The 46,609-nt window shown below is 55.9% G+C and carries 45 protein-coding genes and 1 tRNA gene; 9 read left to right on the top strand and 37 right to left on the bottom strand.

Annotated features, from left to right (window positions below; genetic code table 11):
* A partial coding sequence (locus K8V32_RS11645; RefSeq protein ID WP_303907567.1) for a YihY/virulence factor BrkB family protein occupies nucleotides 1-1,068 on the top strand: 1,068 nt, incomplete at its 5' end.
* Nucleotides 1,069-1,194: 126 nt separating this feature from the next.
* On the opposite strand, the gene K8V32_RS11640 is transcribed toward K8V32_RS11645, so the two are convergent.
* Nucleotides 1,195-1,788, bottom strand: coding sequence for a hypothetical protein (locus K8V32_RS11640; RefSeq protein WP_303907565.1), 594 nt, complete (start codon nucleotides 1,786-1,788; stop codon nucleotides 1,195-1,197).
* A 208-nt stretch (nucleotides 1,789-1,996) separates the two neighbouring features.
* Between K8V32_RS11640 and trmB the strand changes: the two genes are divergently transcribed.
* The gene (trmB, locus tag K8V32_RS11635) at nucleotides 1,997-2,956 is read left to right on the top strand and encodes a tRNA (guanosine(46)-N7)-methyltransferase TrmB (RefSeq protein WP_303907564.1); all 960 of its coding nucleotides are present in this window, start codon (nucleotides 1,997-1,999) and stop codon (nucleotides 2,954-2,956) included.
* A gap of 236 nt (nucleotides 2,957-3,192) precedes the next feature.
* Here the strand turns inward: trmB and K8V32_RS11630 are convergent, their stop codons facing one another.
* From K8V32_RS11630 to dnaK, 4 genes are all read right to left on the bottom strand, one after another.
* The gene (locus tag K8V32_RS11630; protein ID WP_303907561.1) at nucleotides 3,193-3,729 is read right to left on the bottom strand and encodes a heat shock protein transcriptional repressor HspR; all 537 of its coding nucleotides are present in this window, start codon (nucleotides 3,727-3,729) and stop codon (nucleotides 3,193-3,195) included.
* Nucleotides 3,729-4,676, bottom strand: coding sequence for a DnaJ C-terminal domain-containing protein (locus K8V32_RS11625; RefSeq protein WP_303907558.1), 948 nt, complete (start codon nucleotides 4,674-4,676; stop codon nucleotides 3,729-3,731). The genes K8V32_RS11630 and K8V32_RS11625 overlap by 1 nt, the downstream gene beginning before the upstream one ends.
* 15 nt (nucleotides 4,677-4,691) lie before the next feature.
* Nucleotides 4,692-5,348 carry a nucleotide exchange factor GrpE gene (locus tag K8V32_RS11620; RefSeq protein ID WP_303907555.1) on the bottom strand — a complete coding sequence of 219 codons (657 nt, stop codon included), beginning with the start codon at nucleotides 5,346-5,348 and terminating at the stop codon, nucleotides 4,692-4,694.
* A gap of 93 nt (nucleotides 5,349-5,441) precedes the next feature.
* Nucleotides 5,442-7,283, bottom strand: coding sequence for a molecular chaperone DnaK (gene dnaK, locus K8V32_RS11615; protein ID WP_303907553.1), 1,842 nt, complete (start codon nucleotides 7,281-7,283; stop codon nucleotides 5,442-5,444).
* Between the two features lie 263 nt (nucleotides 7,284-7,546).
* On the opposite strand from dnaK, the gene K8V32_RS11610 reads away from it, so the two are divergent.
* Nucleotides 7,547-8,182, top strand: coding sequence for a uridine kinase family protein (locus K8V32_RS11610; protein ID WP_303907550.1), 636 nt, complete (start codon nucleotides 7,547-7,549; stop codon nucleotides 8,180-8,182).
* A 41-nt stretch (nucleotides 8,183-8,223) separates the two neighbouring features.
* Here the strand turns inward: K8V32_RS11610 and cls are convergent, their stop codons facing one another.
* A complete protein-coding gene (gene cls / locus K8V32_RS11605; RefSeq protein WP_303907548.1) occupies nucleotides 8,224-9,723 on the bottom strand; it encodes a cardiolipin synthase in 1,500 nt (499 codons plus the stop codon).
* A 139-nt stretch (nucleotides 9,724-9,862) separates the two neighbouring features.
* Here cls and K8V32_RS11600 point away from each other — a divergent pair, with 139 nt between their 5' ends.
* Entirely contained in the window at nucleotides 9,863-12,472 is a 2,610-nt protein-coding gene (locus tag K8V32_RS11600) for an MMPL family transporter (protein WP_303907546.1), read from the top strand.
* Between the two features lie 35 nt (nucleotides 12,473-12,507).
* On the top strand, nucleotides 12,508-12,789 hold the full coding sequence (locus K8V32_RS11595; RefSeq protein WP_303907543.1) for a DUF4235 domain-containing protein: 282 nt from the start codon (nucleotides 12,508-12,510) through the stop codon (nucleotides 12,787-12,789).
* 69 nt (nucleotides 12,790-12,858) lie between these two features.
* Here the strand turns inward: K8V32_RS11595 and K8V32_RS11590 are convergent, their stop codons facing one another.
* Nucleotides 12,859-13,560 (bottom strand): peptidyl-tRNA hydrolase, encoded by a 702-nt coding sequence (locus K8V32_RS11590; RefSeq protein WP_303907540.1) that lies wholly within the window; start codon nucleotides 13,558-13,560, stop codon nucleotides 12,859-12,861.
* Between the two features lie 49 nt (nucleotides 13,561-13,609).
* Here K8V32_RS11590 and K8V32_RS11585 point away from each other — a divergent pair, with 49 nt between their 5' ends.
* A complete protein-coding gene (locus K8V32_RS11585; protein ID WP_303907537.1) occupies nucleotides 13,610-14,290 on the top strand; it encodes a mismatch-specific DNA-glycosylase in 681 nt (226 codons plus the stop codon).
* A gap of 81 nt (nucleotides 14,291-14,371) precedes the next feature.
* Here K8V32_RS11585 and mnhG read toward each other — a convergent pair whose 3' ends face one another.
* The 11 genes from mnhG to K8V32_RS11530 all read right to left on the bottom strand — a co-directional run bounded on the left by mnhG (nucleotide 14,372) and on the right by K8V32_RS11530 (nucleotide 24,001).
* The gene (gene mnhG / locus K8V32_RS11580) at nucleotides 14,372-14,758 is read right to left on the bottom strand and encodes a monovalent cation/H(+) antiporter subunit G (RefSeq protein ID WP_369681068.1); all 387 of its coding nucleotides are present in this window, start codon (nucleotides 14,756-14,758) and stop codon (nucleotides 14,372-14,374) included.
* A complete protein-coding gene (locus tag K8V32_RS11575; RefSeq protein ID WP_303907533.1) occupies nucleotides 14,759-15,079 on the bottom strand; it encodes an MrpF/PhaF family protein in 321 nt (106 codons plus the stop codon).
* The gene (locus K8V32_RS11570) at nucleotides 15,076-15,744 is read right to left on the bottom strand and encodes a Na+/H+ antiporter subunit E (protein WP_303907530.1); all 669 of its coding nucleotides are present in this window, start codon (nucleotides 15,742-15,744) and stop codon (nucleotides 15,076-15,078) included. The genes K8V32_RS11575 and K8V32_RS11570 overlap by 4 nt, the downstream gene beginning before the upstream one ends.
* Entirely contained in the window at nucleotides 15,744-17,414 is a 1,671-nt protein-coding gene (locus tag K8V32_RS11565; RefSeq protein ID WP_303907526.1) for a Na+/H+ antiporter subunit D, read from the bottom strand. Before K8V32_RS11565 ends, K8V32_RS11570 begins: the two co-directional genes overlap by 1 nt.
* Nucleotides 17,411-17,917: a Na(+)/H(+) antiporter subunit C gene (locus K8V32_RS11560; RefSeq protein WP_303907522.1), complete on the bottom strand. Its 507-nt coding sequence runs from the start codon at nucleotides 17,915-17,917 to the stop codon at nucleotides 17,411-17,413. Before K8V32_RS11560 ends, K8V32_RS11565 begins: the two co-directional genes overlap by 4 nt.
* On the bottom strand, nucleotides 17,907-21,044 hold the full coding sequence (locus K8V32_RS11555; protein ID WP_303907519.1) for a Na+/H+ antiporter subunit A: 3,138 nt from the start codon (nucleotides 21,042-21,044) through the stop codon (nucleotides 17,907-17,909). The genes K8V32_RS11560 and K8V32_RS11555 overlap by 11 nt, the downstream gene beginning before the upstream one ends.
* A gap of 435 nt (nucleotides 21,045-21,479) precedes the next feature.
* Nucleotides 21,480-22,061, bottom strand: coding sequence for a dCTP deaminase (gene dcd, locus K8V32_RS11550; protein WP_303907515.1), 582 nt, complete (start codon nucleotides 22,059-22,061; stop codon nucleotides 21,480-21,482).
* A 71-nt stretch (nucleotides 22,062-22,132) separates the two neighbouring features.
* Nucleotides 22,133-22,498: a hypothetical protein gene (locus K8V32_RS11545; RefSeq protein WP_303907512.1), complete on the bottom strand. Its 366-nt coding sequence runs from the start codon at nucleotides 22,496-22,498 to the stop codon at nucleotides 22,133-22,135.
* 34 nt (nucleotides 22,499-22,532) lie between these two features.
* Nucleotides 22,533-23,159, bottom strand: coding sequence for an SDR family oxidoreductase (locus tag K8V32_RS11540; RefSeq protein ID WP_303907507.1), 627 nt, complete (start codon nucleotides 23,157-23,159; stop codon nucleotides 22,533-22,535).
* Nucleotides 23,160-23,285: 126 nt separating this feature from the next.
* The gene (locus K8V32_RS11535; RefSeq protein WP_303907505.1) at nucleotides 23,286-23,510 is read right to left on the bottom strand and encodes a hypothetical protein; all 225 of its coding nucleotides are present in this window, start codon (nucleotides 23,508-23,510) and stop codon (nucleotides 23,286-23,288) included.
* Between the two features lie 308 nt (nucleotides 23,511-23,818).
* Entirely contained in the window at nucleotides 23,819-24,001 is a 183-nt protein-coding gene (locus K8V32_RS11530; protein WP_303907502.1) for a hypothetical protein, read from the bottom strand.
* 106 nt (nucleotides 24,002-24,107) lie between these two features.
* Here K8V32_RS11530 and K8V32_RS11525 point away from each other — a divergent pair, with 106 nt between their 5' ends.
* Both K8V32_RS11525 and K8V32_RS11520 read left to right on the top strand, forming a co-directional pair.
* Nucleotides 24,108-25,082: an AEC family transporter gene (locus K8V32_RS11525; protein ID WP_303907499.1), complete on the top strand. Its 975-nt coding sequence runs from the start codon at nucleotides 24,108-24,110 to the stop codon at nucleotides 25,080-25,082.
* A 31-nt stretch (nucleotides 25,083-25,113) separates the two neighbouring features.
* Nucleotides 25,114-26,190, top strand: coding sequence for a hypothetical protein (locus K8V32_RS11520; protein ID WP_303907498.1), 1,077 nt, complete (start codon nucleotides 25,114-25,116; stop codon nucleotides 26,188-26,190).
* On the opposite strand, the gene K8V32_RS11515 is transcribed toward K8V32_RS11520, so the two are convergent.
* A complete protein-coding gene (locus K8V32_RS11515; RefSeq protein WP_303907496.1) occupies nucleotides 26,191-26,595 on the bottom strand; it encodes a flavodoxin domain-containing protein in 405 nt (134 codons plus the stop codon).
* 79 nt (nucleotides 26,596-26,674) lie between these two features.
* Nucleotides 26,675-28,726, bottom strand: a complete 2,052-nt coding sequence (locus K8V32_RS11510) for an NHL domain-containing thioredoxin family protein (protein WP_303907493.1) — start codon at nucleotides 28,724-28,726, stop codon at nucleotides 26,675-26,677.
* A 173-nt stretch (nucleotides 28,727-28,899) separates the two neighbouring features.
* On the opposite strand from K8V32_RS11510, the gene K8V32_RS11505 reads away from it, so the two are divergent.
* Nucleotides 28,900-28,970 (top strand) — tRNA-Gly (locus tag K8V32_RS11505).
* A gap of 448 nt (nucleotides 28,971-29,418) precedes the next feature.
* On the opposite strand, the gene K8V32_RS11500 is transcribed toward K8V32_RS11505, so the two are convergent.
* The 17 genes from K8V32_RS11500 to K8V32_RS11420 form a co-directional block, all read right to left on the bottom strand.
* A complete protein-coding gene (locus tag K8V32_RS11500; RefSeq protein WP_303907490.1) occupies nucleotides 29,419-30,066 on the bottom strand; it encodes an endonuclease III domain-containing protein in 648 nt (215 codons plus the stop codon).
* Nucleotides 30,059-30,871 carry a metallophosphoesterase family protein gene (locus K8V32_RS11495; protein WP_303907487.1) on the bottom strand — a complete coding sequence of 271 codons (813 nt, stop codon included), beginning with the start codon at nucleotides 30,869-30,871 and terminating at the stop codon, nucleotides 30,059-30,061. The genes K8V32_RS11500 and K8V32_RS11495 overlap by 8 nt, the downstream gene beginning before the upstream one ends.
* Before the next feature lie 476 nt (nucleotides 30,872-31,347).
* Nucleotides 31,348-32,142, bottom strand: a complete 795-nt coding sequence (locus tag K8V32_RS11490) for a hypothetical protein (RefSeq protein ID WP_303907485.1) — start codon at nucleotides 32,140-32,142, stop codon at nucleotides 31,348-31,350.
* Complete coding sequence (locus K8V32_RS11485; RefSeq protein ID WP_303907482.1) at nucleotides 32,126-34,237, bottom strand: bifunctional copper resistance protein CopD/cytochrome c oxidase assembly protein; 2,112 nt, start codon at nucleotides 34,235-34,237, stop codon at nucleotides 32,126-32,128. The genes K8V32_RS11490 and K8V32_RS11485 overlap by 17 nt, the downstream gene beginning before the upstream one ends.
* 17 nt (nucleotides 34,238-34,254) lie before the next feature.
* Complete coding sequence (locus K8V32_RS11480; protein WP_303907480.1) at nucleotides 34,255-35,601, bottom strand: Dyp-type peroxidase; 1,347 nt, start codon at nucleotides 35,599-35,601, stop codon at nucleotides 34,255-34,257.
* Between the two features lie 15 nt (nucleotides 35,602-35,616).
* A complete protein-coding gene (locus K8V32_RS11475) occupies nucleotides 35,617-36,162 on the bottom strand; it encodes a copper chaperone PCu(A)C (protein ID WP_303907476.1) in 546 nt (181 codons plus the stop codon).
* Between the two features lie 17 nt (nucleotides 36,163-36,179).
* Entirely contained in the window at nucleotides 36,180-36,842 is a 663-nt protein-coding gene (locus K8V32_RS11470; RefSeq protein WP_303907472.1) for a copper resistance CopC family protein, read from the bottom strand.
* A 70-nt stretch (nucleotides 36,843-36,912) separates the two neighbouring features.
* Nucleotides 36,913-37,563, bottom strand: a complete 651-nt coding sequence (locus K8V32_RS11465) for a hypothetical protein (protein WP_303907470.1) — start codon at nucleotides 37,561-37,563, stop codon at nucleotides 36,913-36,915.
* Nucleotides 37,564-37,722: 159 nt separating this feature from the next.
* Nucleotides 37,723-38,013 carry an HU family DNA-binding protein gene (locus tag K8V32_RS11460; RefSeq protein ID WP_043057776.1) on the bottom strand — a complete coding sequence of 97 codons (291 nt, stop codon included), beginning with the start codon at nucleotides 38,011-38,013 and terminating at the stop codon, nucleotides 37,723-37,725.
* Nucleotides 38,014-38,250: 237 nt separating this feature from the next.
* Nucleotides 38,251-39,999 carry a hypothetical protein gene (locus K8V32_RS11455; RefSeq protein WP_303907467.1) on the bottom strand — a complete coding sequence of 583 codons (1,749 nt, stop codon included), beginning with the start codon at nucleotides 39,997-39,999 and terminating at the stop codon, nucleotides 38,251-38,253.
* A gap of 186 nt (nucleotides 40,000-40,185) precedes the next feature.
* Nucleotides 40,186-40,491 carry a 30S ribosomal protein S14 gene (gene rpsN / locus K8V32_RS11450; protein WP_303907465.1) on the bottom strand — a complete coding sequence of 102 codons (306 nt, stop codon included), beginning with the start codon at nucleotides 40,489-40,491 and terminating at the stop codon, nucleotides 40,186-40,188.
* A gap of 3 nt (nucleotides 40,492-40,494) precedes the next feature.
* Nucleotides 40,495-40,662, bottom strand: a complete 168-nt coding sequence (gene rpmG / locus K8V32_RS11445; RefSeq protein ID WP_043057773.1) for a 50S ribosomal protein L33 — start codon at nucleotides 40,660-40,662, stop codon at nucleotides 40,495-40,497.
* Between the two features lie 2 nt (nucleotides 40,663-40,664).
* Nucleotides 40,665-40,901 carry a 50S ribosomal protein L28 gene (gene rpmB, locus K8V32_RS11440; RefSeq protein WP_043057772.1) on the bottom strand — a complete coding sequence of 79 codons (237 nt, stop codon included), beginning with the start codon at nucleotides 40,899-40,901 and terminating at the stop codon, nucleotides 40,665-40,667.
* A gap of 384 nt (nucleotides 40,902-41,285) precedes the next feature.
* Nucleotides 41,286-41,789 carry a MarR family winged helix-turn-helix transcriptional regulator gene (locus tag K8V32_RS11435; RefSeq protein ID WP_303907461.1) on the bottom strand — a complete coding sequence of 168 codons (504 nt, stop codon included), beginning with the start codon at nucleotides 41,787-41,789 and terminating at the stop codon, nucleotides 41,286-41,288.
* Between the two features lie 224 nt (nucleotides 41,790-42,013).
* Entirely contained in the window at nucleotides 42,014-43,426 is a 1,413-nt protein-coding gene (locus K8V32_RS11430; RefSeq protein ID WP_303907459.1) for a thioester domain-containing protein, read from the bottom strand.
* A 143-nt stretch (nucleotides 43,427-43,569) separates the two neighbouring features.
* Complete coding sequence (locus tag K8V32_RS11425) at nucleotides 43,570-45,066, bottom strand: MFS transporter (RefSeq protein ID WP_303907457.1); 1,497 nt, start codon at nucleotides 45,064-45,066, stop codon at nucleotides 43,570-43,572.
* 116 nt (nucleotides 45,067-45,182) lie between these two features.
* Nucleotides 45,183-46,331, bottom strand: a complete 1,149-nt coding sequence (locus K8V32_RS11420; RefSeq protein WP_303907455.1) for a glycine cleavage T C-terminal barrel domain-containing protein — start codon at nucleotides 46,329-46,331, stop codon at nucleotides 45,183-45,185.
* Nucleotides 46,332-46,609: the final 278 nt, after the last annotated feature.

Below are 46,609 nucleotides of genomic sequence, written 5' to 3'. Positions count from 1 at the left end.
GTATGGGATGTCGCAGCGACCATGACCTTTTACCTGTTCTTATCGATATTGCCGGGCCTGATAGCGATTGCATCGATCGTCTCAGTGGTCAACTTTACTGAAGAAACCATCTGGACGGTGGCTGGTCTGGTCAATGACCTCTTCCCTGCGATGGATGCCGCCATCGTCGCCGACACGCTCTTGACGCTTATCAACACGCCGGGAGGGGTCACAGCCCTAACACTGGGGCTCATCGGGTCATTATATTCGGCCTCCAACGTGGTCGCTGCGTTTCATCGGGCCATGAACCGCATTTACGACACCCGCGAAGGTCGGCCCTTTATCTACTTCCGCTTTATCGTATTTCTTGAAACCCTGGTGTTGATCATCGCATCGCTGGCACTCTTGGTGCTCATCATTCTCGGGGGTGATCTGTCCCGCCGTCTTGGTGAACTTTTGGGGTTAACCCAAGAAAGTGTTGCCGCTTGGAATATTTTGAAATGGCCACTGATCCTCGTGGTGTTGATTGTTCTGGTATCCCAGGCGTTTTATCGCGGCCCGAATGTCACCCGGCCCCGCTACCGCGTCATCACCTCCGGGGCGGCCTTTACCGTCATTGTCTTATTTGCCAGTCTCGCACTAACCGGTTGGCTTCTGGATCGGGTCGCCATATTTGAGCGTGTCTTCACCACGGTCAACGGCATCCTGTATGTGATTCTGATGGTCTGGTTAGCGTTTATTATCATGTTGGTCGCCGCCGGCTGGGATGCCGAAATGCTGCGCGCTCGACAACTTGCCTCCGGATACCACGCATCCGACGAACTCCAGCTGGCCACCGAACATACCTGGGTGCTCCGCAGGCTCGACGCGGAGGCCGCCAACCGGCGCCGGATCTCGGGGATCATCGTGGAAAACTATCACAGTGGCCAACCGGTTACCACACCTCGAACGCCGCAGCTCAGCGAATCCACAAGTTTCTGGGCCATCAAGGAACCCCATTACCAACCATCCACGGGCACCCCATTTCACGCGGTGTCCTCATCGACGTCGGACACCTCATCAGCCAGGGACGACGACGCCGCACTCTGACCAACAGCGTCAAGCTATCAACTAGCCATCAACTCGGCTGCGACACCAACACAAAAGTGCCCCGCGAGTTGGCGGGGCACTTTTGAGAATATCGTTTGAGGCAAGGTGTTGCTTCAAGCAGGTGAGTTAGGCGGCCTTGCGCGCCGTACGGGCCGCTTTGCGAGCAGCCTTGCGTTCCTCACGGGCTGCTTCTCGAGCAGAATCAAGTGCTTTCTGCTGCTCTTCACGAGCGGTGTGAATTGCTTCGATTTTTTGTTCTTTCGCATCACGAATCTTCGCGGCACGGCGTTTAGCGGATCTGCGCCGACGTGATGAGGTGTTCAACAGTGAATCAATGATCATTGACACACCGGCGCCAAGCATCCACACGTCTTTAGCAACCGGAGTACCTTCCTGCGTTGGCCGTACACCGTCGTCCTGAGTCATACCAGGGGTGTTAAGATACATATTGAGCATGCCGGCGGAAAACGCGCTCAGCGCAACTCCTGCGAACCAGCCCGGAACTTTCGGAATCAATTGTGCTGCTCCCACACCGATTTCGGTGGCCGCGATGAACTTACGGAACGCAGCGGGCGACATATCAGCCAGTACGGGGACACCATTGGAGGCCATCTGTTGCAGACCTTCGGCTTCTTCATCCGACAAGCTGAGCTTGGAAATACCAGAGTTCAGGACAAAAGCACCGGTGGTCAAACGTATTGGCAGCTGAGCTAAGCTCATAAGTCTTCCTTCCATTCGGGACTCGTTATGGTTAACTGTAATACTTTCTTGACCAAATCCAACACGTTCCATATGCGCACCGGCTGTAGACGCGACACAAGCAAGCTCACGAAGTTTCGCCATAAGGCATGAACATGCCAATCCACAACGAGCATCCGTGCTGCGCACCCTGTGAACATACGCCATACGAAAGATCAATCACACCACTATGACGCCGACCTCTGATCACCCTGATACCCCAAACACTCCGCAAGACCCTATGCCGATACACTTACAGAACGACGACGACAGCCTGCCCGACGCAAAGCTGATCGATAAGATCCCCAAGGGCTACCAGAAGATCGAAACCCGTCAGGGCGTCAAAGTTGTGCGTGACGGTCCGGTATCTTTCGTGCGGCGTGAACTATCCATGTCCCCGGCTCGACAACGCCTGTGGCAAGATCATCTGGGAACGACGATTCTGCCGGTTACGCGTACTTTTGCTGATACGTCTGTTGCCCCGCAGTCACAGCTCAGTGTGTCCGACGTCTGGGGACAGGCAGGACCACTCATCGTTGACATCGGTGTGGGCCACGGCGAATCGACTTTTGCCGGCGCGGTACAACATCCTCAAGCCAACTTTTTGGCCGTGGAGGTGTATCGTCCGGGACTGGGCAAACTCCTGGACCGTGTGGTGACCGAAGGCGTGACCAATGTGCGAATGGTGGAAGCCAACGCTCCTGAGGTACTTGACCACATGATACCGGCGGATGCTGCCCAGGAGATCTGGATCTTTTTCTCAGATCCGTGGCAGAAGAACCGCTATCATAAGCGCCGATTGATCCAATCGAAATTCTTAGATCAGGTAGCCCGCGCGCTGACCCCCGGAGGGGTCTTGCGGTTGGCCACTGACTGGTCAAATTACGCAGCCCATATGCGTCAAGTCGCCGATGCGCATCCAGCCTTTGACAACCTTCACCCGGAACGCTTGGCCGGAATGGACTCGCCATTAACACTGGCCCGGTTACACGGCACCGATGATGACACGCCGCAGCCCCTGGAGGAAGCCTTGGATGAGGTCGGCGGTTGGGCTCCGCGATTTGAGACCCGTCCGGTCACAAGCTTTGAGGCCAAAGCCCAACGTGCCGGTCGATATATCTTTGACCTGGCGTACCGAAAGATCAGCTAACGCAACACATCCTTCCATCAGCAAGTTCCCTTCCTGCAGCGAGCATCGTGCGCTCCACATTAGGCAAAACCCCCGACCCCAGGTCTCCTGGCATGCCCATTGTGGAAAACTTACCCTGGAAAGCATTGCTGTGGATAACGCCGATGCAAAACAGCCGGAACCTGTTGAATAGGTTCCGGCTGTTCTATGAAAGTCGAATCTGAGGTCACACTGCAACGCACGCCAACAAACACCGCCTAGCGGGGCAGGACAAGACGTGGACGGTTGAGTGCATATTGTGGTTTGGACTGCTCCAAGGCAAACATGACAGCTTGTTCTACCCGATCGCGATCGAAGCGTTTGCGACGACGCTCTTCGCGGTAGGCGGCAGCGGCGTCGTCGTCATGATGCCGTTGGGATGTGGCAGGGCCATGAATATTTGTGGTCACGCCCGAGGATCCTGCGGTAAAGGTACGAGAAAAGGAGACATGAGAACGCATCACCGTAATTTGGTCAACTAGGTCGCCCACCGTATCGCGGAGCTCTTGAACTTCGGCCTCAAGCTCGACGATACGGCGGATGCCCTCTAGGGATACACCGTCACGGGACAACGATTGGATACGCCGCAATCGCCGAACATCTTCGGCGGAGTATCGGCGTTGACCGCCAGCCTGGCGCGCAGGCACCACCAATCCCATGCGATCATATTGGCGCAGGGTCTGGGGGTGCATATCGGCCAGCTGTGCTGCCACCGAAATGACGTAGACCGGATCGTGTTTATGACGGTTGACCATTACAACTTAGCCTTCTTGATCAGCTCAGCCCGAGGGTCGATGCCTGCGGTGGCCGCCCGATACGCTTCGACAGCGGCGTGTGCCTCATCGTTCAGGTTGGCAGGCACCTCGATGACCAGCTCAACCAGGAGGTCACCGGTACGTTTGGCAGTTTTCACGCCTCGTCCGCGCAATCGGAGGACCCGGCCCGACGACGACCCAGCGGGAACACCGATTTTCACGGTGCCGTCCAGGGTTGGTACCTCGATGGTAGTACCCAGTACGGCTTCATCGAAAGAGACGGGCACCTTAAGGCGAATGTTGTAGTCATCGCGTTCAAATACCGGGTGCGACGCGACCGAGACTTTGACCATGAGATCGCCTCTGCCGCCGGTACCCTGTTGGCCTTTACCTTTGACACGCACCGTTTGACCGTCTTTGATGCCGGACGGCACGCGCACCTCGGTGGGCGCACCATAACCGGTGTTGACTTTGGTGGTCGTGCCGCGAATGGCATCGGCAAAGCTGATGGTAATGGCGCTTTTCACATCGGGACCCTTGGTCGGGGTTTGCTGGAAACCGCCAAAGCTCTGGCCGCCGCCACCAAAACCACCGAAGACGTCACTAAATCCCGAGTGTCGTCCTCCGCCAGCTTGGCCAAACAGACCGGAAAAGATATCTTCGAATCCCCCGGCGTGGCCACCACCGGGTGCGGTGAAGCGCGCACCTGATGCACCCATGGCGCGCAGCTGATCGTATTCTTGACGCTGTTCGGGATCCGATAACACCGTGTTGGCTTCGGTGATCTCTTTGAAGCGTTGTTCCGCGGCGGCGTCGTCGGGATTAGCATCGGGGTGATACTTACGAGCAAGCTTACGGTAGGCCTTTTTAATCTGTTCGGCGCTGGCCTTTTTGTCAACGCCCAAAATGGCGTAGAAATCCTTTTCTAGCCAATCTTGAGAGGCCATAAAGTTTCCCTCCTGTTACTCATTACCACCGGAGACCATAACCTGTGCGGCGCGCAGTACGCGTTCGTTGTATAGGTATCCATTGCGGAAGACTTGGACGATGTGTTCGGCTTCGACCTCTTGTGATGGTTGCCGCAGCATCGCTTCGTGGTGTGCTGGGTCAAATGGCTCGCCCACCAGCGTTTCGTTGTCATGTTTCACCAGGCCCACGCTTTCAAGTGTGGCCAACAGTTTGCGCGCAATCGCAGCAAAAGGCCCGTCGAGATCGCCTGCGGCATCTGCGGCATCAATATCATCGAGTACCGGCAGCAGGGATTCCAGCATCGAGAACTTGGCGTTGTCTTTGGCGACGTCGCGGTCGCGGTCGACACGGCGGCGGTAGTTCACGAATTCGGCTTGCAACCGTTGAAGGTCTTCGCGCAGTTCAGCCGCCTGATCGGTGTCGGCTGACGGCTCTGGGGCCTCTTGTTCAGAGGCTTGTGTTGAAGCAGCGTTGAGGATGTCCTCAACCTGCGACAGTGGATCGGCGTGTTCCGACGACGCCTGTTCAGCTTCGGCAGGGTCGACTTCGGTATCCGGTTGGTCGCGCAGCTTGCCAGTTTCTGGGTCAATGCGGCGTTTATCGGTAAAGCGGATCGGTTCTTGGTCTTCGTTATGTGGCTGATCGGTCATGATATTTCTCCTTGAAAAACTTAACACGCGAGGCCGGCCGGAAACCGGCCGGCCTCGGTTGTACAACGTTAAGCAGCTAAACGGTGAAGAACATTACTTCTTTTCGTCTTCGTCAATAACTTCAGCATCGACGATGTCTTCGTCGTCCTTGGCATCAGCGTCAGGCTGTGCGCCGTCTTGCTGCGAGGAGGCATACAGTGCTTCACCAATCTTGGTTTGGGACTGCTGCAGTTTCTCGAATGCTGCCTGGACTTCGTCGTCGTTATCCTGTTTTTCAAGGGCTGCTTTGAGCGCATCGACGTCGGCCTGAACCTCGGTTTTGACGTCTTCTGGCAGTTTGTCGTCGTTGTCTTTGAGCAGCTTGTCAACCGAGTACGCCGTGGTTTCCGCTGCGTTGCGGGCCTCGGCGGCTTCACGGCGCTTCTTGTCTTCCTCAGCGTGGGCTTCGGCGTCTTTGACCATGCGATCGATTTCTTCATCCGATAGCGAGGTGCCACCGGTAATAGTCATCGACTGTTCGGTTCCGGTTGCGCCGTCCTTGGCGGAGACGTGAACAATGCCGTTGGCGTCAATGTCGAAGGTGACCTCGATCTGTGGGACACCGCGTGGGGCCGGAGCAATACCGGTTAGCTGGAAGTTGCCCAGTGGCTTATTGTCTCGGGTAAATTCGCGTTCACCCTGGTAGACCTGGATATCCACCGATGGCTGATTGTCATCAGCGGTGGTGAAGGTCTCGGAGCGCTTGGTTGGGATCGCAGTGTTACGCTCGATCAGTTTGGCCATCACGCCACCTTTGGTTTCAATACCCAAAGACAATGGCGTGACGTCGATCAGCAGCACATCTTTACGTTCACCGGCAAGCACACCAGCCTGGATGGCTGCACCCACGGCAACAACCTCATCTGGGTTGACACCCTTATTCGGTTCTTTACCACCGGCTAGTTTCTGGACAAGTTCCGCAACGGCTGGCATACGGGTCGAGCCACCGACCAGCACAACGTGGTCAATGTCAGAAACCGAAACGCCGGCTTCTTTGATCACGTCTTCGAATGGGCGACGGGTGCGCTCCAGCAGATGCGAGGTCATGTCCTCGAATTTTGCGCGTGACAGGTGCTCATCCAAGTGGACCGGACCATTTTCGGTCACGGACAGGTACTGCAGCGAGATATTCGTCGAGGTTGCTGAGGACAGTTCCTTCTTGGCCTGTTCTGCGGCTTCCTTCAGACGCTGCAGGGCGATTTTGTCCTTGGACAGGTCAGCACCGGAAGCCTTGGCCTGTTCCAGCAGCCAGTCAACGATAGCCTGGTCCCAGTCGTCACCACCCAGACGGTTGTCACCGGCGGTGGAGCGAACCTGAATGGTCGAGAAATCGTCGTCATCCTTGCCAACTTCCAGCAGGGAGACGTCGAACGTACCGCCACCGAGGTCAAAGACCAGGATCAATTCGTCTTCTTTACCGCGTTCCAAACCGTAGGCAAGAGCGGCCGAGGTTGGTTCGTTGATAATACGCGACACGTTCAGACCGGCAATTTCGCCGGCTTCTTTGGTGGCTTGACGTTCTGCGTCGTTGAAGTATGCGGGCACGGTGATGACGGCGTCGGAGACCTTTTCGCCAAGGTACTCTTCGGCGTCGTGCTTGAGCTTCATCAAAATGCGAGCCGAGATTTCCTGGGCAGTGTACGTCTTATCGTCAATTTCGGCTTTCCAGTCGGTACCCATGTGACGCTTGACCGAGGAAATGGTGCGTTCTGGGTTGTTGACAGCCTGACGCTTGGCGATATCACCGGTCAGCACTTCGCCACCCTTGGTAAATGCGACCACCGATGGGGTGGTGCGAGCACCTTCGGCGTTGGCGATAACGGTTGGGTCGCCACCTTCTAGTACAGCAACCACCGAGTTGGTGGTACCCAGGTCAATACCTACAGCACGTGACATATGGGAATCCTTTCGTAGTCAATACTTTTTACAGTATTTCTGTTGCAATGCTCTGAGCCCGCTCCTTGAGCTCTCTACACTCAAGGTGCCACAGATTGCGACCCCGTGTCAAATAAACCTGAGTCATGCAGGCTCAACTTTCATCTGCTTTCTATAGCGCCGCTGAACCCGGTTTTATTCCGTACCGCCGAATACCGGTGTTTTCGTATACACGCTATGTCGGGATCATCGACCGGTGCATCATGGTGGCCTAGCATAGAGTCATGTCACGCTACTGCTCCGCTCGTCCGCTCATTATTGGTATCGACGGCCGTTCGGGATCTGGCAAAACGGTTTTGTCGAAAGTCCTGGCCGAAAGCCTCTCGGCCAACCATGAGGTCACGGTGCTGCGGCTGGAGGATTTCTATCACGGTTGGGACGGGTTGACCGCGGGCATCGAAAAATTTAGCCAAGACGTCTTGCCTGCCTTAGCGGCGGGCGAAACTGCCACGTATCAAATCTGGGATTGGAATTCACCGGACACTTCCGATGGCGGCCCCGGACCGGTTGTGACAACCCGGCCCACCGAGGTCATGATCTGCGAGGGGGTAGGCGTCGGAGCCCGGCCGAACCGCGAATACCTAGACGTACTGATCTGGCTGCGGGTGCCCGATAAGGTCCGATATAAACGCGCCATGGGCCGCGACGGCGAAACCTACCGGGCCCATTGGGATCGCTGGGCAGCCCAGGAACGCGCCATGTTAGATCAAGATCAAATTTACGACGCCGCAGATTTGGTCTTGGTGGCCAATGAGCCCGATGAACGCCACCACACCTCGGCGCTGGCCGTTGTCCAAGCGATGTTGGCTTCCGGGCGGAGTCTGGAAGATCCAGCACCCGCCGAACACCCCGATTCCTGAACCGCGGATTGTCTCGGCTGTGCCATGGCGCCCGTCGGGTGTTATTGGAGCGCGGAGGTCAACCGAAACACGTTATCCACCCAGCGGTGATGGCGCGGCCGGGCCAACCAATCTTTGAGTAATAGATGCTCACATTTGGCCTGATACATATCAATAATCGCATCGAGTTTGGCAACTTCCTCGGACCCAACCACCATCACGGTCAGCTCAGAGTTGAGCGAAAACGAGCGCATATCCATATTCGATGACCCAAAGACCCCGACGTCGTCGTCGATCGTAAACATCTTCGAGTGCAACACATCCGGATCCGGGTAACGGTAAATATGAATCCCGGCGCGCAACAGTTGCTCATAATACGACTGCTGAGCGTGTTGCACAGCCAGCTGATCGGCGCGACGCACCACCAGCACCTCGACGCGCACCCCGCGCTGGGCGGCGGTGGTCAGGGCATACAGCATGGAATCATCAGGCACCAGATACGGGGTGACGACCCGAATGATTTCCTGGGCCGAATAGAACAGGTGGTTAAATGCTCGCAGATTATTTTCGTGCGAAAAGCCCGGCCCGGAAGGAATGACCTGGGCTGCCGGGCCCTCGTGGTCTTCAATTTCAGCCTCGGTCACATCACGAAGTTCTTGGTGCAGTTGTTTGCCGGTTTCGGAAAACCAGTCGGTGGCAAATACGACGTCGAGCGAGGCGACCGTGGGCCCCTCGATCCGAGCCATCATATCCACCCAGTGGCGATTGAGTCGGTGAGCCGAGGCACGCTTATAACCGGGTTCAATGAGATTGATTGACCCCGTGTAACCCACGATGCCATCCACAACGACCATCTTGCGGTGGTTACGTAGATCCGGGCGCTGGTACTGGCCGCGCCAGGGTCGCACCGGCATGAGCCTAAAGTACTCGATACCGGCGGCATCTAGTCGAGCCAACAGTTGCCGGTAGCCTTTGATTCGGGCGGTGCCGATATGGTCGAACAGCAATCGAACCTTCACCCCGCGGGTAACCGCTCGGGTCATTGCATCTAAGACCAGGTCGGCGTAGCCGCGACGATGTTTCGGATCGGTGCCGATGATATAGAACATCACGTTGACGTAGTCTTGGGCCCGGTCAATATCGGCGGCCATTTTCTGCAGTGTCAGGCGGTAATCGGTCAGATATTCAAATGAGTTACCATCCAGCATGGGAAAACCCGTCAACCGACGGGTCAGTTTCGAATTTGCTGCCACATAGTCCGGAGCCGCACCCACCTGGTCAGGCAGATCCAGGTGCGCGGTTGCCCGCCGCAGTTCCGAGTTGACCGCCACCTGACGAGAGCGGCGCTGCCCACCCAGCCGGAACGACCCAAACGTCAAAAACAGCAGCAGGCCAGGAACCGGAAAGAAGAAGATGACTAATAACCACGCCATGGCCACGGCAGGACGCCGGTTACCCGGGACAATCCCTAAGAGCGCAATACGGATGGCAAAGTCGGCGGTTGTGAATAACGCACGCACCCAGAACGGAAAATCCGCAAAGTCAGCCACCGACCAAATCATGCCAATAGTCTAGGCTACTGACCAAGTCCTCCCGATATCTGGACGCCCATACACCTAATTTATCCACCTTCCGAGGACTTCCGATACAGTTGTATAGGGTCACAAACGACTCCCCACACTTTCATATCCAAGGGTGAACATGGCAACGCTTCTTTATCGTCTCGGCCTCAATGCAGCCAAACGGCCACTTGCAGTAATTTTCTCCTGGCTGGTCATGATTGCAATCGCCGCGGCAGGCTTCTTAACTTTCGGTGGCACGCTGGTATCCACCGTTGATATTCCCGGCACGCCGACGGCGCAAACCACCGACCGGTTGCAAGAAGAATTCCCGGATGCTGCACGTGGATCCGGGAATGTCGTGTTCCAAACCAACGACGGAACGGAATTTAGCACCCAGCAGCGGGAAGCCATCACCGCGGTATTAGACGATGCTCGTGACGTCGAAGGGGTTGCCGACGTTGTTGACCCATTTACCACTGACGCCGAGCTTGCCGAGCAGCAACAAGAACTTATCGACGGGCGTGCAGAACTAGAGGCTGCAGGTGAGCAGCTGGAATCAGCGCCTCAACAGCTTGACGCCGCCGAAGAAGAACTCGATGCCGCTGAAGCTGAACTGCAAGCCGCCCAAGAACAATTAGACGCAGGCAAGCAACAAGCCATCGGCGCCGGGATGCCAGAGGCTGCCGTTGAGCAACAATTTGCCGACCAGCAAGCCCAATTAGATGCAGCACTTGCAGAAATCGAAACGGGGCGTGACCAGGTCGAACAAGAACGTGCCGATTACGAAGAAGGCGTGACCGAATACGAAGAGGGCCAAGAGCTCATCGAATTGGGTGAGCGCCTGCTGGCGGCAACCAATGATTACTCGGTGGTCTCCGACGACGGTTCCGCTGCCATCGGCACCGTGCAATTCGTGGATCAAGACATGGAAGTCTCCACTGATATTCGCCAAGACGTGGTCGCCACATTCACGGAGGCCTCGATCGACGGCGTGGAAATCCTGCCCTCCCAGGAACTATCCATGGCCGTGCCGGAAGTCCTTGGCTGGGCGGAGGTCGTTGGCCTGGTGATCGCCGGGATCGTGCTGGTCATTATGTTGGGTACCTTAATCACCGCCGGGCTGCCCTTGCTCAACGCCCTGGTTGGTGTCGGTGTGGGCGCGCTGGCTGCGCTGGCCTTCTCATCGGTCGTCGAAATGAACTCAGTAACCCCGGTGTTGGGGGTAATGCTCGGGCTGGCCGTGGGCATCGACTATGCCCTGTTCATCGTCCACCGGCACCGCACCCAGCTGAAATCCGGCATGGCGTTACGCCACTCGATTGCCATGGCCAACGGTACCTCGGGCAACGCCGTCGTATTTGCCGGTTCCACGGTGGTTATTGCGCTGCTGGCACTGAACCTGACCGGTATCCCATTTTTAGGGCTAATGGGAACCGTCGGTGGCTTCGTCGTCGTAATTGCCGTGTTAGTGGCCATCACCTTGACCCCTGCCATGCTCTCCCTGCTGGGCGTCCGAGCCCTATCCAAACGCGAACGCCGCGCTGTGGCGACTCATGATAAGCAGGTGGCCGAGCGCAGACCGCTGAAACCTATGTCAACGGCGCGCGCCGTACTGACAGCAATCGGCACAATCGCCGTGCTAGCCATCGTCGCCATCCCGGTCTTCTCGATGCGTCTGGGAATCCCCGATGGCTCCTCCGAGGCTCCTGATACCACCGAATACCAAGCCTATGCCGCCCAATCTGAACATTTCGGTGCCGGGCGCAACGCACCCATTGTGGCCGTGGCCGATATCCCAGCGGACCTATCAGAACAAGACCTGCTGACCACCACAGCCCAACAGGCCGAAGAAATCGCCGAATTGGACCAAGTCCAGCATGTGGTCCCGGTGGGCGAAAATGAAGCCGGCGATATGCTAATGTTCCAAATCATCCCGGTCCATGACGCCAACCATGAACAGACCGTGAACCTGGTCTATGAGCTACGCGGACTGGAGCCTGCCGGGGAGGTCACCCAGCTGGCACTGGCCGGACATGCCACCGGCGTCATTGATGTCTCCGATGCCCTGGCCGAAGTCCTGCCGCTGTACCTGGGCGTCGTCGTGGGACTATCGCTGTTGATTATGATCCTGGTGTTCCGCTCCCTGGTGGTACCGTTGATTGCCTCCGGCGGCTTCGTGCTCTCCGTGGGCGCGGCCATGGGCGCCGTCGTGGCCATTTACCAGTGGGGCTGGTTGGGCGATATCTTCATGGTGCATAGCCCGTCACCTGTGTTGTCGTTCTTGCCAACCATTATGATCGGTGTACTGTTCGGCCTGGCCATGGACTATCAACTGTTCATATCCTCGGGTATGCGCGAGGCCTTTGCCCACGGAACCGAAGCCCGGCTGGCCGTACAACAAGGCTTTATGCAGGGACGCTCTGTGGTGGCGGCCGCGGCCATCATTATGGTTTCGGTCTTTGGTGGCTTCATTTACGCTGATGACCCTTATATCCGGCCAATCGGTTTCGGACTGGCCATCGGTGTGCTCTTTGACGCGTTCCTGGTGCGCATGCTCATGGTTCCCGCCCTGATGCACCTCTTGGGCAAATCCGCCTGGTATCTACCAAAATGGTTGGACCGCATCCTGCCCAATGTGGATGTTGAAGGCGCCAAACTCGCTGAATTCAACGACGGCGACCAACGCGGCACGCACGCGGAGCAGGCCACCACCGGCGCGCCCGTTCCAACCACCGGTCGCACGGTCTAAGCTTAGAAACAGTCCCCTTTGAGAAAGGCATAACCATGAATGATGTCACGCAACGTCTCCTGCGCACCGGGGTTTCCATCGGCGCCGGATTCATTGGCTCCAAAGTCGTCGAGGCCATTTGGAAAGCCGCAACCGGTGACGACGAAGCCCCCACCACCGACGACGATCAGGCCACGCTACTCAAGGTCGTAGCGTTCGCGACCATTTCCGCAGGCGTCTCCGCCCTGCTCGAAGTCGGCTCCCAGCGCCTGGTGTCCAAGGCCGTATCCAAGACCGGTAATACAAAAGCGCAGCAACTGGGCCGGGCAGAAGTCTAGGCTCGTGCCGAGCTGCACTTGTGGTGCCGGGGCAACAGCCTTGCGGCACCACAAGTGTTTAACAACCTGTTACCACCGGGCTCGCGCGGTTTCAGTGACACCCGAGACTTCGGTGAGCCCGGCATCCATGACCCGGATTTGTCTTTCGGCGCGTTCCCAGTCGTGCCGTATGGGTTCGGTAACACGGATGCGAAAATCATCCGCACGCCAATCGGTTAACACCTGTTGGGCAACCGAATCGCCGGCGGCAGCTTGCTCAACGAGTCGCTCATAGGCCAACTGGGTGGCGTGTCCAACCTGTGCGGCGGCCTTGCCGGTGGTCAATTGCGCGTGCGGAGTCAATTCCACCGTCACAAGAGTGTTGTCCTGCACCGAATCATGCAGTCGGGGCAGTTCGGTGCCGCGAACCTGAAGTTTTTTGATCACAGCCGGCACCGAGTCAACTGGGCCGGGGACCACGGCCCGCACCGCGGCGCTCCCCGAGGTGGCGGTCACACCGTCTAATGACTGTACGTCATCCCAGCGTGTATTCTCCGCCCGACGGGCCACCTTGCGAATCCATCCGGCACGCCAGTGGGCAACCGCATCAGCCCAGGGCCCATTGGGCTCAGTGGTCTGCGGATCGTCCAATAATTGGACCACGGCTGACCCCGCGGCTTCCAACACGTCAATATGGTTCGCAGGATCCTGCCTGTTACGGTGGATCACCAATTGTAAGGCCCAGGGCCGTTCATGATCGGGGTGTTCTGGGCGTGCCACTGGCTGACTCATATTTCTACTCTAACGCGGTCCAAGCCCAGCGACGTCCTAGGGTAGAACCATGGACACCAAGCTTCCAGAGCCCTGGACCCCGTGGCGCACCCCGTCTCCGTTACAGGGGCGCCGTCCAACCAAAGCAGAGCTGGCCGAGGCCGCAGCCAACGGGATAACTTTGGACGACGTACTCCCCTACCCCGACGATCGTGACAACATGGGCCTGCTACGACTACTCATCGTGGGGACAAATCCCAGCCCGTGGGCTGCTTCAGTGCAAGCACCGTTCGCACGCCCCGGGAATCGATTCTGGAAATCACTCTACGCAGCAGGTGTGACGGAAACCCTGGTCAATGACTCCACCGGGATGCAACGATCCGATGAGCTCATGTTGGCCCGCCGTGGCGTTGGGATCACCAATATTGTCTCCCGGCCAACTTCACGGTCCAGTCAGCTCAGCCGCGAAGAGTTGCGCGCCGGATGCGCCCGGCTGGTGCAGCGGGTGCGGGTGTTGTGCCCACCGGTGGTTGCTTTTACGGGGATCACTGCGTTTCGTAGTGCTTTTGATGCGCCGAAAGCTGTGTTGGGATTCCAGCCGACCCATAATCTCCCCGGATGGCCTACTTCGTCGCAACTGTGGGTGGTTCCGGATCCCAGCGGTCTCAATGCCCACGAGTCCGTCGAATCGTTGGGCGAAAAATGGGCCGAAGTCTGGGCGGTCAGCGCTCAAGCAAAACCGGAATGCTAGTATGTTCCTCTCCGAGATACCATTGCGCAGCGTGGCTGTAGTGTGGCTGTAGCGTGGCCGCGCGTTGACGTCCCGAGGTGGTCACGAGCTCTCTTCGGCTTCGGCTGCGTGGCGTTCTTGTTCAGCTATCGCCTCGGCCAAATCGTCGACGGCGATATGTTTCGAATCCAGGTGGTGTGACCGATACGTTGCCCGTCCCACCAAGTGCGCCGAGACCGGTGCGGTAATGAGCTGTGCCAGCCATGCCACGATCAACACCGGCACCACCGCCCAGGTTTTCAACGCAAACCCCAAACCGGCCAGGGCCAGAAATAGTCCTAGCACTTGAGGTTTGGTAGCCGCGTGCATGCGCGATAACACATCCGGAAAGCGCAGGAGGCCAAATCCGGCGATGGCCGATAGCAGCGTGCCCAGGACTAACAGAACCGCGGCGACGATATCCATCCAGGAGTCAAAGGTGATCTCCACTTAGACCTCACCACCCGTTGGGCCTTGTTGCGGTTCGGGTTCAGCTTGATTTGCCTGGGCGCCTTCAACGGTAAAGCGGGCAAGTGTCGCCGAAGAAATAAACCCGATCAGCGAGGCGACGACCACCAGCACAATAAAGTAGGTCGAATCATTCAGCGCCATCCAGACGGTTAGACCGGAGGAGAACACAATTAAAATGACGTCGAGGGCGATAGCACGATCCAACAGTGCCGGACCGCGAACAATGCGATACAGTGCTCCGAATGCGCCAAAAGACAAGAAGAAGACACTAATCCAACCGGCGAGGGACAAAATGCTCATGAACCTTCCTCCTGCTGCGTCAACGCGTCGGCATCCGACCATTCGGTATGACGACGCACGACACCGTCGTCGGCAGCATCTTCGGCTTTGACCAATTCGTAGTCGCGTTTTGAACCGAAGCCGCGAATCATGCGCGCTTCAATATCCAAGGAATCCGCGCGAAATGCCTCGGCTGCATCCTCGTCGGGAATGTCCAGCACGTGTAAGAACAAGGTGGAGCTTGGCCGGTCGACGTCGATAACTAATGACCCTGGGATCAGCGCATATACGTGACCGACCAGTGTCAACAACAAGTCGTCTTGGGTGCGCAGTTTTACCGCAACCACCGAGTTGACCACTGCGGGTCCGGGCTTTGCGGCTTTGACAGCGACGTCCCAGGTGGCCGCGGTGATCTTCCACAGGAAATAAAACATAAATTTTACGGTGTGATACACATTGAATCGGTCTGCAAAAGGCACCGGAGGCAGCGGGAGTAAGAACATAACCGCTGAACTAAAGATCACGCCCAATACGATCGTGCCCAGCGTAAGATCCTGCCATAATGCCACCCAGATAAAGGTCAAACCGACAATCATGGGCCACTGCGATAATCGTGAACGTTTATCTTCGATGGCCGAAGGCATATCAGGATGCCGGTACTGCGAAGTCTTCGGGTAATTCGGCATTACTTCGTGCCCCCTTCCGAATCCTGTAAGGTGCCCGCTCCATCAGATCCCTCGATCCCCCAGCCTTCCAGCTGATCGGCTTCCAACTGGGCCTGCTGGGCGGCTTCATCGCCTAAGACCGCCTGAATATACGGGGTGCGATGAATCATGTCGTCGGCGGCTTCATCTGCAAAATCAAATAGTGGCCCGGCAACAACGGTTAATGCCACACCCACGGTAACCAAGGCAATGGTGGGCGCAACCAGACCTGGCGAGTCTTTACGCAGTGGTTTCTTACGCTGATCAACACGCTTGGCTTCTTCAGTACCGCGCATAGCTGGGTCCTCAGAATCTTCAATTGGACGCCAAAAGACCCTCGTCCAAATGCGCATCATGACCAGCAGTGTGAGCAGCGAAGTGACAATCGAGGCGGCCACAAGCACCCAGGACAGGCCCGAACCATTGGACACACCAGCTTGGACCAAACCGATTTTGCCGATGAAACCGGAAAATGGTGGAATACCCCCGAGGTTTAGCGCAGGGATGATATAGAGTACAGCCACCAGCGGGGAGATTTTCAGCATCGATCCAAGACGGTCAATATTGGCTGATCCCGTGCGATATTCAATCAAACCGGTGACCAAGAACAGTGCGGTTTGAATGGTGATGTGGTGGACAATGTAGAACACCGTGGCGGTCAGGCCGATGTGGTTAGAGACCGCCACACCAAAGATCATGTAGCCGATGTGTGAGACCAGGGTAAACGACAAGACACGTTTGATATCGAACTGTACCAGGGCGCCAAGGATGCCGACGATCATAGTCAGCGCGGCTACAACCAGTAAAAGCGAGTTGACGCGGTCCCCCGGAAACAGCAGGGTTTCAGTACGGATTATGGCGTAGACGCCAACCTTGGTTAGCAACCCGGCGAACACTGCCGTAACCGGGGCTGGTGCGGTGGGATAGGAGTCCGGCAGCCAAAACGACAACGGGAACACTGCCGCCTTGATGCCGAAACCTACCAGGAGCATCAGATGCAGCATTTGTTGAAGATCCGGGTCCAGTGCTCCAAGCTTCATGGCCAGATCAGCCATGTTCACGGTGCCGGTTGCCCCGTAGATCATGGCGATGGCCACCAGGAAGATCACCGATGAAACAACCGAGACGACGACGTAGGTCACCCCGGCTCGCACGCGCGGTCCGGTTCCACCAATGGTCAACAAGACATAGGAGGCCGTCAGCAGGATCTCGAAACCCACATAGAGGTTGAATAGGTCTCCGGCTAGGAACGCGTTGGAGACACCGGCGGTCAGAATCAAAAATGTTGGGTGGAAGATTGAAACGGGTTGTTGCGAAGACTCATCACTGCCCACACCTTGGGCGGATGAGAAGAGCAACACGAGCATGACCACAATAGATGACACCACGAGCATCAAAGCGGAGAAGCGGTCAACGACAAGCACGATGCCCATCGGAGCTTCCCATCCGCCTAACAGCACGGCTTGGGCACCACCGTTGATCCACACATCGATCAGTAGCCAGCTTTCCAAGCCGAGTGTGAGAGCTAGTGTGCTGAGTGTGACAGCCACCTGGCTCACGAGTTTGCGAACCAAAGTGAAAGCAATAGCCGCGCCTAGGATGGGCAGCAGAACCGAAAGGGGTGCCAGATTGACCACGGAGAAGTCTGTCACCAGCGGTCACCTTCTTTCGGTTCGGCAGAGTCTACGCTCGGGTTGGCTTCGGTGGTGTATTCGTAGTAAATATTCGGGTCTTCGTGATCTTCGAGGAATTCGGATTCTTCATCGGCGATGAGCGCGTCGTCTTCGGCGTCGTAGGTTGGCTGTTCAGCAACCTGGATGTCTTCGATATCGACTTGGACTTCATCGCGGCGAGCCAAGACCCAGGATCGATAGATCAACGCCAGGATGAATGCGGTGACTGCAAAGCTGATGACGATTGAGGTTAGAGTCAGCGCCTGAGGCAGTGGATCTAAGTACTCATCGGCGGCGATGTCGTCACGAAAGATCGGCGGAAGCCCGGCGGGACCCGCCATGATGATGATCAACAGGTTGGCGGCGTTCGTGAACATCATCAGCCCGAACATGATTCGTGTCAGGGTGCGGTCCATCAGTAGGTAAATGGCCGCGGCGAACATAACGCCCATCATGATGAGCAAGACGGCATCAATCGTCACGTTGGCCTCCTGAAGTCTGCGCACTGACTCGGGCTGCGGTCATGCGCTGTTCGGCTTCGATCCTGGCACGGGTCTCAATCTCATAGCGTCGGTCCACTTCAGAGCCCAAGGAACGCAGCACATCGATGACCAAGCCAATCACCACCAGGTATACCCCGATATCAAAGACCATGGCTGAAGCGAAGTGCACGTGACCAAGCAGGGGCAGCACGACTTCAACATCGTAGGCTTGGAAGACCTGGCCGTCGAAGAACAGCGGTACCAACCCGGCAACGGCCGCGATGGCCAGACCCGAGCCGAGAATAATTCCGGCTGGGATTTTGATCGACTGTTCAAGTTCGAATCGCCCACCGGCCACATACCGGATGGCAAAGGCGATACCAGCCAACAGTCCGCCGGCAAATCCACCACCGGGAAGGTTGTGGCCTGAAATCAGCAGGTAGAGCGACACGAGGATAATGGCGTGGAAGATCAGACGGGTAATCACTTCGAAAATGATGGACCTTCGTTCGGGCGCCATCGTTGCTCCAGCAACAATCCATGGTTGACGTTGCACATTGAAGAAGTTGCGGAAGCTTTTGACTTCGGCATCGTTCATCGCCGACTCTTCGACACGGTACGCGCCCACAGTTCCTACAGTGAGTTCCGATATGCTCTTGCGACGCCTCTCACGTTCAGCGATGAAGACCAATGATGCAACACCAGTTGCAGCAGCCGCCAGTACGGTAATTTCACCAAAGGTGTCCCAAGCACGCATATCGACCAGGGTGACGTTGACGATGTTTGTGCCACCGCCTTCGTAGTAGGACAATTCTGGCATGGCCAGCGAGATGGGGTCAGCAATTCGTGAGGCCATCACGGTCGCGGCAATCCACATCATGACCAGGCCAAACGCAATGGCCAAGAGCGCTCTGGCCCACTGGTTGTCATGTTGTTCTTGGACTTTGGGAATCTCTGGCGGTAGAACACGCAGCCCCAAGACCATAGCCACAGTCAACACGGATTCCACCAGCACCTGGGTAAGTGCCAGATCGGGTGAGCCTTGGAGGGCAAAAACGCCAGCCAGGGCATATCCGGTGGTCGAGACCAACAGCACAGCCCAGAACCGTCGTTTGGCACGAATCACTGAGATCGCAGCCAAGATCATGACGATGGCCACCACGAAGTACACGGGGTGACCGGTGAGTATCCAGTCGCCGGCAAATGCGACGTTAGGCAAAGAGATGGTGGCGTCGTCGGAGTTCGTTGGGAACAACAGAATGGCCAGCGGTGCCAGGACCGTGACTGCCAGGATGATGTAGAGATAGAATGACAAGTCACCGCGTTGAGTACGACCGGTGATCCAAATGGCCAGGTCATCCAGCCGAGCCAGACTAAAACGGTAGACCCGCGACATATCAAGCCAGGTGGGTACTGCGGCCTGAACGCGACTGACGTGACCGCGGATACCAAACAGGCCAATACCAACCAGAATGATCACCGCAGACAGACCCAAAACGAGGTTGAAACCGTGCCACAATGCCAACGGTTCTACGTGTTCACCTTCAAAGTGTTCAAAGGTGTGACTAAATTCGTAGGGTAATGCGCCGACCCAACCGGGGACGAAAGCTGCCACGACGCCAGCAGCCGAGAGCGCGGCAGCCGGAATAAGGCCAAGACGCCCGAAGCCACGCAGTGCCCGAGTCTGAGGGAGCTCTTGCAGCTCACCGCCTGAACGAATTTTCTTGGTAGCAAATGCTGCCCACATGAAGCGTGCGGTGTAAGCAACCGTCAGGATGGAACCCAGCACAACAATTACTAGTGGAGCCCAACTCCAAGCTGCACCCCAGAAGTTGGGTTGGCCCAGCAGGAGCCCGTCGGTTCGCCACAGCGCCCAGTCCGTGGCAGCCTGCATGACGGTTTCTTTACCAATAAAGCCAAACAGCGGTGGGACACCGGCCATTGAGAGTGCGGCAAGAATTGCGGTCCAGAATAATCCCGGATGACTTTTGCGCAGTCCAGAAAGTTTTGTAAGGTCACGGGTTCCAGTGATCTTATCGATAGCACCCACGACCATGAACAGCGGTGCTTTAAAAAGTGAGTGTGCCAGCAGCATGGCCAGGCCCGCTTGGGCGCCGGCAGCTGTTCCCAATCCGTTGACGATCATCAGGAAGCCCAGCTGGGATACGGTCCCGTAGGCCAGGATGAGCTTGATGTCGGTCTGTCGCAGTGCGCGCCATCCACCAACCAACATGGTCCACATGCCAACGCCAAGCACCATGACTTGCCAAATAGACTCCCCAGCAAAAGCCGGAGCGAACCGTGCTACAAGGTAGATACCGGCCTTGACCATTGCCGCGGCATGGAGGTAGGCGGAAACAGGCGTTGGAGCAGCCATCGCGGCAGGCAGCCAGAAGTGGAAGGGCACTTGGGCGGACTTTGTGATTGCCCCCAGTAACACAAGCGCAATAGCCCAAGTCATGTAGGGCCCGGCAAAATCCCCGGTAAGCAGGTCGGTACTTTGGGCTACGATCTCGGAAACACGATATGTACCGGCCGCGTTGCCAAACATGATCAGTCCGATCAGCATGCCCAAGCCACCGAAGGTGGTGACCATCAGAGCGGTCATCGCGGACCGGCGAGCGAAAATACGGTGGGCTTGGTAGCCGATCATCAAGAACGACAAGATCGAAGTGATTTCCCAAAAGACATAGAGCACCAGCAGATCGTCAGTGACGACCAAACCAAACATGGCGCCGGCAAATGCCAAGAATTGCGCGCCGAAACTGCCTAAACGCGGTTCATCTGCCTTAAAGTACCTTGCACAATAGACCAGGACGGCTGCGCCCACGCCTAGGACGATCAGTCCGAGAAACGCGCTCAGGGTGTCTAGCCGAAATGACAGTTCAACACCCAGCGGTTGGATCCATTCCCAGGTTTGCACAAGGGATGTTTCTTGCTGGTGAGCAGCAGCGCTCGACGCTAACAGTTCCTCTGCTGCAAGGACTTTCGGTAATTGTGTCGCAAGCCAGAGAAATCCAGCTGCTGGTATCGCTGCGAGAATGAGGAAGCCTGAACGTCCCGATTTATGAATAATCAGGGGTGCAATGAGCGCAACCATAAAAAGTGCAAGGAGCACAATCAGCACGGTTGCCTCCGTGAAGTCTAGGGGACGGTCACCTGCTTAACCTTACATAGTGGACGACGGCTTTGGTGCAGAGCGTTCTAAGTTCACATTCTCGGCCTATCCCACTTAAGTCTTGTTTTATCGGTTCTAGTTCGGTTTATCCCGAGAAACCTGGATCAAGAGCATTACAAAAATCACCGTTGTGTTACTCCTTAGCGAACTAAAGTTTGCCCAGGTGTCGTATTTCGCCAGCGCTTCGATACAACAGTTAAAACCCCGGTCTGATGCCGAAAAACGGGATAAGTTAACTGTCTTTCGGCCTCGCAATCGTGTCCGAAAGTCGGGTTATGAAGCGGTTCTAAACGGCGTTCTGTTGTCAGCGCAACCCAATCTGTCTCGTAGATTTTGCCGGCAGTTTACCCCTGGCGCAGGGTTGGGCTGAGAAAGTGCTGACGTTTACCGTTCGATGATCGATCGGTGAAAATTCAGGTGTGACCTGGAGGCGGTCGGTCCGCGTTGATCCTGATAGCGGTTAAGGTTCGGCCCCGTGCCGTAGGGGTGCTCGGATGGTGAGGTCAAGGTAAAGAATGCCATCTGCCCAATTTTTGAGCCGGGCCAGAGTTTTATTGGCAGGGTCGACATGTTGGATAGTTCCAACGTGACATGTCCGGAGAACCCGGGATCAATGAAGCCTGCGGTGGAGTGCGTCAACAGGCCCAGGCGTCCCAGGGAAGATTTCCCTTCTAGACGAGCTGCAACGTCATCTGCCAACGACACTTTTTCATAGGTTGAGCCCAACACAAATTCTCCGGGGTGGAGGATGAATGGCTGGTCTGGTGCTACATCGACCATGCGCGTAAGGTTGGCCTGTTCTATGGCTGGGTCAATGAAGGGGTAGTTGTGGTTATCAAACAACCGGAAGTACCGATCTAGGCGTACATCAACGCTGGCCGGTTGCACCATGGCAACGTCCAGCGGATCCAGACCGATCCGACCAGTTTCTAATGACTTCTTGATATCACGATCTGATAAAAGCACAGCTTAACGCTAGCGTACGATCCGCTTGGGGCATTCATTATGGCACCGGGTGTGCCGGAATGAAGCATCGATTAGAAGATCAGCGCGGATTCGGGCGGCAGATCAACTTTAATGTCGAGATTTGGCGCGATCTCAAGGTAAGACGGTTTGCCGTTGTCAATAAATAGCATGACGATACCTTCAGAGATAAAGGCTTCCAAAATGATGGGTTCTGGGCTCGACGGCACTTCGTGACCGTCAACCAGTAACTGGAACGATGGGCATTTGCCGCAGTCGCACAGCTTACCAACCGACAGACGGTTTATCATTTCGTGGAGATCGTGACGCCAGTTTCGCCAGGCGACGGACCCTTTTAACCGATCAGGGTCGGTTGCTTTGGCGCTGGTAATCATTGCGCTAATCAAAGTACGTTCTGCATCTGTGAGGGACCGGGTCACGGCTGCTCCTTTCCACCGGCACCAGCACCGTGAGCTATTCGCTAGAGCCAATAGCCTCGAGCATTTCTTGGGCAAGATCCGCAGGCGCGTTCTGACCCTCGTTGGTTCCAATAATTTTTGGTCGTAAGACATGGACGTCTACAACTTCGGAATCGTATTCCCGCTGGATTTGTCGCGCCAAACTCTCGACGGCCATTTTTGAAGTGGCATAGGCTCCGCCTTTGGCGAAGCGTTTTTCGACGGCCGTTGCAGAGGTCAAGACAATTTTGCCCCCGCCATGAGTTTGCCAGTGCGGCAGAATCCTGGAAAGGACTTTGGTTGTAGGGTAGACGTTTTTGTCCATCATGATTTGAAGAGCTTCGGTAAATCCATCGGCACCGATGCCCTGATCACCGGTATAGCCACCATTCAAAAACAGTGCTCCGCGAAGCGTGCGGGCATGCTGCAGCGCAGTCTTCACCATCGAATCAACAAAGGCTGTGTCATCCAATGAGCCCACTACAAGACTGACCCGTGGGTCTTCATAGGGCGGGCCTGAGACCTGTCGTCGAGAAAATACAACGAGGTGATACCCTGCATCTGCCAGTATTGGCAGCACCTGAGATCCGAGATTTCCTGTCCCGCCCAGGACGATAAGCGCTTCTTGCGTCGACTCTGGCATGGCAAGCCTTTCTGTTCATGTGTTGTGGCTCACTATAAGAATAACAAGCCCCCGGCATCGAAGCTCGACACCGGGGGCGGTTAGATCTGAAAGTTATGTTTTTGTCACGAGGTGGCCACTAGCGGCCTATTTATTTACGGTCAGGCTGGCACAAAACATTTCATTTTCTTGTTGGCGTGCCTTTGTATAGATATAGCCAATAGCGCCCAGCACGGCGAGCTGAGTAATTATGAGGCTGACGGTAAGCGCGTACATCTGAGCGATCGCTGTCACGACGACCAATGCAGACAGGACGGCAACCGCAGCACCCAGCCCACCCAGTAGCGTGTTCTTATTCTGGTGGTGAACCAAAGCTGTTCCCTCCTGATATTCATTCGTACAGCAGTTCAATACCTTCTTTTGAACTACTCATAATATATCGCGTCACGGCCGGCGGTTCCAGGCAATTTGGGCTGACCAAATTAGCGAACATTCGATGCTCCCTAATTGGTTACGAAAGGCTAAACTACCGCAGAATTACGCGATTTCTCGCCACAGAATTACGCAACGTGCGCCAATATTTACCGCGCGAACACAACGGCAGCTAGCAAAGTGATTCAGCATACACCTAGTCTAGCGACAATATTTCACTAAGGGCGTATAAATTGTGGGGAATGATGCTATTTATCGGCCTCAGCGAGGACTGAACCCAACAGAATCGTCACAATAACAGCGAGGCCCACCGTCACCAGAGTGACAACAAACAGTTCCATTGCAGCAAACATTGCAATACCCGCACCGAGAATAGCTAGAATTCCAGACAGCCACCAGATTCTGGTTCGTCTGCGTTGTTGGTCAGGCATTACTTCCTATCTCGGGGCGCTTCCGGGTTGTACCGGGTGTAGTTTAGTGCAGGTGCATCGCCGTCACGAATGATGTCGTGACGCTACTACTTGACGAAAGGTACCAGTGTCACAGGTTCTGTCGGGATTTTTCATTATCTGGCTGATCATCCTGGTCGGGTATGCCGTTGGGAAAACTGGTGCACTTGGTCAGAACGCACAACCGGTCTTATCCCGGGTAGCGTTCTTCGTGGCGTCTCCCCCACTGCTGTTCAACACCTTATCCAACAGCAACGTTTTCTTAGTCCTGGGACCGCAATTATGGATCGCAACTCTCTCGGCGGGCATTGCCGCCGGCTTGTATCTGATCAGCGCACGTTTTCTCCTGACGCGACGCAGTGGCTCCGAGAAAATGATTGCCGCCCTGTCGGCGTCCTTAATTAATTCTGCAAATCTGGGTATTCCGATTGCTGCCTATGTGTTGGGAGATGCCAGCTATGCAGCGCCGGTGATTTTATTTCAACTGGCAATCTATACGCCAATTTATGTATTTGTCCTCGACACTCAAACCCTCAAAGAATCACAGGCCGGGACTTCGCAGACCAAGGTCGTGCGCGCGGGCTTCTGGCGCAGTCTGGGACGCATCTTTGCCACCGTGATTCGCAACCCGTTGATCATCGGTTCTGGGGCAGGCTTGCTGTTTTCAATTACCGAGTGGCAACTGTGGAAACCCTTAGATGAGTCCATTACGCTCATCGCCGGTGCCGCGATTCCCACCATGCTGATGGCCTTTGGAATTTCCTTAGTTGGCTCCCGCCCGTTGGATAAAGAACAGGGCCGACGTCGCGATACCATCCTGGCGGCGACCATCAAATTAATCATCCACCCGCTCGTTGCCTGGGTGCTGGCCCAATTTGTGTTCCAGCTGGATCCAGACGATGTTCTGGTGGCCACGGTCTTAGCATCTTTGCCCACGGCGCAAAATGTGTTTGTCTCTGCATCTCGCTATAACACTGGCCTGATTGTTGCTCGAGACACCGTGTTTGTGACAACGATTCTTGCGATACCGGCGATGATCCTTGTCGCAGGTCTGTTAGCCTAGAGCATTATCCGTCATCTCGAAGGAAATTAAGGTGCCCAGAACTTCCAGACAGCGGCCCGTTGTGACCCGGCCGGGCTTTTGGGGAATCGTCATCGGCGCACTGGTGCTCGTTGCTGCTGCCGTGATTATGCTGCTGAATTCCCTGGTATATAACGCTGAGGTTGTAGTCGAGGAATACGTCGATGCGTTGCGTGCCGGGGACGGTTCCACGGCGATGGCACTGTCACAGGGGTACCTGGCGGAAAACACTCCCGAGACGATCTCCACGGTGTTACTGGACGGTGAGGCGTTGGCTGCTTCGGCAGCGATGCTGGAAGACGCCGAGATTGTGGCAACCGATGCCGAAGTGCCGGAAAGCTTTCGCAATACCGAAGTTGCTCAGCAAGTAGTTGAGATCCGCTATCAGGATGCCCATGATGAGCCCCAGACAACCTCGATTGTGGTCGATAAGGTGGGCACCTCCTGGCTGTTTTTTAACGTGTGGCAGCTGCATCCGCTGCCGCTACAGCAGGTTGAATTGACGCCACTGCAAATGCCAGAACATGCTAAGGCCGATGAGCCGGTAGCTCATGTCAACGATGAGCCCACTCCCCTTCTGGGGCTCAATGGTTCCCCGGCAACGCTGGCGGCTTTTGCGCCGTCGTCAATAGAACTTGAGTATCACGGCACCTATTTAGAAGTCGCTGAGCCAACAGAACTGCTCGCCCACGATGTACTGGCTGCTGGCGCGCATAGAGATTTTGAATTCGAAGTCCAGCCGACCCAGGCGGTCGATGATGCCATAACCCAGGAAGTACAAGAACAGCTGCAGCGGTGTACGCAGCAGCAGGTGTTGAAGCCCACGGGCTGTCCGTTTGGGTATGAAACAACCAACCGGATTGTGCCGGAATCGGTGAACTGGTCGATTGATATTCCCGAAGTGCAGTACTCTTGGGAAGAATCTGAACCGACGATTGATCGGATCATGGCCACTGCCGTGCTCAATGCCCAAGAGATTGATATTGGGTCGGGTCAGCAGTCAGAAGTGCGTTACGAGGAGCCTTTCGAGATGACCGCACAATTGGAGCTGACACCAGAGAATCTTCGAGTGCGTCCCGACTGGCAGTAGTTAGACGACACCGTGAAGGGTGATTTGACCGACCCAGGTGTTCAGTGCTGCTTCATCAAGGGCATCAGTTCGGAAATAGGCTGTGTCGCGTGGCTCAAAAGCGTCCATGGCGATCTGTTGAGTTTTGGTCAATCTTGGAGCGGTGCCTAGCGCGACGATGAATACGGATGTATTGTCTAGCTCCGCGTGTTGGCTGGTCAAGAAGTTGCGGGCCGGGTGGTTGAAGGTTTCTTCCGTGGCTTCGGCAACCACAATGACGGCGTCGACGTTCTCTACGTAGCGGGCCGCACGGGCCAGGTCCACAACGGCAATGGTGACACCTCGCTGGTCTTTCAACAGGGTGGCCAGGCGGTCGGCGAAGTGTTGGGTTGCTGGTTCGGGGCTGTGTGCGATCAGGGTGGCCATGAAACAACACATCCGTTCGGGTAGACGACACGTTTGGTGCCTAGTCTATCCGAACGGATGGTTGTGTTGAGTCTGGGTTTTAGTGGATACCGCGCAGGTCCAGATCCAGTTTGTCGTGTGCGCCGTCGGAGGTATCTGCGTGGATGGTTACCGGAATGCCCCAGTCTTGCTGGTACAGGTGGCAGGCGGCGGAATCCGGGATGGGTTGGCCGTGTTCGCCATCGCATGCGGCAGCACGTGCGGTCACATGCAGGACACCTTCGGTAATCTCTGGGTTGAGTCTCAGCTGGCGGGTCAGCCCGGTTTCGCGTCCTTCACCTTCCAGCAGCAGGTTTTCCGGGGTTGAGGAGATGGTCAGCTGGGTTGGGTCGCCCCAACGGTCATCGAGTTTCTGGCCCTTGGGTGCGGTGAATGAAATATTGATCGGGATATCGCCGGCAACCAGTTTCGTTGGTGGACGCTGCACCTGCATTGCACCCTCGTCGACGTGTAAGAATTTTTCGGGCACCGAGATGCGCACCAGCTGATGGGCATTGGTTTCGACGACGACGATCGAGACCGCCGTCCCCTCGGCATCGGTTTCGACCAGGATGTCGGAGGGTTCTTGTAGGTCGCGGGCAACCGTGGTGACCTCGGCCGGTTTGGTGGTGCCATCCGGGTTCAGGGTTTGTGGTGCCCAGCGGCGAATCGCATGGTTATAAGTATCGGCAATCAGCACCGAACCGTCAGGTAGGTTGGTGACGCCCAGCGGGTGCTGCAGACGGGCGTCTTGGGGTTTGCCGTCACGGAAACCAAAATCAAATAGTCCGGTGCCCACGACGGTGCCTACTTCTGGTTTCCCCGAGCCGCTCTTGGTCGACGGGATCACATAGCGGACAGCCGAGGTTTCAGAATCGGCAACCCACAGGGTTCCCTCGGCATCGATGGACAGCCCCGATGACTGTGCCAACCAGGCCTCATCGGCGGGCCCATCGAGCAGACCTTCCAGGCCGGTGCCGGCATAGATCGCCAGTTGTTTGCTCACCGGGTCATAAGAAAACAGCTGGTGGGTGCCAGCCATCGCAATGATCGCCTTGGATTCGGCTTCCGAGTACTGCACATCCCACGGGGTCGATAGTGAGGTTTGCACGGCCTCGGTGGTAAACGGTGCCAGATCCACGGTTTCAGCTTCGTCGCTTGCGGTTTCTGCCTGGACGCGCTCGGAGTCAATCAGACGCTGGACTCCGTTGCCGGCTACGGTCGAAACCTCGCCGGTGGCCAGGTTCACGGCGCGCAGTCGGTGGTTGACAGCATCAGCGATCAACACATCGTAGCCAACCTGGGCGGCGATGTCCTCAGGCAGCAAAGCTAAGCCCTGTGGTTCGTTAAACAGTGCAATCTCACGATTGCCATCGGCATGGCCCCGCACGGAGATCAGTTCTGGATTGGCCTGTGCAGCCTCCTGGGAGACCGGAGTTCCTGTGCCATTACCACCAATGGTTTGCAACACGGTTTCCAAATCCTCGGCCACCTCAACTAGGCGGTGGTGACCGGTATCGGCAATCAAAAATGAGCCTGCCTGGGTGCCTCGGGCGCCCAAGGCAATGGCTTTGCTCGGGAATTTCAGGTCTCGCGCTACCGGTTCTGGTGCCACATAGGGGCCTTCCCCGCGATGCAGGGTGCCCTTGGCCTCGTGTTCTTCAACAAGCTGGTCGATCAGCGAGTACAACCCGGACACGTGCCCTTCACCGGTCAGGTGGGCGACCACGTAGCCTTCCGGATCCACAACCACCAGGGTCGGCCAAGCACGAGCCGTGTAGGCCTGCCAGGTGATCAGTTCGGGATCGTTGATAACGGGGTGTGCAATGTCGTAGCGTTCAATCGCTGCGGCCACCGCCGAGGTTTCCGCTTCGTAATCAAATTTTGGTGAGTGCACCCCGATGGTCACCAGCACGTCAGCGTACTTGGCTTCCAGAGGGCGTAATTCGTCGAGCACATGCAGGCAGTTGACACAGCAAAATGCCCAGAAGTCTAAAATCACAATCTTGCCGCGAAGATCTTTGAGGCTCAAGTCTTTATCGCCGGTGTTGAACCAGGTTTCGCCAACCAGTTCAGAGGCGCGGATACGAGGAGTCGAAGGTGCCGAAGTCATGCCTTGTATTCTTCCTTATCCCCAATCCGATGCAAGTCATTGCGTCACATTCAGTCGTCAGTTTTCACGGTGAGCAAATCGCAACATTTGCCGAATGCGCAGATTCACTGCAACGAGATGTTAAGATATTCGTTGTACCAATGACGACGGCGTCCCTGGCCGTTGCATATTGTGCGGGTGTAGCTCAATGGTAGAGCGCTTGCTTCCCAAGCAAGATACGCGGGTTCGATTCCCGTCACCCGCTCTGTTCATCTCTACCCAAAACGTGTGTTGCATTCGTCCATCCCCGTTTGAGCTCGACGAAGCCTCTCAAATCACAGCTGGTGCCAACCGGATCACCTGCTGAAATCTCACCAGCGATATATTCAGCGAATGAGCATGTCAATCCAAGGATCAAGGCCGGACTACTGCATTTTCAAAAATCTCAGGCGGGTGTCTAATATTGCGTAGACGATTTTGAGCCGGGCAGTATCGCAACGAGCCCCGGAGTGCGCCGTCGTTTTTCAACATGGTTTTCAGCCCCTTGTACTCGAGGTAGACCAGCGGGTCTAACCCCGCTTAGCGCAGCATGCCGTTGACATCAGTGACCGAGGCGTGCGGCGATCGGTAGGACACCAACCGCGGCACCCGTGCTGCAGCCGTATGCCAATGGAGACCGCCCCGAGGAAGTCGCTGAGAAGCTCATAGGGACACTAGTGGTGCAACTGGTGCCAGTAGTGTTCCCAGCCCCCGGCCGCCGTAGCATATTTGCCCGCTTGCACAATCAGACCGTGGAAACGTTGGTGTTCAGCGGTGGTGAGTTCAGATGCCAGCATGGGCGCAGTCAGTGCACGTCGTGCGGCTTCGTAGTCTTTGGGTACCTCGTAACCCGCTGCAACCAGTAGTCTCCTGGCATAAGTGTCCCAGATGAACACCGGCCGCTCGTACACATACAGCATGAGCACATCTGCGGTTTCGGGTCCGATGCCATGCACCGCCATGAGGTCCTTGCGTAACTGGTCGGTGTGTAGTTCGCCGGCCGTGGTGTAGTTTGCCAGATACCAGGTGGTGAAGTTTTTTAGATATGTGGCTTTAGCGTTCATAAATCCGGCGGGTCGGATGAGTTCTTTGAGACCGTTGATATCTACAGCGGCAATGCCCGTGGGAGTCAGTAGCCGATTGGCATCTAGCGCATCGATGGCCTGTTCGACGTTGTTCCAGGCCGTGTTCTGGGTCAGGATCGCACCCACACCGATTTCAAAATGCGTTTCGGCCGGCCACCAGCTGCCCGGATCAATGGCCGCATCCAGGAGCTCATAGAGTCTTCGGAAAGACTCCGGTGTCGAACGTGTATCAGCCAACGGTTTTCGCAAACACCTCATCACGGTGGGTCAGTAATAACGATGAGAAGGTTACGGTCTGTGGGTAGACATCCACGATGGTCGCCCACCCGTCAGCCATGCCCCGCAGGATATCCCCCGGGGCAAAAAGATCAAAATTATATGATGCCGCAGCCGATACCCACACTGGAATATGTCCCAACATCCCGGCAACCTGGTAGTGGTAATGGCCAGACAAAATGGCCCGCACGTCGGAATCTTTGATGACCTCGTAGAGTTTGTCGGTATCTCGCAGACCCGACCCCCGTTGGGCTGTTGTTGTTGAAGGCACTGGCGGATGGTGGACTACCAGCAGCGTGCCGTGTTTTGCGGGTTCGGCGACTATCTCAGCTAACCAGTCACGTTGTTGCCTGGTCAGATGGCCGTAATTATTGCCAACACCGTGCGAATCTAAGCCGATAATTCGTAGGCCCTGGACATCATGGACGGTATCACCCAGTTCTGGACCGGAAGCGATCTTTGCCAGGTTAAAGGCTTGTCCGACAGCATCGATTGGGTCGTGGTTGCCGCCAACTGCAATGAACGGGATGCCCAGTTGTTCCTGAAAATGCCCAACGTAGGCGGCCAAATCATCGTGAACGTAGTGATTTCGTTGCCCAAGATCACCGGATAAAATAATGGCGGCCGGCCCCAACGTGAGCACCCGGTCAAGGACATCACGCATACGGTTCGGGGTATCCAACGCATCGCGTAGCAGTTTACCTTCTTCTACCAAATGCAGATCGGAAATTTGAATAAGTCGCAGGGTCGGGGCAGGTGTGGTCATGAAATTATCCTAACGCCACATGGCAGGACTACCCGGAATTCATAACCTTTCACCCAGTCAGTGACTTGGGCGTCATGCAGCACATTTTGCGTCTATCAATGCGGGCTCGGAGTTGCTGAAATCACGCACGATAAGCGTGTTATAGGCAGCAAGACTTCTCATGTGCAAATCACGTTTCACAACTGTGATGATCACCTCGGTAGCTTTTAGATGCTGGCTACCCCAGTAATACCGAACCAATATCTCCGAGGTTGCCGCTGAAATTTTCGGCTCTGGTGGCGTGATATTTTCGATGCCGTAGAGCCACCCAACCCAACCGGTTGTTTAAATTGAACTGGCGTTTACCCAGACGCAAGACTGCGGTCACGCAACGCCACTACATTAGGAACCGTTCCAGTGACCTACGGAACGCTCCAAAACTGACATGATGCACCAATGGTCAGGCGCGCAAGAGCCTGACCATTGGAGTTTAAACCTCAGTCCAGTTGTGCGATAGCCGAGGCCAAGATGGTTTCGCTGATGTCGATAAATTCCGCGTCGGCAATTTCTTCACTGCCAATAAACGCAACCATGATCGCGTAGCCCTCGGACTCGGTCATCAGCGTTAACGCGGTAGTGGACTGACCATTGGGATCATCTGCGGGATACCGCTGCCATAGCAGTCCCGAGCCCGAATCGGTTTCAATAGCTTGGGCGGTGAATGTGTAGGGTAATTCTGCCCAATCGGGTTCTGATTCATCGGCCAGTAGCATTGTGATGTCATTGCAGTTGGTCGTGATCTGTTCAACTGCTTGCTGGTGGGCTGCCACCTCGTCAGCGGCCGCAGCAGAGCCACCGGTGTCCTCGGTGATGCCGGCGACTTCAACGCTACCGGCACCGGCAAAATTTTCCCGACCAAAATCTACGCGCGTTACTGATTCCGACGACGCCTGGATGGGCGACCAGTCGAGTTCGGCGATCGGGGCGGCACAGCTTGCCGGTTCGACGTCGAGCTCTTGTGCGGCATCCGTGCGCTCGGCGGCTGCTTCGCGCACGCTGGCGATTTCGTCTGCCGTAGCGGGTTGGACTTGTTCGAATCCCAGTTCGATGGCCATCGCGGTGGCGCCCCCGGCGGCCCGTTGGTCCGGGCGTGCATCAGCGGTCATGAGATTATCGAGCTGATTGGCCTGTGCGTCGTCAGGGGCGTCGTCATTCGAGGAACAGCCGACCAGTCCGAGTACGGCCACCAAGAACACGGTCAGGGTTTTGGTGATCTTACCGGGGGTTGTCATGGGTGGTTGGCTCCTGGGATGCTGCCATGCGGGCGTAGTATTCGTTGAGTTCGTCAAGGTCGGCGTCGCCGTATTTATCCACGCGGGCGTCGCGGCGTTTGGCGTGCTGGATATCTTCGGTGCGCCAACGGTACAGCACAATCAGGGCCATGGCCACGGTTGGGAATTCACCGGTCCCCCACATGATCGCGCCACCCATCTTCTGGTCATCAATGGCCGGCAGACCCCAGTCGCGTCCAATCGCGGAGAACCATTCGGCCATCAGCAGCGAGTCCGAACCGGTCAGTGCCACCGCGATGAAGGCGTGGAATACCATGGTGGCGATCAGGATCACCAGGCGCAGCGGATAGGTTGGCCGGTTAGGGAGCGGGTCGACCCCGATCATCACGGAGGCGAAGATGAATCCGGTGAGCAAGAAGTGCGTGTTCATCAGTTCATGGCCGATGTGATAGCGCAACGCAAATTCAAAGACCGGGGTGAAATAAAAGATCACCAGCGACCCGGCAAAGTTCACTGCAGCAAAAATCGGGTGGGTAATGACCTTAGAATACTTGGAATTCAAGACGGCCAGCATATATTCTCGAAGGCCCCGAGTGCCATCTTTGCGCGATGCTATGCTGCGCAAGGCCAAGGTGATGGGCGCTCCCAGCACCAAGAAGATGGGGATGAGCATGGTCAGGATCATGTGGTTGACCATGTGGGCGGAGAACAATACGAGACCGTAGATCGCCGGGGCGCTGGAGGTGTCCCAGACCAGGATGGCCAGTCCAATGAAGAAGAAAATGGTGCGCGCGATGGGCCATTTGTCGCCGCGGGCTGCCAGTTTGCGCAGAGCCCGGACATACCAGATGGCTAAGAAGATCACGATGGCGACCCACAACCAGTTGAAGCGCCACTCGGTAATCCACCTAACGGCGGTGAGTTCTGGTGGCAGTTCGTATTTGGTGGTGATGCGTGCGGGGGAGGCATCGGGTGGGATTTCTTCAGGTTTTGGTGGCTCAGATTGGCCCAGAATGCTGGCGGTGGTCATGATACCGATCATGATCACGAGTTCCACGGCGATCAACCGCCACAGGATCTTGCGGGTATTTTCCGGCGGCTGGGTGGTGCCGGTTTTTAACCGTGGAATGACGCGCACCCGGTGGGCTAGGCCAATTAGCCCCAGCACAACGGTCAGTGCACCTTTGAGCAGGACCATCTGCCCGTAAGGTGCCATGAAATGTTCAATATTTTCCATGCGGATGGCCGCATTGGCTACTCCTGATCCAGCGACCAGGGCGATGGCCACACCGGCTATCGCCGAATACCTAGTCAATACGGTGTAGACCAGTGGCTGGGTGTGGCCTTTTTTGATCTTGGGTTTCAGTTGTGAGGTACCGCTCAACGTTGGGGCCAGCATGGCCAGCAGCACCAGTCCCCCGACCCACAGCAGCACACCGAGCAGGTGTAGACCGATCGAGTTGACCGCGGCGAAGTGATCATCACCTGATGACGAGTGCCCTACCAGCGCCAGCGGGACGATCCCCAATAGTGCCAGGACCGCCCCCCAGGCCATGGCCGTTGGGGTGCGCACCGCAAAGACCAGGCTGGTGACGACGGCGGCAATGATCGTCATCCAGAACCAGGCTCGTCCCACGGCAATAGCTAATACATAGTCCAGCATGCCCGATGAGAAGCCTTCGGAGGTGTTGACCGGCATCCCGGCGACGTCCGAGTAGGTAAAGATGATCTGGGCGATCGCGCTGAACGTCCAGATGACCGCCGATACCGAGGCAATGTGCAGGCTGCGGGTATAGGCGGGGTGTTCTTTGGCGTCGTCGGCCACCGGTCTGCCGCGCTTGGGCATCGCCGTGAAGCGCGGCAGAATGATAGCTGCAAACATCAGCGCCCCGAAGGTCAGCGACCAGGCCATGTTGTGAATGATCTTGGTCGCCGGCAGGGCCCACCGGGTCAGCGCACCGGGGTCGGACAGTTGTTGGACGGCTGTCACGCCCGAGGAGATCCCGATGACGATCAAAAACGCAACACCGGTGATCACCGCAACCGGCCATAGCCAGTTGGGTGATTGCGTTGTGGGGGTGGTAGTTTTCGTCAACGGTACTCCTTGGGGTGCTAGGCGAAGAGTGCTTCGCCAATATAGCCATCGGGTTGGCAACCGGGTGGCACGGCAAAGACGGCCGAGCCGATGGGGATGGTCCACAGGTTCAGGTGGTCAGTTTCGGCCAGCCGATCCTGGACCGGGATGTATTGTTGTTCGACGTCGCACTGGAAGGCCACGAAGATCAGCCCGGTTTGCGATACTCCGGTTTGGCCGTGCAGTGTGTCACCGGAGGTGGCGGGTGGTTCATCATAGTTGAAACTGCGCCGAAACATGGCTTCATCCGGGTCGTCCGACCGGGCACGGCGAATGTGCGAGATATCCGAGATGATCGGGAATCCTGTTGGCCCGAGTGCCTCGAAATCAGGCGTATCGTGTTCGTGTTCTCCGGTCAGTGGCGCCCCGGAGCCCAGAAAGCGTCCGATCACGCCTTCTTGGGCGGGGCGATCCAGTTCGTCCCACTCGTCCACGTTCATCGCAATGCGTCGGATCACCATCGAGGTGCCGTTATCTATCCACGGTTCTAGGTTCTTGGTGCCGCCACCATCACCTTCACCCACACCCCAGATAATGCGTTCGGCGTGTGCGGACCCTGGTTGAGGGTTGCCCGTGCCATCAACCTGGCCGAATAGATTGCGCATGGTGGTGTTATCGGGCCGTGATGCGCGAGCATGTGTGAAACCGCTTTGGACCCAAGCTACCGTGGCAAATGCGCGGGCATCCTTGAGCAGCATGCGTCGAGCGTGGGCCACGGAGAGCGGATCATCGCCTTGAATTTGGATGACGACGTCGCCACCCGTATAGGCTGGGTCCAGCTGGTCGATCCCGTATTTTGGTAGGGGTTTCAGCCACTTGGGTTTTAGCTCGGGGCGGGTACGGTCAAATACCTCCGACCCAAATCCGAAGGTGACTGTCAGGCGTGCCGGGGCTGCTGCGAGTTCTTCGTCAAGATCAGCCAGCGCCCCTCTGCCCTGAGTCAGCCGTGCGGCGTCGTCGGTAAGTAAACGCATCATGGAGGACAGCCGATCGGCGTCGGTATCGTCTTTGAGGTTCAGTCCGATATAAATGGCGTGGGCTTGTTGCGGAGTATCCACCCCGGCCTGGCGTGGACCATAGAAGTCAATCGTGTCCGTGCCGTAGGGGTGGGAGACGGTCACCTGGGTATTGGCGACCCCGGGGGTGACCTCCACGGCTTGTTGAAGATCACCGGGTGCAGCGGGGGCCGCGGTCGATGCCACAGAGTATCCTGCTGCGGCACCAACCAGGCCACCACCAACGACTCCCCCTGCGCCCAACAACAATCCGCGCCGCGAAACACCCCGGGTGGGTTGCTTTTCGGTGGAATCATTCGTCTTGGTCACTGGGTATCGTTGTCCTTAGTGCGTGTCATCGTGTTCGAGGTCACCGTAATTTTCTTGTGCTCCAACATATTCCTTGGCAACAAAGTCAATAACCTGGGTTTCACCGTTTGCTAGCTCCAAGGTGATCTCGATTAGATCTCCCGGTTTGATTTCCTCGGTGAGGTCCATGAGCATCACGTGGTCTTGCCCCGGGTTGAGCTCATACCGCTGATCCGCGGCCACCGGGAAGCCGCCTTCTTTTTCTTGCATCAGGTTTACCCCGCCGTCGTCAACGACTTCGTGGAGTTCCACGAGCTCGGCGATCTCGGCGTCAGCACCAACGATGGTCTGATCCTCACCTGAGATATTGGTCAGGTGCACAAAGGCACCGGTCATGGATTGGTCACTGGATGTGTCCAGGGATTCTTCGGTGGCTTTGATCCAAGGGTCCTCAACCGAAAAGAATTCGCCATCTTCTACGTGTTCATTTGTGGTTTCGGCAGAGTCAGCTGTGCTGCATCCAGCCAGAGCTAGTCCAGCCAGTGCGGCGGTGGCGAGAAACGGGCGGTGTGTTTTCTTCATGAATATTGTCCTACACGTTAGGCGTCATCCTCCGCATCAGACTGTTCGTCTACGCGGCTACCGCGCAGCAACATCACAACGACGATTGCTACCACGACGATTCCGGCGATCGCAGAGATCCAGATCCATGCGGGAATGGACGCTGAAGAGTTTTCTTGGTTGGCCCCTTCGGCGTCGGACGTAGCCTGCGGTTCGTTGGTCTGGGGTGCTTGCGTTTCACCTGCATTTGGTGAGTCTGCTGCCGCCGCTTCACCGCAGTTCTGCGGAGCGCCCTCAGTTGGGGCAGACGGGTCGGCATTGGTAAAGCTGAAGCTTTCTTCACCAGTGTGACCATCCGAGTAGATCACTCGGTAGGCCACCGTGTATTCGCCCTGTGGGAGACCTTCACACAGGGGCACGGCCAGGTCATAACCTTCCACGGTGGGGTCGCCGTCTTGCCACTGATTGCCTTGGGCATCGGTGACACGAATCAGGTTGGTTAGGCCTTCGCCAGTCAACGGTGTCCCGGAGAAGCGCAAGCGCACCTCGGCGGGGGTGGTTTCAACGGTTGAGCCGACTTCTGGCGTCGATTCGATTAACACATCATGGGCGTGTGCCAGCTGTGGGGCCAGCACCAAGCCCAGTGTAATCATCAGGGCAGCAAACCAGACACCAAGTCTGGTGGTGAGAGTTTTTTGCATACTTCCTCCCCAAGGAGTCCTTGGGTTAATCCAACGAATGTGGGAGGCCACTTCCACAGGTAGGCCACGTCTACGCTAATACAGGAGGGCCTCTGGTCGTGCGTGTTTGGGTGACATTCATCGGATGGGGTACCCACACCCGGAGCCCAGCCGCTACCAAGCTGCGGCGTGCCAGGATCACCGGTCGGGTGGCTAGCACAATGCGCACCGGTGCCATCGTCAGCCAGTGCGCCAGCGTGATCAGGGTGTGCTCGCCGTTAGTAATGACGACGACGGTCAGTGCCGCAGCCAGCAAGTGGGCGGCGATCATGACGAAGCCTGCTAGGGCTGTTGTGTGCGCAGCGTGCTGGACTGCGGGGGTATCCGGCGTCACCAGGTGTGCCATGTGACCGTGATGGTCGTGGCCGTTTGGTAACTGCGAGACGCCGGTATAGGGCAGTGAATACAGTGTGTGAAAGGCTATTTGGCCAAAGATCGTGGTGGCGGCCGTGGACCAGGTGGAGATACGCTGGCCTGCTAAGGCGACGGCAATTGGGGCAGTCAGTGCTGCAGCAAAGGCTAGCAGTTGCAGCGGGATCGTTTCAGTTGCCCCGTGCATCATGGAATGCGCAATTTGGTGACCACCGGCGGCAAGCACAACTGCTAGGACCGCAATGATCCACCCGCGGAAGAATCGAGCAATACCGGAGCTACGTCTGTGCAAGACGGCATCGTCCGACATGTAACTCTCCTGAACAAGCGCCTGCGTGGCGCTGATTGAATTCTACGAGTGGTCGAATTCATTAAACCATCTTTTACTAGCCGCTGGCACATTATGAGTTAAGAGCAAAGACGCCCCGGACAATTCCGGAGCGTCTCGGTTCTATAGGAGAACTAGAACTTATTTTTTCTCACCGGTGGCGGCAGCCTTCAGTTTCGAACCAGCGGACAGTTTGACACCGTGACCAGCTGGGATTTCGATTGCTTCGCCGGTGCGTGGGTTGCGACCGGTGCGAGCGGCACGGTTGGTGCGTTCCACCGAGAACCAGCCTGGGATAGTAATTTTTTCGCCTTTGGAAACCTGGGAAGCAAAAACTTCGAATACGGCGTCCAGCACACCATTGACGGCGGCAGCGGAGTTACCAGATTTTTCGGCAACTGCTGCAACAAGTTCACTGCGGTTCATAGCCATATGTCCTCCTGGACTTTAGGTTGTCTTAAGCTCGACGTTCGCCGAACTCCTTTTGGAAAAGGTACCACTATTGGCGCGGTTTGTGGCGCTTTTCGCGGCGATTTTTACGGAATTTCGCGGAAATCCGCCTTTTTTGAGCAAAAAGCTGCGGAAATCTCAGCGTCTTCCCAGTAATGATGCTCTAATTTTCAAATACCTATCGCTGCAAGTTCATCTGAAAAGGCCTGCTTCGCCGGGCTATTTCTTGCGAAAACTGCGATAGCTGACGTTGGTCATCAACAGGCTTAACAGGGCTATGGCCAAGGTGAGAATTACCCCGGCAACCTTGGTTTCAAGCATCAAAGAATTCTCGGTGAAAAACAGCATCACGGCCATGACCACTAAGACCACACCGATGATGGTGAGCACCCCGAATACGAACAACCCAACGAAACCAAAGATCTTATTGACGTTCGAGACTCGTTCCGTTGGTTCTTCAACTCGTGGTCGCTCAGAAACCTTGACGGCCTCTACGGTGTGAGGTTCTGAGGTTACAGCGTCTATTTCTTCTCGTTGTGGATTCATCGGTGGCGCAACGAGCGGTGCCGGGGAGTCCACATTTGTAGTAGAGGCCTGTTCCTCTGCATCATCTGATTGTTCTTGCAGCTCTTCGGGCTGCCGCTCATCTGATGCCATCTCAGCGTGTTCGGACTGTTCAGTTGCTATGGTTTCAGTTTCTGTAGCTTCTGGCTCCTGCGCGTCGACCTCGTCAACGGTCGGCTCGTTGAGGAAAGCAGGTTGTTCGTCGGCTTCGCTGGGGGCCACAGCAGTGTCAGTTTCGGGGTCAGCTGCTGGTTCTTCCTCGACTGGCGACGTTTGATCGCTGGTGGGTTCTTCCGTGGGAGACTGCGTGTGACTGGTATTGGTATGGGCCTGTTGGTCGGCTTCTTGGAATACGGCGTCGTCCCGCTCAGGTGCCGCTGCAGAGTCCTGGTTCTGATCGGTGGCGGTCTCGACTGTATCAACTTGGTCTTGGTCAGTATCGGGGGCTTCAGTAGGAGTCGGTTCTGGTTGCCAGTCAGCTCGCTCGTGTTGGGTCGGTTCTTGCAAGAACACGGGTAACTCTTCTGAGGCTGCAGCAGTCGGTTCTAAGAGTGGCTGGTCCGCGTCGTCTGGTGTCTGCTCGTCTGGAGAGCCAACAGGTGTTTCGGTGGTATCGGGTTCCTGGCTGGTGAGTGGTTCTTGGGCTATGGCCTGTTCGTCAGGAGTTTGCTCAGCGACAGTCGTTGCTGGGAGATCAGCACCGCTAGGTTCTGGTGTGGTAAGTTGTTCATCTTCCGCAGGGTGTGGCAATCCACCGGAAACCTCAGCAAGGGGCAGGACTTCAGCGGCCAATGGCGCATCGATGACTTCGTCGTCATCGGTGGAACTGCCTGAGTCTGCGGCCCCTTCAAATGTGGAGGCAAGACCAAGGGAGTCCTCAGGGTGATCGTAGAGTTCATCCCAGAGTTGCACTACTGTGGTGGCACCGTGTCGTTGGGCAAGTTCGATAACAATTTGAGTGGTCTGCTCGACAGCGCTGCTATCGGCATAGTCCTCATAGAGGTCAAGGGTTTTCAGCACTGTGGACAATTGGACATCTGGCAGCTCAGGCAGCAAGTGTCGCGCCAGTTCACGACAGTCTAACCAATGCAATCGCAGCGGTTCAATATTCAGGTACCGAGAAGCGGCATGGAAGATTTCTTTATCAGCATCACGGTAGTAACTGACAATGGGCAACTTGCCAATCATCATGCCCAACTTTTCTAGCGCTTCATCCCAAGGGATCAGTGATGTCTCTACTTGCTCGTCGGGAACTCGCTTTTTGCTGGTCGGAGGAATGATGGGGAGATCGTCTTGCCTGGTGATATTTCCGTCGACGAGTTTCACATAGGAGATTTTTGAAACCGACGCGGGATCCAGGTGTGTGGTCTGCAAGGAGAGGGCCACAAAACTCAACTTGGACATAATGATCATGCCTTCCCTCTGAGCAACTGATATGGCAAGGATAACGCATGGTATCACCACTCGATATCTTCTTTGGTCAATGCCATGTCACCGGTGATGTTCAATGTGGTGATGGTGAAGCGTGCTTTAAACAAAAATCTGGCCGATAGATGCACATCGACCAGATTTTGTTAAAGTTTTATGCGATTACCAGGAAGATTTGGTAACGCCAGGTAGCTCACCGCGGTGGGCCATGTCACGGAGACGAACACGCGAGATACCGAACTTCTGCAGGGTACCGCGTGGACGTCCGTCAATGGAGTCACGGTTGCGAACGCGGACTGGAGAGGCGTCGCGTGGCATTTTCTGCAGGCCAACGCGTGCTTCTTCGCGTTCTTCGTCAGTTGCGTTCGGATCGATCAGCTGTGCTTTCAGCTTTTTACGACGTTCATCGTAACGAGCAACGATTTCTTTGCGTTTCTCGTTTTTCGCGATCATAGATTTCTTAGCCAATGCTTAGCGCTCCTCTCGAAAATCAACGTGCTTGCGGGCTACTGGATCGTATTTCTTCAACGTAATACGGTCTGGGTTATTGCGACGGTTCTTACGGGTGACGTAAGTGTACCCAGTGCCAGCGGTTGATTTCAGTTTGATGATGGGGCGCAAGCCTCTATCTTTTGCCATGGTTAGAGCTTCACTCCCTTAGCGATCAGTTCTGAAATGACAGAATCAATGCCGCGAGCATCAATGACCTTGATACCGCGTGCGGATACGTTCAGCGTTACTTTGCGACCCAGGGATGGGACAAAGTAGCTCTTTTTTTGGATATTTGGGTTGAACCGGCGCTTTGTTTTGCGGTTCGAGTGGGAAACTCGGTTTCCTGATCCCGGTCCAGCTCCGGTTACCTGGCAGTGTGCTGCCATGATCACTCCTCGTGTTAAGCAGTAGTAAAAGTACGGGCGAAAGTATGGTCTGGCTGATGGAATCAGCGGAACTTTCGCCACCAGTTGTTACACCGCGCTCTTACTGCGACCTTCTCGAAGGAATACCAGGCTGGGTGAGAACCAACCGAAGTGCCCTTTATATCGCTAGGGTGAAGACGGTGAGTCCCTATCGATGCAAAGCATCAAAAGAGAGCCATATTTCGGTTGTCACGCACGCGCTCCGTTGCCATCCTCGAGTCATGGTTGGACCTGAGTAGGCACAGTGCGGACAACAACCCCACAGTTTAGTATGACTAGATTCTTTAATCAAACCAGAATATGGTTCCGGCTCCGGCCACTCTGCGGGAGCAGATGCAGCAGTCGCTACACAGAAAACAGCCAGTGATTTGGCTCATTTTTACGCAGCATGCTGTCCAGGAGACCGGTCACTTGACGCAGCTCTTCTGGTGACAGCGACTGCAATACCCGAGTCTCAACAGATTGGCGATAGACATCGCGGATATCATCAACAAGATACCGGCCCTCTTCGGTTAGCTCAGCAACGGTAACCCGTTTGTCTTCCTCAGATAGACGACGAGTCAGCAATTGGCGGCCTTCCAGTTTCCGGGCGACATGCGACAGGCGCGACAATGATGAGTTACATCTGGTCGCTAATTGCGTCATGCTCATGGCCCCTTCGATTGACGAGAGGTGTTCAAGCACTTGGTACTCAAAGAAACTGAGTTTTCCAGCTTTTTGGAGGTCACGTTCAAGTTCAGGGAGGACGCCCATGTAGACCGCGACGACTCGGTGCCAGAAATCTAATTCTTCCGAGGTCCACAGTTCGGCTTTATGATCTCGATCATCAATGTCATATGCTGCAGTCAAAACCAGATCCCTTCTAGCTATCGTCGAAAGCTTTCGTCTATAAGCGCTTGAAGGTCACAGGCTTGTTACTTTCCAGTCGCTCATGATCGTTCGTTTTCGAATACTGGAACGCTTGGCCAGGATGACTTCAGCACTCCATTCAATGATGGTCTTTACGTTAATGTTAAATTTTCCGTTTTCTGCATTTTAAGTTCGACTTCACCCTCAGAATCACCCGGGCTGCGCTAGGCCCACCGACGTCGCAATCGATTGACCAATATCATGATTCCTCCCAGGGCTATCGTGCCAAGCGCCACCAACACATTTCGTGTTTGATGCGCACCGGTTTCGGCCAGTTCTTCTGCAGGAGCCTCATCTGCCCGGACCGTTTCTTCGACTGCAATATCGTCGACAGCGGTTTGTGATGGCGCTGGAGTTTGGGTGGTTTTCTCGACCGCTACGTTGACTGTATTGGACTGACGATTATGCTGCTCTGGCTCCGGGGTGTTGGTTACCTTTGGCGTCGGGGGCGCGCTTGGTTGCACAATGACGTCGTCATCTTGAGGCGCTTCTTCTTCGGTTTCTTTGGGTGGCGTTGTGGCTGGCGGTTCCGCAGGTTCAGGTTGTTCCCAGCGCAATGCAAGATCAGTGGTAGCACTATCTGAGGTCTGGTCGACCACCACGATGGTTTGGAAGCGGCGATCTGGCGCAGGCTCCGGAATGATCAAACGGCCGGTATACCCATATTCGGTGGACTCGGCAATCAGCTGAACGCTGCCCGATCTGACATCGGCGGGCACGTGCACCCAGAGCTCCTCAACTGCCACAGGGGTCGTGACGTCGATGCGTTGCCCTTGTGGGTCTAATAGTGTGACATCGTACTGTGAGACATCGGTGGTGGTTTCTAACTGGAGGTTGACGTAGTCAGATGAGCTGTTGATGATCACCGGCCCTAAGATCTGGTCTGCTGGGGAGGTCTTCGATTCCAATACCGCCTCGGGCACGCTGGTATCCGCAGTCCTAGCATCGGTGAGCGTGACACTGGCCTGCGCTTCTTGCTCGGTGAGCCCGGTGTTTTCTTCCCCGGTGAGATAGTCAAAGATCTTTTGGACGTTTTCGGCAGACGTCTCTGTCAGACTGGCGGCATCGCCTGGCGCTGGCTCAACGGTCAGGTTGCCGTCGGCAACAAAATCATCAGTATAAAACCAGATGGCGGCTTGTGTTGCAGCAATGGCTTCGGGTTCGGTGAGTGCCGTCGACGATGTTCGTTCTTCCAATTCGTCCAATGAGAGTGCCGGATAGGAATTGTGGAGAATCCACGCCACGGCTTCTCGCACCTGCGGGTTAGTTTTGAAATGATTATCTCCGGTAAAACCATCCCACCCGGTGACTTGCGCTTGGTGATCGGCAGATGCGGCTCGAACCCAATATTCAATACAGTAGGCCAAAATGGCTTCCCCATCGACGATGACTGATCGCAGGATTGGGGCAACATCATTGACGGTCAGTCCTCGCTGATATTCCTGTTCTGGACCCATCACCGCTTGAATTTCATGTTCTATCTCTTCACTCGGATTCGCCTGGGCTGGGGCAGCGCCCAATGCGGCACTCATCGACAGTGTGACGGTGGCTAACGATGCCAACAAGGTGTGCTTCAATGTGTCTCCTCAACTCTTGTGGACTGCCTGGTGCAGTCTGCTGTGAGTTCGAGACTATGGAATCTGTGGAATGGACACGCCAGGAAAGATCATCATCTGTGGATAACTCGATGACGCCGTTTCAGCGGTGCCAGCGAGCTTGCTTAGGATTTGACGGTCGCGTTAGCCTGTTCAGCGAGTTGCTTGCTGCGAGCGCGGTGATCGATTCCCGCAAAGATCAGTGCTACTAGCGAGCATAAGATGAGCACGGCCATTGCCATCTGGAAAGCGTACACATATGCGGCAACGCTCGACGCATCGGTCGGGTCAGGTAGGCCTGAGGCATCACGCGGCACGGCGACGACTAATGCGTAGAAAATGGCGGAACCTACCGCGATGCCGATCGCGTTGCCCAGACGCTGGCCAACTTGTTGAAAGGAGCCCGCGACACCTCCCTGGGTAACCGGAACATCCATGAGGGTGCGCATTTGGTTTGCGGCCATGATGAATCCCGGCCCAACACCAGCTATTGCCAATACGATGGCCATAGCCAACGGGTTGTGCTCCGGTGGGACAACTACGGCAATGGCTACTAGTCCGATCAGGGCTGCGATAAAGATAATGAAACCCCAGATGATGAGGCTGGTGGCGTGACGGAAGGTGTATTTCCCAACGACCGCCGCGACAATCGCAGAGACCACAGCATATGGCACGGTGATCAGTCCTACGACTACTGGATCGTGGCCAAGTCCTTGTTGGTTGAACAGGGTCATGACCAGAAACATTGCAGGCATCGCCGCAAACCACAGGGTGGTGATAATGACGCCGTTGCGGTACGAGGAGAAACTAAACAGCGTGAAATCTAAAACGGGACTTTTGCCTGCGGCACGGTAACGGTTCTCCCATCGCACAAATAACAGGGCGGTAATGGCGCCCAGCCCGAGGAACGCCCAGCGACTGGGATGATCTCCTGAACCTGTTGTCAGCACGAAGGGCAGCATAACGAATAACACGCTGAGGGCCATCAGGATGACTCCCACGAGATCAAGATCGGCGCGTCCGTCATGTGGTTGTGCTGCCGGGATGAGCCATAGTGCCAGTGGAAGAACCACCAGCACGAGTGGAACATTCATCCCAAAGGTCCATCGCCAGCCCAGTTCAGAGCCAAAACCTCCCAAGAAAAGTCCTCCGATGGTTGGCCCAAATGCTGTGCCCAGGCCGATGGCGGCCCCAAGGATTCCAAAAGCTTGCCCGCGGGCTTGGCCTTGGAATGTTGATTGGATCAGGCCCAACACTTGGGGCATGAGGATCCCTGCTGCGATCCCTTGCAGGATGCGAGCTATGACCAACAGGCTGGCGCTCGGAGCTAGCGCTGCCCCCAGGGACGCAATTGCGAAGATGACCAGTCCGATCATGAACATCGCTTTGCGGTTCCATTGATCCCCGAGTCGTCCCGAAGGTACAAGTGCGATACCAAATGCTAAAACGTAACCGGCAACGACTAATCCTGTTTGGGTAGGTGTTGCCTGCAGGGTCTCCTCTAGTGGAGTTAACACCACATTGACCTTGACCACGTCAAGGATGGTGAGCACCGCTACAGAGGCGGTCACGGCAAAGGCGATCCACGGGGAACGGTTCTGGCGGGGTTGTTGGACAGTCACAACGACAGGCTAGCCTATCTGGCAGTCCAGGGGCATGTTCCTGCAAACCAGCGCCTGGTCATATTGCTGCCTGAGACATTACGACCAGCACTCGGCTGGCAGGCCAAGACCGAGCGTTAACCGTGGTAGCCCAGAAATGGTTTCTCTACCACGGTGGCGGTCTCCATTCCGTGTCGTGTTTCAACCTGCAATGTGGTGTCGTTAGCTGAACAATCCACCGGAACCATAGCAAAGCCGATGTTCTTTTCTAATCGTGGCGAATAGCAAGCAGAGCTGACATATCCAATTTCCGTACCGTCACGGTGAACCGGGAATACCTCAGGCATAGATCCATCGATATAAGACCCCACCGATGGCCCGCTGATTTCCACGCCCACGAGTTTCCGATCGACGCCTTTGTCGCGGATTTCTTTGAGCGCTGCTTGACCAATGAATGACGCTTCTTGATCGATTTCATCGAGCCATGGATAGTGGAATAACACTTCGAATGGGTTGGTATCCAGATCCATGTCTGCATCGTAGGACAAGATGCCGCCTTCAATCCGACTTATGTGCACCGGTCCGGTGACGCGCATACCGTGTGACTGGCCTGCCTCATAAACAGTTTCCCACAGTTTGTCGGCGTCGCGTTTGGCGTTTTCTAGGTAGATCTCGTAACCAGCAACGTTGGTAAATCCCGTTCGAGACACGACAACGTCCATGCCATCGAGTTCGTAGCGCTTCGACCAGTATCGACGCATATCTTTGATCGAATCATCGAATAAATCCACCATGACATCCAGGGCCTTCTGCCCTTGAACCTGTACGGGGCTGATATCTGCTTCCTGAACGTGGACATCCATGCCAGACCAGTGCGCACATGCGTAGGCCCAGACCAGCAGGGTGGATTCCGCTGTGGAGAACCAGAAACGTTGCTCATCAACCCGCAGTAGCACAGGATCAGAGATAATCCCACCGTCAGCTTTGGTGATCAAAGCGTATTTGCCCTGGTCGACTTTCAAGTCGCTCAGATCGCGCATGGTGAGCATATTCGAGAATTCCCAGGCATCTGGCCCGGTAATTTCCACCTGTCGTTCCGCTCCTACATCCCAGAGGGTGACGTCGTTGACCAGCGTCCAATATTCGTTGATCGGGTCGCCATAGCGGCGCGGATGATATTGGTGGTTAACTACGCTGTAGGCTTCAACCCCGTGCCGTCCTGATGCATGGAAATACGGGGATTTGCGCAGCCTGGTATACAGCAGAATTTCTGGGTGCCAGTTCATGGTGTACCTCCTCCTCGTTGAGGGGCAGAGCCCTTCGGCCATAACATATTGTGACGAAAGCCACAATGTAGCGACAGCCTAGCTTTCGTGATCGGTCTAAGCAATAGGGTCCAATCCCCTGGTCTCCCTTGCCGTGAACTGGCACCTGGGCTAGCGTGAAACTACATCAAGAGTTGTGAAACAAATCACTCAAATTTTTCGGTTTCGAGGTGGGTTTACGCTCTTGTCGGAAGTGAGACCAGGAGGCGGCATGCCGAATCGGTTATTACTCAAGGCTG

Source organism: Enteractinococcus helveticum (genome assembly GCF_020742345.1).
Classification (GTDB): Bacteria; Actinomycetota; Actinomycetes; order Actinomycetales; family Micrococcaceae; genus Yaniella; species Yaniella helvetica_A.
The sequence above is the reverse complement of the archived record's forward strand: the minus strand, read 5'-3'. Positions and strand labels throughout refer to the sequence as shown.

Excerpts from the sequence above, each read along its gene's own strand:
- cls (WP_303907548.1), bottom strand. The coding sequence starts at position 9,723 with ATGATTTGGTCGGTGGCTGACTTTGCGGATTTTCCGTTCTGGGTGCGT.
- K8V32_RS11510 (WP_303907493.1), bottom strand. The coding sequence starts at position 28,726 with ATGACTTCGGCACCTTCGACTCCTCGTATCCGCGCCTCTGAACTGGTT.
- K8V32_RS11515 (WP_303907496.1), bottom strand. The coding sequence starts at position 26,595 with ATGGCCACCCTGATCGCACACAGCCCCGAACCAGCAACCCAACACTTC.
- K8V32_RS11595 (WP_303907543.1), top strand. The coding sequence starts at position 12,508 with ATGAATGATGTCACGCAACGTCTCCTGCGCACCGGGGTTTCCATCGGC.
- K8V32_RS11630 (WP_303907561.1), bottom strand. The coding sequence starts at position 3,729 with ATGGTCAACCGTCATAAACACGATCCGGTCTACGTCATTTCGGTGGCA.
- K8V32_RS11530 (WP_303907502.1), bottom strand. The coding sequence starts at position 24,001 with ATGCCTGACCAACAACGCAGACGAACCAGAATCTGGTGGCTGTCTGGA.
- K8V32_RS11455 (WP_303907467.1), bottom strand. The coding sequence starts at position 39,999 with ATGTCCAAGTTGAGTTTTGTGGCCCTCTCCTTGCAGACCACACACCTG.
- K8V32_RS11570 (WP_303907530.1), bottom strand. The coding sequence starts at position 15,744 with ATGCCGAATTACCCGAAGACTTCGCAGTACCGGCATCCTGATATGCCT.
- K8V32_RS11575 (WP_303907533.1), bottom strand. The coding sequence starts at position 15,079 with ATGAGCATTTTGTCCCTCGCCGGTTGGATTAGTGTCTTCTTCTTGTCT.
- rpmG (WP_043057773.1), bottom strand. The coding sequence starts at position 40,662 with ATGGCAAAAGATAGAGGCTTGCGCCCCATCATCAAACTGAAATCAACC.
- K8V32_RS11600 (WP_303907546.1), top strand. The coding sequence starts at position 9,863 with ATGGCAACGCTTCTTTATCGTCTCGGCCTCAATGCAGCCAAACGGCCA.
- K8V32_RS11470 (WP_303907472.1), bottom strand. The coding sequence starts at position 36,842 with ATGCAAAAAACTCTCACCACCAGACTTGGTGTCTGGTTTGCTGCCCTG.
- dnaK (WP_303907553.1), bottom strand. The coding sequence starts at position 7,283 with ATGTCACGTGCTGTAGGTATTGACCTGGGTACCACCAACTCGGTGGTT.
- K8V32_RS11585 (WP_303907537.1), top strand. The coding sequence starts at position 13,610 with ATGGACACCAAGCTTCCAGAGCCCTGGACCCCGTGGCGCACCCCGTCT.
- K8V32_RS11460 (WP_043057776.1), bottom strand. The coding sequence starts at position 38,013 with ATGGCTATGAACCGCAGTGAACTTGTTGCAGCAGTTGCCGAAAAATCT.
- K8V32_RS11495 (WP_303907487.1), bottom strand. The coding sequence starts at position 30,871 with ATGACCACACCTGCCCCGACCCTGCGACTTATTCAAATTTCCGATCTG.
- K8V32_RS11620 (WP_303907555.1), bottom strand. The coding sequence starts at position 5,348 with ATGACCGATCAGCCACATAACGAAGACCAAGAACCGATCCGCTTTACC.
- K8V32_RS11420 (WP_303907455.1), bottom strand. The coding sequence starts at position 46,331 with ATGAACTGGCACCCAGAAATTCTGCTGTATACCAGGCTGCGCAAATCC.
- K8V32_RS11490 (WP_303907485.1), bottom strand. The coding sequence starts at position 32,142 with ATGACAACCCCCGGTAAGATCACCAAAACCCTGACCGTGTTCTTGGTG.
- trmB (WP_303907564.1), top strand. The coding sequence starts at position 1,997 with ATGACGCCGACCTCTGATCACCCTGATACCCCAAACACTCCGCAAGAC.
- K8V32_RS11540 (WP_303907507.1), bottom strand. The coding sequence starts at position 23,159 with ATGCCAGAGTCGACGCAAGAAGCGCTTATCGTCCTGGGCGGGACAGGA.
- rpmB (WP_043057772.1), bottom strand. The coding sequence starts at position 40,901 with ATGGCAGCACACTGCCAGGTAACCGGAGCTGGACCGGGATCAGGAAAC.
- K8V32_RS11465 (WP_303907470.1), bottom strand. The coding sequence starts at position 37,563 with ATGTCGGACGATGCCGTCTTGCACAGACGTAGCTCCGGTATTGCTCGA.
- K8V32_RS11590 (WP_303907540.1), bottom strand. The coding sequence starts at position 13,560 with ATGAGTCAGCCAGTGGCACGCCCAGAACACCCCGATCATGAACGGCCC.
- K8V32_RS11640 (WP_303907565.1), bottom strand. The coding sequence starts at position 1,788 with ATGAGCTTAGCTCAGCTGCCAATACGTTTGACCACCGGTGCTTTTGTC.
- K8V32_RS11610 (WP_303907550.1), top strand. The coding sequence starts at position 7,547 with ATGTCACGCTACTGCTCCGCTCGTCCGCTCATTATTGGTATCGACGGC.
- K8V32_RS11475 (WP_303907476.1), bottom strand. The coding sequence starts at position 36,162 with ATGAAGAAAACACACCGCCCGTTTCTCGCCACCGCCGCACTGGCTGGA.
- K8V32_RS11625 (WP_303907558.1), bottom strand. The coding sequence starts at position 4,676 with ATGGCCTCTCAAGATTGGCTAGAAAAGGATTTCTACGCCATTTTGGGC.